At 67.6% G+C, this 56,042-nt stretch carries 51 protein-coding genes and 1 tRNA gene (2 of these 52 running past the window's edge); 29 read left to right on the forward strand and 23 right to left on the reverse strand.

From position 1 onward, the window contains the following. The 5 genes from ACW11F_RS06770 to ACW11F_RS06790 all read left to right on the forward strand — a co-directional run. On the forward strand, positions 1 to 612 hold the 3' portion of the coding sequence (locus ACW11F_RS06770; RefSeq protein ID WP_456996154.1) for a hypothetical protein. Its footprint begins 24 nt before the window's first position; only the last 612 of its 636 coding nucleotides appear in the window; its start codon lies beyond the left edge, outside the window; the stop codon is at positions 610 to 612. A gap of 109 nt (positions 613 to 721) precedes the next feature. Next, positions 722 to 1,519, forward strand: a complete 798-nt coding sequence (locus ACW11F_RS06775; RefSeq protein WP_456996155.1) for a TSCPD domain-containing protein — start codon at positions 722 to 724, stop codon at positions 1,517 to 1,519. Positions 1,520 to 1,795: 276 nt separating this feature from the next. Beyond that, entirely contained in the window at positions 1,796 to 2,164 is a 369-nt protein-coding gene (locus ACW11F_RS06780) for an EF-hand domain-containing protein (RefSeq protein WP_456996156.1), read from the forward strand. A 165-nt stretch (positions 2,165 to 2,329) separates the two neighbouring features. Continuing rightward, a complete protein-coding gene (locus tag ACW11F_RS06785) occupies positions 2,330 to 3,241 on the forward strand; it encodes an arginine deiminase-related protein (RefSeq protein ID WP_456996157.1) in 912 nt (303 codons plus the stop codon). Continuing rightward, the gene (locus ACW11F_RS06790; RefSeq protein ID WP_456996158.1) at positions 3,241 to 4,446 is read left to right on the forward strand and encodes a cation:proton antiporter; all 1,206 of its coding nucleotides are present in this window, start codon (positions 3,241 to 3,243) and stop codon (positions 4,444 to 4,446) included. The genes ACW11F_RS06785 and ACW11F_RS06790 overlap by 1 nt, the downstream gene beginning before the upstream one ends. Before the next feature lie 114 nt (positions 4,447 to 4,560). Here ACW11F_RS06790 and ACW11F_RS06795 read toward each other — a convergent pair whose 3' ends face one another. Then, on the reverse strand, positions 4,561 to 5,724 hold the full coding sequence (locus ACW11F_RS06795; protein ID WP_456996159.1) for a PQQ-dependent sugar dehydrogenase: 1,164 nt from the start codon (positions 5,722 to 5,724) through the stop codon (positions 4,561 to 4,563). Positions 5,725 to 5,797: 73 nt separating this feature from the next. On the opposite strand from ACW11F_RS06795, the gene ACW11F_RS06800 reads away from it, so the two are divergent. The 7 genes from ACW11F_RS06800 (at position 5,798) to ACW11F_RS06830 (ending at position 11,504) form a co-directional block, all read left to right on the forward strand. Beyond that, positions 5,798 to 6,541: an HAD family hydrolase gene (locus tag ACW11F_RS06800; RefSeq protein ID WP_456996160.1), complete on the forward strand. Its 744-nt coding sequence runs from the start codon at positions 5,798 to 5,800 to the stop codon at positions 6,539 to 6,541. A 154-nt stretch (positions 6,542 to 6,695) separates the two neighbouring features. Beyond that, positions 6,696 to 7,103 (forward strand): hypothetical protein, encoded by a 408-nt coding sequence (locus ACW11F_RS06805; RefSeq protein ID WP_456996161.1) that lies wholly within the window; start codon positions 6,696 to 6,698, stop codon positions 7,101 to 7,103. 142 nt (positions 7,104 to 7,245) lie between these two features. Further along, a complete protein-coding gene (locus ACW11F_RS06810) occupies positions 7,246 to 7,716 on the forward strand; it encodes a hypothetical protein (RefSeq protein ID WP_456996162.1) in 471 nt (156 codons plus the stop codon). A 102-nt stretch (positions 7,717 to 7,818) separates the two neighbouring features. After that, on the forward strand, positions 7,819 to 8,820 hold the full coding sequence (gene dusA, locus ACW11F_RS06815; protein ID WP_456996163.1) for a tRNA dihydrouridine(20/20a) synthase DusA: 1,002 nt from the start codon (positions 7,819 to 7,821) through the stop codon (positions 8,818 to 8,820). A 128-nt stretch (positions 8,821 to 8,948) separates the two neighbouring features. Further along, on the forward strand, positions 8,949 to 9,320 hold the full coding sequence (locus tag ACW11F_RS06820; protein WP_456996164.1) for a hypothetical protein: 372 nt from the start codon (positions 8,949 to 8,951) through the stop codon (positions 9,318 to 9,320). A gap of 44 nt (positions 9,321 to 9,364) precedes the next feature. Further along, the gene (locus ACW11F_RS06825) at positions 9,365 to 10,051 is read left to right on the forward strand and encodes a response regulator transcription factor (RefSeq protein ID WP_456996165.1); all 687 of its coding nucleotides are present in this window, start codon (positions 9,365 to 9,367) and stop codon (positions 10,049 to 10,051) included. 115 nt (positions 10,052 to 10,166) lie between these two features. Continuing rightward, positions 10,167 to 11,504: an ATP-binding protein gene (locus ACW11F_RS06830; protein WP_456996566.1), complete on the forward strand. Its 1,338-nt coding sequence runs from the start codon at positions 10,167 to 10,169 to the stop codon at positions 11,502 to 11,504. A 1-nt stretch (position 11,505) separates the two neighbouring features. On the opposite strand, the gene ACW11F_RS06835 is transcribed toward ACW11F_RS06830, so the two are convergent. Next, entirely contained in the window at positions 11,506 to 11,748 is a 243-nt protein-coding gene (locus ACW11F_RS06835; RefSeq protein ID WP_456996166.1) for a hypothetical protein, read from the reverse strand. Positions 11,749 to 11,875: 127 nt separating this feature from the next. On the opposite strand from ACW11F_RS06835, the gene ACW11F_RS06840 reads away from it, so the two are divergent. From ACW11F_RS06840 to ACW11F_RS06865, 6 genes are all read left to right on the forward strand, one after another. Further along, a complete protein-coding gene (locus ACW11F_RS06840) occupies positions 11,876 to 12,871 on the forward strand; it encodes a biotin--[acetyl-CoA-carboxylase] ligase (protein ID WP_456996167.1) in 996 nt (331 codons plus the stop codon). Beyond that, on the forward strand, positions 12,868 to 13,596 hold the full coding sequence (locus ACW11F_RS06845) for a type III pantothenate kinase (protein WP_456996168.1): 729 nt from the start codon (positions 12,868 to 12,870) through the stop codon (positions 13,594 to 13,596). Before ACW11F_RS06840 ends, ACW11F_RS06845 begins: the two co-directional genes overlap by 4 nt. Before the next feature lie 82 nt (positions 13,597 to 13,678). Next, positions 13,679 to 14,431 carry an SPOR domain-containing protein gene (locus tag ACW11F_RS06850; protein WP_456996169.1) on the forward strand — a complete coding sequence of 251 codons (753 nt, stop codon included), beginning with the start codon at positions 13,679 to 13,681 and terminating at the stop codon, positions 14,429 to 14,431. 35 nt (positions 14,432 to 14,466) lie between these two features. Then, positions 14,467 to 14,542 (forward strand) — tRNA-Thr (locus ACW11F_RS06855). A gap of 19 nt (positions 14,543 to 14,561) precedes the next feature. Then, positions 14,562 to 15,485, forward strand: a complete 924-nt coding sequence (rocF, locus tag ACW11F_RS06860) for an arginase (protein WP_456996171.1) — start codon at positions 14,562 to 14,564, stop codon at positions 15,483 to 15,485. 124 nt (positions 15,486 to 15,609) lie between these two features. Then, positions 15,610 to 15,759, forward strand: coding sequence for an entericidin A/B family lipoprotein (locus ACW11F_RS06865; RefSeq protein ID WP_456996172.1), 150 nt, complete (start codon positions 15,610 to 15,612; stop codon positions 15,757 to 15,759). Positions 15,760 to 15,934: 175 nt separating this feature from the next. On the opposite strand, the gene ACW11F_RS06870 is transcribed toward ACW11F_RS06865, so the two are convergent. Continuing rightward, positions 15,935 to 16,141 carry a CsbD family protein gene (locus tag ACW11F_RS06870; protein ID WP_456996173.1) on the reverse strand — a complete coding sequence of 69 codons (207 nt, stop codon included), beginning with the start codon at positions 16,139 to 16,141 and terminating at the stop codon, positions 15,935 to 15,937. 163 nt (positions 16,142 to 16,304) lie between these two features. Beyond that, positions 16,305 to 17,066 carry a hypothetical protein gene (locus tag ACW11F_RS06875; protein WP_456996174.1) on the reverse strand — a complete coding sequence of 254 codons (762 nt, stop codon included), beginning with the start codon at positions 17,064 to 17,066 and terminating at the stop codon, positions 16,305 to 16,307. 109 nt (positions 17,067 to 17,175) lie between these two features. On the opposite strand from ACW11F_RS06875, the gene ACW11F_RS06880 reads away from it, so the two are divergent. Continuing rightward, positions 17,176 to 18,495 carry a tryptophan--tRNA ligase gene (locus tag ACW11F_RS06880; RefSeq protein ID WP_456996175.1) on the forward strand — a complete coding sequence of 440 codons (1,320 nt, stop codon included), beginning with the start codon at positions 17,176 to 17,178 and terminating at the stop codon, positions 18,493 to 18,495. A gap of 107 nt (positions 18,496 to 18,602) precedes the next feature. Here the strand turns inward: ACW11F_RS06880 and ACW11F_RS06885 are convergent, their stop codons facing one another. From ACW11F_RS06885 to pdhA, 4 genes are all read right to left on the reverse strand, one after another. Beyond that, positions 18,603 to 19,685 (reverse strand): DUF11 domain-containing protein, encoded by a 1,083-nt coding sequence (locus ACW11F_RS06885; protein ID WP_456996176.1) that lies wholly within the window; start codon positions 19,683 to 19,685, stop codon positions 18,603 to 18,605. Between the two features lie 187 nt (positions 19,686 to 19,872). Beyond that, on the reverse strand, positions 19,873 to 21,291 hold the full coding sequence (locus tag ACW11F_RS06890) for a dihydrolipoamide acetyltransferase family protein (protein ID WP_456996177.1): 1,419 nt from the start codon (positions 21,289 to 21,291) through the stop codon (positions 19,873 to 19,875). Positions 21,292 to 21,300: 9 nt separating this feature from the next. After that, complete coding sequence (locus ACW11F_RS06895; protein WP_456996178.1) at positions 21,301 to 22,287, reverse strand: alpha-ketoacid dehydrogenase subunit beta; 987 nt, start codon at positions 22,285 to 22,287, stop codon at positions 21,301 to 21,303. Next, on the reverse strand, positions 22,284 to 23,357 hold the full coding sequence (gene pdhA, locus ACW11F_RS06900; protein ID WP_456996179.1) for a pyruvate dehydrogenase (acetyl-transferring) E1 component subunit alpha: 1,074 nt from the start codon (positions 23,355 to 23,357) through the stop codon (positions 22,284 to 22,286). Before pdhA ends, ACW11F_RS06895 begins: the two co-directional genes overlap by 4 nt. 146 nt (positions 23,358 to 23,503) lie before the next feature. On the opposite strand from pdhA, the gene ACW11F_RS06905 reads away from it, so the two are divergent. The 4 genes from ACW11F_RS06905 (at position 23,504) to ACW11F_RS06920 (ending at position 28,337) form a co-directional block, all read left to right on the forward strand. Next, entirely contained in the window at positions 23,504 to 24,391 is an 888-nt protein-coding gene (locus ACW11F_RS06905) for a tryptophan 2,3-dioxygenase (RefSeq protein ID WP_456996180.1), read from the forward strand. Continuing rightward, on the forward strand, positions 24,388 to 25,032 hold the full coding sequence (locus ACW11F_RS06910; protein WP_456996181.1) for an energy-coupling factor ABC transporter permease: 645 nt from the start codon (positions 24,388 to 24,390) through the stop codon (positions 25,030 to 25,032). Before ACW11F_RS06905 ends, ACW11F_RS06910 begins: the two co-directional genes overlap by 4 nt. A gap of 59 nt (positions 25,033 to 25,091) precedes the next feature. Beyond that, entirely contained in the window at positions 25,092 to 26,672 is a 1,581-nt protein-coding gene (locus ACW11F_RS06915) for an AbgT family transporter (RefSeq protein ID WP_456996182.1), read from the forward strand. 111 nt (positions 26,673 to 26,783) lie between these two features. Then, positions 26,784 to 28,337: a peptide MFS transporter gene (locus ACW11F_RS06920; RefSeq protein WP_456996183.1), complete on the forward strand. Its 1,554-nt coding sequence runs from the start codon at positions 26,784 to 26,786 to the stop codon at positions 28,335 to 28,337. A gap of 106 nt (positions 28,338 to 28,443) precedes the next feature. Here the strand turns inward: ACW11F_RS06920 and ACW11F_RS06925 are convergent, their stop codons facing one another. Next, positions 28,444 to 28,917 carry a MarR family winged helix-turn-helix transcriptional regulator gene (locus ACW11F_RS06925; protein WP_456996184.1) on the reverse strand — a complete coding sequence of 158 codons (474 nt, stop codon included), beginning with the start codon at positions 28,915 to 28,917 and terminating at the stop codon, positions 28,444 to 28,446. A gap of 137 nt (positions 28,918 to 29,054) precedes the next feature. Here ACW11F_RS06925 and hppD point away from each other — a divergent pair, with 137 nt between their 5' ends. The 3 genes from hppD to hmgA all read left to right on the forward strand — a co-directional run bounded on the left by hppD (position 29,055) and on the right by hmgA (position 32,306). Then, the gene (gene hppD / locus ACW11F_RS06930) at positions 29,055 to 30,155 is read left to right on the forward strand and encodes a 4-hydroxyphenylpyruvate dioxygenase (RefSeq protein WP_456996185.1); all 1,101 of its coding nucleotides are present in this window, start codon (positions 29,055 to 29,057) and stop codon (positions 30,153 to 30,155) included. A 14-nt stretch (positions 30,156 to 30,169) separates the two neighbouring features. After that, a complete protein-coding gene (locus tag ACW11F_RS06935; RefSeq protein ID WP_456996186.1) occupies positions 30,170 to 30,922 on the forward strand; it encodes a hypothetical protein in 753 nt (250 codons plus the stop codon). Positions 30,923 to 31,010: 88 nt separating this feature from the next. After that, a complete protein-coding gene (gene hmgA / locus ACW11F_RS06940) occupies positions 31,011 to 32,306 on the forward strand; it encodes a homogentisate 1,2-dioxygenase (RefSeq protein ID WP_456996567.1) in 1,296 nt (431 codons plus the stop codon). Between the two features lie 127 nt (positions 32,307 to 32,433). Here hmgA and ACW11F_RS06945 read toward each other — a convergent pair whose 3' ends face one another. The 8 genes from ACW11F_RS06945 to ACW11F_RS06980 form a co-directional block, all read right to left on the reverse strand. After that, positions 32,434 to 35,517 (reverse strand): hypothetical protein, encoded by a 3,084-nt coding sequence (locus tag ACW11F_RS06945; protein ID WP_456996187.1) that lies wholly within the window; start codon positions 35,515 to 35,517, stop codon positions 32,434 to 32,436. A gap of 112 nt (positions 35,518 to 35,629) precedes the next feature. Further along, the gene (locus ACW11F_RS06950; RefSeq protein ID WP_456996188.1) at positions 35,630 to 35,983 is read right to left on the reverse strand and encodes a hypothetical protein; all 354 of its coding nucleotides are present in this window, start codon (positions 35,981 to 35,983) and stop codon (positions 35,630 to 35,632) included. Between the two features lie 32 nt (positions 35,984 to 36,015). Beyond that, complete coding sequence (locus ACW11F_RS06955; protein ID WP_456996189.1) at positions 36,016 to 36,813, reverse strand: carboxypeptidase-like regulatory domain-containing protein; 798 nt, start codon at positions 36,811 to 36,813, stop codon at positions 36,016 to 36,018. A gap of 87 nt (positions 36,814 to 36,900) precedes the next feature. Further along, the gene (locus ACW11F_RS06960) at positions 36,901 to 38,040 is read right to left on the reverse strand and encodes a hypothetical protein (protein WP_456996190.1); all 1,140 of its coding nucleotides are present in this window, start codon (positions 38,038 to 38,040) and stop codon (positions 36,901 to 36,903) included. Between the two features lie 272 nt (positions 38,041 to 38,312). After that, complete coding sequence (locus tag ACW11F_RS06965; RefSeq protein WP_456996191.1) at positions 38,313 to 40,955, reverse strand: protein kinase domain-containing protein; 2,643 nt, start codon at positions 40,953 to 40,955, stop codon at positions 38,313 to 38,315. Continuing rightward, positions 40,921 to 41,496: an ECF-type sigma factor gene (locus ACW11F_RS06970; RefSeq protein ID WP_456996568.1), complete on the reverse strand. Its 576-nt coding sequence runs from the start codon at positions 41,494 to 41,496 to the stop codon at positions 40,921 to 40,923. The genes ACW11F_RS06965 and ACW11F_RS06970 overlap by 35 nt, the downstream gene beginning before the upstream one ends. A gap of 230 nt (positions 41,497 to 41,726) precedes the next feature. Continuing rightward, positions 41,727 to 43,244, reverse strand: coding sequence for an acetyl-CoA hydrolase/transferase family protein (locus ACW11F_RS06975; RefSeq protein WP_456996192.1), 1,518 nt, complete (start codon positions 43,242 to 43,244; stop codon positions 41,727 to 41,729). A gap of 179 nt (positions 43,245 to 43,423) precedes the next feature. Further along, entirely contained in the window at positions 43,424 to 43,885 is a 462-nt protein-coding gene (locus ACW11F_RS06980) for a glycine zipper domain-containing protein (RefSeq protein WP_456996193.1), read from the reverse strand. Positions 43,886 to 44,214: 329 nt separating this feature from the next. Here ACW11F_RS06980 and ACW11F_RS06985 point away from each other — a divergent pair, with 329 nt between their 5' ends. The 3 genes from ACW11F_RS06985 (at position 44,215) to ACW11F_RS06995 (ending at position 49,710) form a co-directional block, all read left to right on the forward strand. Beyond that, positions 44,215 to 45,180 (forward strand): DUF4349 domain-containing protein, encoded by a 966-nt coding sequence (locus tag ACW11F_RS06985; protein ID WP_456996194.1) that lies wholly within the window; start codon positions 44,215 to 44,217, stop codon positions 45,178 to 45,180. A 279-nt stretch (positions 45,181 to 45,459) separates the two neighbouring features. After that, positions 45,460 to 48,234, forward strand: a complete 2,775-nt coding sequence (gene glnE / locus ACW11F_RS06990; RefSeq protein ID WP_456996195.1) for a bifunctional [glutamate--ammonia ligase]-adenylyl-L-tyrosine phosphorylase/[glutamate--ammonia-ligase] adenylyltransferase — start codon at positions 45,460 to 45,462, stop codon at positions 48,232 to 48,234. 51 nt (positions 48,235 to 48,285) lie between these two features. Then, positions 48,286 to 49,710: an NTP/NDP exchange transporter gene (locus ACW11F_RS06995; protein WP_456996196.1), complete on the forward strand. Its 1,425-nt coding sequence runs from the start codon at positions 48,286 to 48,288 to the stop codon at positions 49,708 to 49,710. A gap of 6 nt (positions 49,711 to 49,716) precedes the next feature. Here the strand turns inward: ACW11F_RS06995 and coaE are convergent, their stop codons facing one another. The 6 genes from coaE to ACW11F_RS07025 form a co-directional block, all read right to left on the reverse strand. Further along, a complete protein-coding gene (gene coaE, locus ACW11F_RS07000; RefSeq protein ID WP_456996197.1) occupies positions 49,717 to 50,334 on the reverse strand; it encodes a dephospho-CoA kinase in 618 nt (205 codons plus the stop codon). Positions 50,335 to 50,356: 22 nt separating this feature from the next. After that, positions 50,357 to 51,220 carry a prepilin peptidase gene (locus ACW11F_RS07005; RefSeq protein WP_456996198.1) on the reverse strand — a complete coding sequence of 288 codons (864 nt, stop codon included), beginning with the start codon at positions 51,218 to 51,220 and terminating at the stop codon, positions 50,357 to 50,359. 3 nt (positions 51,221 to 51,223) lie between these two features. After that, entirely contained in the window at positions 51,224 to 52,381 is a 1,158-nt protein-coding gene (locus tag ACW11F_RS07010; RefSeq protein WP_456996569.1) for a type II secretion system F family protein, read from the reverse strand. 140 nt (positions 52,382 to 52,521) lie between these two features. Further along, positions 52,522 to 54,252 (reverse strand): type IV-A pilus assembly ATPase PilB, encoded by a 1,731-nt coding sequence (pilB, locus tag ACW11F_RS07015; protein ID WP_456996199.1) that lies wholly within the window; start codon positions 54,250 to 54,252, stop codon positions 52,522 to 52,524. A gap of 137 nt (positions 54,253 to 54,389) precedes the next feature. Further along, positions 54,390 to 54,800 carry a pilin gene (locus tag ACW11F_RS07020; protein ID WP_456996200.1) on the reverse strand — a complete coding sequence of 137 codons (411 nt, stop codon included), beginning with the start codon at positions 54,798 to 54,800 and terminating at the stop codon, positions 54,390 to 54,392. Positions 54,801 to 55,117: 317 nt separating this feature from the next. Further along, a protein-coding gene (locus tag ACW11F_RS07025; RefSeq protein ID WP_456996201.1) for a mitochondrial fission ELM1 family protein crosses the window boundary here: on the reverse strand, positions 55,118 to 56,042 show its 3' portion. Its footprint extends 32 nt past the window's final position; 925 of the gene's 957 nt are visible here — the last part of the coding sequence; its start codon lies beyond the right edge, outside the window; it ends in the stop codon at positions 55,118 to 55,120.

The following is a 56,042-nucleotide window of genomic DNA, read 5'->3' on the forward strand; positions in this document are numbered from 1 at the left end:
GTGGCGGCAGCCCTCGGCACCGCTGCGGAAAACGTCAAGGACACCGCTGCCAATGTCGGCAGCACCATCGCGTCCACCGCCAGCGGTGCGGTGGCCACCGTCAAACGCGTCGCCAGCAAGGCTGGCAAGGCCGTGGGCAAGACCGCCGGCAAGGCAACCAAGGCGGTGGCGAAGAAGGAAGGCGAGCTGAAGAAGTCGCTGTCCAAAAGCGCAGCCAAGGCGCGCGCCGAAGCGGCGGCACTGAAGAAGAAGGGTGTCGGCAAGGCGGCCAGCAGCAAGAAGACGGCAAAGAAGGCGACGAAGAAGGTGGCCAGGAAAGCCGCAGTGAAGAAGGCGGTGGCAAAGAAGGCGAGTGCGAAGAAGGCCGCGGTGAAGAAGACCGTGGCAAAGAAGGCCGCCGCGGTCCGCAGTGCCGGCAAGAAGGTGACCAGGAAGGTGGCCAAGAAGGCGGCCACGACCCGGGCCACGGCCAAGCGCACGGCGAACAAGGCGGCCAGCAAGGTGGTCAAGGCCACCGCGAGCGCCAAGCGCAAGAGCGCGGCGACTGCGAAGAAGGCCGCACGCAGCGCCGGGGCGAAGAAGGCCGCCGCGACCCGCGCCGCGAAGAAGTAACCGGGCCTGGCATCCGGGGTACCCGTCGGGTACCGAAAGCCCAGCGCCCGCCGCCTGATGGCGGCGGGCATTCCACCGCAACAGACACAGACAAGCAGGCAAGGATCACATGGCCGTCAAGATCGACAAGAAAATCAAGGGTTATGCCGTCATCACCCCCGAGGACAAGGCGCGTGAAGCGCAACCGGCAAGCCAGGGGAGCAGCGTGGCCCGCGAGACGGTCGAGGCCGAGAGTGCCGAGGACAACGTGATCCAGATGCACGAGAAGATCGAGCGCCCCGAGGTGCTGATCGGCTCGACCTACAAGATCAAGTCGCCGCTGGTCGAGCATGCGATGTACGTCACCATCAACGACATCGTGCTCAATGCCGGCACCGACCATGAGCAGCGTCGCCCGTTCGAGATCTTCATCAATTCCAAGTCGATGGAGCATTTCCAGTGGATCGTCGCGCTGACCCGGATCATGTCCGCGGTGTTCCGCAAGGGCGGCGACGTGACCTTCCTGGTCGAGGAAATGAAAGCGGTGTTCGACCCCAAGGGCGGCTATTTCAAGGCCGGTGGCGTGTACATGCCCTCGCTGGTGGCCGAGCTGGGCTGCATCGTCGAAGAGCATCTCAAGACCATCGGCCTGCTGCGCGATCCGGAGATGAGCGAGCACCAGCGCGCCCTGATCGCGGAAAAGCGCAAGGCGTGGGAAGAGCAGCACAACGGCTCAAAAAAAAACCCTGAAGCCGGGGAGGTGAGCGCCGCCACGGCCACCGCGCGCAGCGAGGACATCGCCGTCACCGGCGAAGGCGTGAGCTTCCCGCCCAGCGCCACCATGTGCCACAAATGCCATGCCAAGTCGGTGGTGATCATGGATGGCTGCGCCACCTGCCTCAACTGTGGCTACAGCAAATGCGGTTGAGTGCACGCCGCAATGGATGAAGTCGGACAGGCCCTGCGGGGCCTGTCTTGCCGTTGGCGACCCGCAAAAACCGTACGCGCGCGCCCTGCCATGATTTTTCGCAGCGCAGGTTAAATCCTCGTTTGCCCGCAAACCGGGCAGGGGTGGAAGTTCAGGTGGGCTCGTTCAAGGTCGGGGCACGGTCGCTCTTTCCCCCGAACCCTGCAGGCGACCGTGCGTGCCCCGGGATTTCCTGCGGCACGGTTTCAATCCCCCAAGAACGACGAGGTACCACCCATGAAACAACGCAAGACTCTTGCCCCCCTGCTGATTGCCTCCGCCTTTGCCCTGGCCGCCGCGCCGCTGGCGTTTGCACAGGACGCGCAGGAAAAGCAGCAGGAAGAACAGACGCAGCAGCAGGAGCCGCCGGCGGCCGAAGCTGCCCCGCAACAGGCCCAGGGTGCTTCCACCAGCTGGAACGACCTGGATGTCGATGGCAATGGCAGCCTGAGCAAGGAAGAGGCTTCCAAGGTGCCGAGCCTGGCCGAAATCTTCGATCAGGCCGATGCCGACAAGGATGGCCAATTGACCGCCGACGAATACAAGGCCTTCGTTGCGGAGAATTACCCGCAGCAGCAGCCGACCAGCGAACAGGGCGGGCAGTAAGCGGCCTTTCGCGTTGCCGGTCCGGCGACCTGGCCGGGACGCAAGCGGACAACAACAAGAACAAGGTTGTGGCCAACCGGGCGGCGTGAGTCGCCCGGTTGTTTTTTGGCTGGCGGCCGTGCCCGGAAGCTCGCCAAGCCGGCCGCGATCGTCGACAATTCGCGCATGCTGACCCGTGATCCCGAACAGTTCTTTGCGCATGCGCGAAGCCTGAGCCCCGACTTCGGTCCGGTCACCGCGCGTGCGGCCTTCCTGGTGGCGCCGGACGGCTTCGCCCAAGCCGCGCAGTCGGCGCAGGACAATGCCTACATGGCAGCGGCCGATGCCTTCGATGCCGGACGTGCGTCCGCGCAACACCGCGACTTGCAGCGTGCGCTGAGCGCGGTGCTGCCGACACTGTGCTTCGCCGGCGACCCGGCCACGCCGGACGCGGTATTCCCCAACAACGTGTTCGGCACCGCGCCGGGGCGCGTGGTGATCGGGCGCATGCGTCATCCGGTGCGCCAGCGCGAGGCGGAACGTGGCGATATCCGCGACTTCTTCCGCGCGGTGCTGGGGCGCGAGGAAATCGACCTCTCGACCCAGCCGCATGCCTGCGAGTTGACCGGCGCGCTGGTCATCGACCGCGCGCATGGTCTGGGCTACATCGGCCTGTCCGAGCGTTGCGACGAGGAGGGTGCACGCCTGATGCACGAGGCGTTCGGCCTGCGCGCCTCGCTGCTGTTCGATCTTGCCCCCGGCGAGTACCACACCAACGTGGTGCTGGCGGTGCTCGCCGGACGTGCCGCGGTGATTTGCCCGAAGGGCTTTGCCGATGCCGCCGTCGTCGAGGCCATCGCCGCGCATTACGCGCCGCATGCATTGGTGTGCGACGAGGCCGAACATGCCGCCTTCGTCGGCAACTGCATCGCGTTGTCGCAGGACACGGTGTGGATGAGCGCGCGCGCCGCCGACGCGCTGCGCGCGGACAGCCGCCGCCTGCTGGATGCAGCAGGCTTCAAGGTGGCCGCGGTGGAACTGGACGCGATCGAGGCCGGTGGCGGCTCGCTGCGCTGCTGCGTTGGCGAAATCTTCTGATGCACCTGAGCACCACCACGGAGGTGTTCCTGCTGGCGATGCTGATCATCATGGCTGCGCCGTACCTGGTGTGGCGCCTGGCGCGCACCGATTACTGGGCGCCGCTGGTGGTGGTGCAGATCATGGCCGGCATCGTGCTCGGCCCCGGCGTGCTGGGCAAATGGTTCCCCGACTATTACGCCTTCGTGTTCAATGCCGAAGTGGTGCAGGCGCTGAACGGCATCGCTTGGTGGGCGGTGATGCTGTTCGTGTGCCTGGCCGGGGTGGAACTGGACCTCAAGCATGCCTGGCGTGACCGCCGCCAGTCCGGCCTGACCGCCACGCTGGCGCTGGGCGTGCCGTTGCTGCTGGGTGCACTGGCCGCGCTGCTGCTGCTGCGCTTTCCCGGCTGGATCGGCGAGCGCGGGCAGTCCTGGCAATTCGTGCTCGGGGTCGGCATGGCCTGCGCGGTGACCGCGTTGCCGATCCTGGTGCTGCTGATGGAGAAGCTCGACATCCTGCGCCAGCCGCTGGGCCAGCGCATCCTGCGCTATGCCAGTCTCGATGACATCGCGATCTGGGGTGTGCTGGCACTGGTGTTGATGGACTGGGTGCGGCTGGGCCGGCAGGCGCTGTTCCTGGTGCTGTTCAGCGCCGCCTGCTGGGGCTTCCGCCGGCTGATGCGCGCCATCCCCGAGCGTGACCGCTGGTACTTGGCGCCGATATGGCTGGCGCTGGTGGCCTTGGCCGCGGACTGGGCCGGGCTGCACTTCATGGTCGGTGCTTTCCTCGCCGGCGCGGTGATGGACAGCGAATGGTTCGAGCAGCATGCGATGGATCTGCTGCGCCAGCATGTGCTGTTGGTGATGATGCCGGTGTTCTTCCTTTCCACCGGCCTGAAGACCGCGTGGAGCGTGGGCGGGGCCAGCGTGTTCGCCGCCGCCGGTCTGCTGCTGGTGGCGGCAGTGGTCGGCAAGCTGGCCGGTGTGGGCCTGGCCGGGCGCCTGCTCGGCTGGCGCCGTGGCGAGGCCTGGGTGGTCGGCTGGCTGCTGCAGACCAAGGCGCTGATCATGATCATCTTCGCCAACATCCTGCTCGATGCCGCGGTGATCAGCAGCGAAACCTTCACCGCGCTGCTGCTGATGGCGGTGGTCAGCACCATGCTGAGCGTGCCGATGGTGGCGCCGCGCCTGCGCGGCGGGCGCGAAGCGGCGCTGTCCGGCTGAAGGCATCGTTCAGCGCGTGAAGGCGCAACGCGACCATGACCCGGCTGCTCGCCATCACCGCAAACCGGAACTGCCACTCGCGCCGCGCACGGGCCGTGCGCAGAGCGCGCCGGGTCAGCCCTCCGGCGTGAGCTTCAGCAGCCGTGCGTTTTCGCCATCCTCCAGCACCCACAGCGCGCCGTCGGCGTCCTCGGCCAGCGCGCGGATGCGCTCGCCCATGTCGAAGCGCTCGACCTCGCGTGCCGATTGCGCATCGAACGCCACCACCACCAGCGACTTCGACGACAGCCCGCCGATCAGCGCACGTCCGTGCCAGGCGGGGAAGCGCTCGCCGCGATAGATCACCAGGCTGGAGGGTGAAATCACCGGCGTCCAGCTGACCAGCGGCGCACGGTATTGCGGCGCGGTGGCATGGTCGGGGATCGGCGTGCCGTTGTAATGCCTGCCATCGCTGACCAGCGGCCAGCCGTAGTTTTCGCCGCGCACGATGAGGTTGAACTCGTCGCCATCGCGCGGTCCCATCTCATGCGCCCACAACCGGCCCGCGTCATCGAAGGCGATGCCGAGCACATTGCGATGCCCGAGCGTCCACACCTGCGCGGCGATGCCGCCGCGTGCCGCGAACGGATTGTCCGCCGGCAGGCTGCCGTCATCGTTGAGGCGGATCATCTTGCCGAGGTTGCCGCCCATGTCCTGCGCCGGGTCGAGCTTCTGCCGGTCGCCGGAACTGATGAACAGATGGCCATCGGGGGCGAAGGCGATGCGATGGCTGTAATGGCCGCGTCCGTTGACCTTGGGCTCCTGCCGCCAGATCACCTCGGGCGCGGACAGGCGCCCGCCGTCGCCCTGCAGCTCGAGCCGCGCGCGCGCCACCACCGCGCCGCGGGTATCGCCCGGGCCGGCTTCGGCATAGCTGAAATAGAGCCAGTGGTTGTCGGCAAAGCCCGGGTGCAGCACCACGTCGCCCAGACCACCCTGGCCGCCTTCATCCACCTGCGGCACGCCGCGGATCTCGCCGCTGCGCCGAGTGGCGGGGTCGAACACCTTGAGCCTGCCGGCCTTCTCGCTGACCAGCAGGCGTCCATCCGGCAGCCGCGCCATCGCCCAGGGCGCGTCGAAACGGGCGAATTCCTCGCGCGCAAAGCGCGTGCTCTGGTCGTTGGCGGCGGTGCTGGCGGCAGTGCCGCTGCTGGATGCCGGTGCGGCGGCATTGGCCGGGCCGCCGTTCTGGCAGGCGGCAAGGAGCAGGGTGGCGGCAAGCGGTGCGATCAGGCGCATGGCGAACTCCGGGTGGGCCTCGCCCCAGCATGCCTGATCCGCGGTCAAGGCGCAGTCGCCGTACCATGGCGCGATGACGCCACGCATCCGCATGGTCGGCTTCGACGCCGACGACACGCTCTGGAAGAGTGAAGACTATTACCGCCAGGCCGAAGCCGAATTCGTCGGCATCGTCGCCGAAGTGGTCGATCTCGACGATCTCGGTGCGCGCCTGTATGCGGTGGAAAAGCGCAACCTCGAGCTGTACGGCTACGGCGTCAAGGGCATGACCCTGTCGATGCTGGAAGCGGCCATCGAGATCACCGCGGGCCGCATCGACGCCCCGCGCCTGCAGCGCATCCTCGCGCTGGCGCGGCGCCTGCTGCGGCATCCGGTGGAGTTGCTGCCCGGAGTGACCAGCGCCGTCGCCGCGGTGGCCGCGCGCCATGACATCGTGCTGATCACCAAGGGTGACCTGTTCCATCAGGAGGCCAAGGTGCGCGAATCCGGGCTTGCGCGCTGGTTCCGCCGCATCGAGATCGTCAGCGAGAAGGACGTGCCGACCTATGCGCGCCTGCTGGAGGAGTTCGATGTCGCCGCCGACGAGTTCGTGATGGTGGGCAATTCGCTGCGCTCGGACATCGCCCCGTTGCTGGAGATGGGCGCCTGGGGCGTGCACGTGCCGTACCACGTGACCTGGGCGCACGAGGCCGAGGCCGACGTCGACCCGCGTCATCCGCGCTTGCGCGTGGTATCCGATGCCGGCGGCATCGACGCGGCCTTGCGGGACATCGAACACGCCGCCCGCGAGTCATGGCCGCGGACGCAGGGCGCATGAGACGCCGTGCGGCGCGTCCGTGCGGGTCTTGTTCATGATTCTTAACGGGCCGCCATCGCCGCTGCCGGATTCCGTGCGCGTTCACCCGCAAGGCGCGATGGTGGATGCCAAGCCGCAATGCGGTGATTGTTCGCACTCGACAAGGAGCAACGCCATGAAGACACTTACCCGCTGGTTGGCCCCCACCGTACTGGCCGCAGGCTTCGGCCTGGGTGCCCTGGTCGCGCCGCAGCCGGCGCAGGCCCAGGATGAGTTGACCCGCGTGCTGGTGGACGTTGCCGATGTGATCCTGCGTGGCGGGCAACCCTATTACCGCTACGGCAATTACGGGCCGAACGATCGTCTGATCGTGCAGCGTGATCGCTACGGCCGTCCGGTGTATTACCGCACCGTGTACCGCTCCGGCCCGCCCTACGGCAATGCCTACGGCTATTACCGCAATGGTCCGGGTGCGTACGGCAAGGGCAAGACCAAGTGCGACAAGCGCGGCAAGTGCGTGACCACGTATTACGACCCGCGCCGTGACCGCCGTGCCAATGATCGCTACTGGCGTGGTCGTTGATCGCGCCCGGCCGACGCTGCACTGACCTTCATCCGCGCCACGGCACCCTCCAGTGCCGTGGCGCTTGTCGTTGCTCCTTTCGTCCCGGCGCCGCGTATCATTCGCGCCGCCGATCTGCCCTGTCCGTTTCGTTCCAACTCCGATGCCCGACCGTTTGCCACCCCTGATTGCGCTGATCGCCGCGGCGTGCGTCGCGTTGCTGGCGCTGGCGCCGATGCCGGCGCGGGCGCAGGAGCGACCCGGCGAGGGGCCGCTGGATTGCCGGCTGACGTTCTGGATGGAGGGCTGGTCGGCGTTCTACAAGACCGGCCGTGGCGAGGGCATGGTGATCTGCAACCATGGCCAGCGCCTGCCGGTGACGATCACCTCGCGCGGCGGCGGCATCACGTTCGGCAAGTCGCGGATCGACAACGGGCGCGGCGAATTCTCCGGCATCCATGACATCCGCGACGTGCTCGGCCGCTATGCCGCCGCCGAGGCGCATGTCGCGGCGGGCCGCGCGCGCAAGGCGCAGGTGGTGACCAAGGGCGCGGTCTCGCTGGCGCTGACCGGCACCGGCTCGGGCTGGGACATCGGCGTGTCGATCGGCAGCTTCGTGATCAGCGAGCCCTGAGCGCCGCCACGCGCGCGCTCGCCTACAATCGCCTGCCCGCACTGCCGGCGCGTCCGTCCGGGCGGCACATGGCCCATCCCGCGCAACCAGCGTGACGTATCGATGCATGACGACTTCGCCCTTTCCGTGGCGCCGATGATGGATTGGACCGACACCCACTGTCGGGTGTTCCACCGTCTGCTGGCGCCCTCGGCGCGGCTGTATACCGAGATGGTGCACGCCAACGCGGTGCTGCATGGCGATCGCGATCTGTTGCTGGCGATGGATGCCAGCGAGCATCCATTGGCGCTGCAATTGGGTGGCAGCGAGCCGGCGCTGCTGGCGGCGGCGACGCGGATTGCGGTCGAACGCGGATTCGACGAAATCAATCTCAACTGCGGTTGTCCTTCCGATCGTGTGCAGGCCGGACGCTTCGGCGCCTGCCTGATGCGCGAGCCGGCACTGGTCGCCGAATGCGTGGCGGCGATGCGCGAGGCCGCCGGCACGGTGCCGGTCACGGTGAAATGCCGCCTCGGGGTCGACGATGACCATGAGTACGCGCGTTTCCTCGCCTTCATCGACACGGTGGCCGCGGCCGGCTGCACGCATTTCATCGTGCATGCGCGCAACGCCTGGTTGCAGGGGCTTTCGCCGAAGGAAAATCGTGAAGTGCCGCCGCTGCGGCATGACTGGGCGCATCGTCTCAAGCGCGAGCGTGCCGGGTTGCGCATCGAACTCAATGGCGGCATCGCCGACGTCGCCGCTGCCGAGGCCCACCGTGGCCTTGTCGACGGGGTGATGCTCGGTCGCGCCGCCTATCACGATCCCTACCTGCTGCATCGGCTGGACGCACGCTGGCATGGGCGCGTGCTGCAGCCGCGCGCCGAGCTGCTGCGCCGCTTGCAGCCCTACGTGGAGGCACAACTGGCGCGTGGCGTCGCGCTCAAGCACATCAGCCGACACCTGCTTGGCCTGTTCCATGGCGAGCCGGGCGGACGCGCATTCCGTCAGGTATTGAGCGAGGGCGGGCATCGCGACGGGGCCGACTGGCGGCTGGTCGAGCAGGCGCTCGCGGTGCAGGCCGGGGTGGCGGCGTCGCGGCCGGCGCGGGTGCAATCGGCGTGAGGCCGGGCCGGCGAGCTCACGCGGCCTTGACGGTTAAGGGCGAGTTCAATGGTCATCGCCGACACTGCTCGGCGAATTGGGCATCGCCCGGCATCTGCCGCGGTGCCATGTCGCCTTCGGAGTCTGTCGTGTCCCGCCGCCATCTGCTGGTCCTGCTGCCGCTGCTGTTGTTGCCGTCGCTGGCGCTCGCCCAGCGCGCCGACGACGGGCGTGGGCGGCCGGATGATCGCCGTGCGCAGGTGCACGGCGGTGACCGTGGCATGTCGGCCGCCGTGCGTCGGGTGCAGCGCGAGACCGGCGGCCAGGTGCTGAACGTGGAAAGCATGCGCTTCCAGGGTCGCGACATCCACCGGGTCAAGGTGCTCGGCCAGGATGGCCGCGTGCGCATCGTGGTGGATGACCCGGTGAACCGGCGCGGTGGCGGCGATTCCCGCGGTGGTGATCGCGGCGAGCGCGGGCGCCCTACACGCCGCGATGACGGCCGGCGGCCCAATCTGTAACCCCTTGGCCGCGCCTTGGCCATCGTGATTGATTCGGAGCTGACATGCGGATTCTGTTGGTCGAAGACGAAGCGCCACTGCGCGAAACCCTGGCCGCGCGCCTGAAGCGCGAAGGCTTTGCCGTGGATGCGGCGCAGGATGGCGAGGAAGGCCTGTACATGGGCCGCGAGGTGCCGTTCGACATCGGCATCATCGACCTCGGCCTGCCGAAGATGAGCGGCATGGAGCTGATCCGCGCGTTGCGCGATGAAGGCAAGCAGTTCCCGATCCTGATCCTGACCGCGCGCTCGAGCTGGCAGGACAAGGTCGACGGGCTCAAGGAGGGCGCCGACGATTATCTGGTCAAGCCGTTCCATGTCGAGGAACTGCTGGCGCGCATCAATGCGCTGGTGCGCCGTGCCGCCGGCTGGAGCAAGCCCTCGCTCGAATGCGGGCCGATGGTGCTCGACCTTGCCGCGCAGACGGTCACCGTGCACGGGCAGAACGTCGACCTCACCAGCTACGAGTACAAGGTGCTGGAATACCTGATGATGCATGCCGGCGAGCTGGTCTCCAAGGCCGACCTCACCGAGCACATCTATCAGCAGGACTTCGACCGCGACTCCAACGTGCTGGAAGTGTTCATCGGTCGCCTGCGGCGCAAGCTCGACCCCGACGGCACCCTGAAGCCGATCGAAACCGTGCGCGGCCGCGGCTACCGTTTCGCCATCCCGCGCAGCCACGAGGCCTGAGCAGGCCCTCGCGGTGGCGACCCCACCCGAGCCCGCGGCACCACGCAGCGCCGATCCGCCGATCTGGCGCCCCCGTTCCATCGCCGCGCGCCAGTTGCTGGCGGCTGGCCTGGGCATGCTGGCGTTCCTGGTGCTGATCGGCATCGCGCTGGACCGGGTGTTCATCGATACCGCCGAGAACCAGATGCGCTGGCGGCTGGAAGGTCATGCCCGCGCCTACGCCGCCAACGTGGAGTTCGACGTGGCCGGCTATCTGGTGCCGCCTTACCGCGATCCCGATCCGCGCCTGGGTCAGCCCGGCAGCGGCCTGTATGCGCAGATCGTGCTCGAGAACGGACACTGGGAATCGCTCTCCTCCAAGGGCCCGGAGCTGCCCGACGGGCACATGCTGGCGTCCGGCGAGCGTGTCTTCGACGGGCCCTTGCCGATCATCGACAGCGACGGCAGTGCGCGCGAGGTGTATCGCTTCGGCTACGGGCTCTCGGTGGACGGCGCCGGTGCCACCATTCCCTACACGGTCTACATCATGGAGGACACGCGTCCGCTGGCGGCACAGATCACCGTGTTCCGCCGGGCGTTGTGGGGCTATGTCGGCAGTGCCGCGGTGATCCTGCTGCTGCTGCAGCTGCTCGCCCTGCGCTGGAGTCTGACGCCGCTGCGTCAGGTGATCGCGGAGCTGGATCGGGTCAAGCTGGGCCAGGCCTCGCGCATGAGCGGCTTCCACCCGCGCGAACTGGAACCGCTGACCGACAGCATCAACGCCTTCATCGAGAGCGAGCGCACCCATCTGGAACGCCAGCGCAACACGCTGGCCGATCTCGCGCACAGCCTGAAGACGCCGCTGGCGGTGCTGCGCAGCCAGCTTGACAACCAGGCCCCGGACGCCGAGTTGCGCGAGGAACTGGGTATCCAGTTGCAGCGCATGAACAACCTGGTGTCCTATCAGCTCTCGCGCGCGGCCTCGGGCGGCCACAAGCTGTTTTCCGTGCCGGTGCCGATCCTGCCGCAGGCCGAGCAGATCGTGGTCGGGCTGGAGAAAATCTATGCTGCCAAGGGCGTGTTGTGCGAATTCGAGGTGGACGAAAGCGCACGTTTCCATGGCGAGGTCGGCGATCTGCAGGAGTTGCTTGGCAATCTGCTGGAAAACGCGTTCAAGTGGGCGCGTTCGCGGGTGCTGCTGACGGTGGCGCAGTTGCCGCCGGCGGGCAAGGGGCAGCGCAGTCGCGGGCATTTGCTGCTGGCGGTGGACGATGACGGCCCGGGCATCGCCGAGGAGAAGGTTGACGTGGTGCTGCAGCGCGGCGTGCGCGGCGACGAGCGGGTGCACGGCCACGGCATCGGCCTGTCGATCGTGCAGGACGTGATCCGCGCCTATGGCGGGCAATTGCAGGTGACCCGTTCCAGCGGACTGGGCGGGGCGCGCTTCGAGGTGGAGTTGCCGCTCTCGCGCTGAGTCAGCGGAACATGCCGGGCAGGAAGCTGTGCCAACGCGGCACGCTGTTGCGGTTCTGCTCGGCGGCGCGCGGTGCGTTGCCGCGGCGTTCGTTGCCCGCGGGTGCCGGCTGGGAGGCCTTGTTCGGTGCCGGCGTGCTGTCTGCCTCGCTGCTGGCCGTGGCCTCGACCGGCACCTCGGTCCGCGCCAGCGCGGGGGCGCTGCAGGCGAGGATCAGCACGGCGAGCGGCAGGCGCAGTTTCATGGAGGCATCCGGACGCAGGGACCCCCGAATATACCGCGCCCGTCCAGGCGCTGGATGAATGCGCCGACGGGGCGGCCGACGGCATGCGCCGACTGGGCGCATGGCCGGGTGCCGGGGATAATGGGTCATGCCTTCTGCGTCCCCCCCGTCGAGCCCGCACCCCGAGCGCATCCTGCTGCAGCGCCTGGCGGCTGGCCCGGTGTCCGGGGATGCATTGGCACACGAATTCGGCCTCACCCGAGCCGCGGTGTGGAAGCGCATCGAGGCGTTGCGCCAGGCCGGCATCGCCATCCAAGCGCGCCGCGGACAGGGCTATGCCCTGACGCAAGCGCTGGACCTGCTGGATGCCGCCGCGATCCGCGCCGCGTTGCCCGACGCCCTGCACGAGGCACTGGAACTGGACGTGGCCTGGCAGGTGGATTCGACCAACAGCGTGCTGCTGGCCCGGCCAGCCCCCGTGCATGGCGTGCGGGTGCTGCTCGCCGAACGGCAGAGCCGGGGCCGCGGGCGTCTTGGGCGCGACTGGCACTCGCCGCTCGCCGCCAATGTGTACCTGTCGCTGGATCGACGCTATGGCGCCGGCCTGGCGCGCCTGCCCGGGCTCAGCCTGGTGGCCGGCATCGCCAGCGCGGAAGCCCTGCGCGTCTTGACCGGGCTCGACATCGGCCTGAAATGGCCCAACGACTTGTGGCTGGACGGGCGCAAGTTGGGGGGGCTGCTGGTCGAGGGCAGTGGCGAACATGGCGGCAGCGCGCGTGCGGTGATCGGGCTCGGGCTCAACCTGCGCATGCCGGCGTCGCAGACGGCACGGATCGCCCAGCCATGGACCGATCTTGCGGCACACCTGCCCGCGCCGCCTGCGCGCAACCAGGTGGTCGCCGCCTTGCTGGCGGCCTGGTTGCCGGCGCTGGAGGCGTTCGATCGCGACGGCCTGGCCGGCTTCCTGCCACGCTGGCAGGCGCTGGACGTGCTTGCCGGGCAGCCAGTGGACATCATCGAGGGTGGGACGCGCGTGCCGGCGCTCGCGCTGGGCGTGGCCGCCGATGGCGGCCTGCGCATCCGCGATGCGCGTGGCGAGCGCATCCTGCACTCGGGCGAAGTCAGCGTGAGAATGGCCGCATGAGCCGACCGCACTGGTTGTTCGATCTCGGCAACAGCCGGCTGAAGTTCGCACCGCGCAGCGAGCCGCACGCGATGCGCACGCTCGCCCACGCCGACGAGGCGGCCTTCAACGGCTTGCCGCCGGATGTGCAGGGCGATGTCGCCTGGCTGGCCGCGGTGACTCCGCCGCAGCGATGGATGCCTTTGCTGCACGTGTTGCGCACGCGTTTCGCACGCATCAGCTTCGCCCGCAGTCAGGCCCGTTGCGGACGCCTGCAGCTGGCCTATGCCGAGCCGGCGCGGCTGGGCGTCGACCGGTTCCTGGCGTTGTTGCAGGCAGCGCAGGCGCGCGAGACCGCGCTGATCGTCGGCGTCGGCACGGCGCTGACCATCGACCTGATCGATGCCGGAGGGCGCCATCTTGGCGGGCGCATCGCACCCTCGCCGACCTTGATGCGCGAAAGCCTGCACCAGCGCGCCGGGCATCTGCCGGCCCGTGGCGGCGATTGGGTCGAGTTTGCCGACGATACCGATGATGCGCTGGCCTCGGGCTGCCTGGGCGCGGCGCTGGCGCTGATCGAACACAGCCATGCCGCCGCCGGCGCGCGCCTCGGCCGGTATCCGGCACTGTGGCTGCATGGCGGGGGTGCCGAGGCGTTGTTGTCGCGCTTGCCACAGGCACAGATGCGCCCGCATCTGGTGCTGCAGGGATTGGGTGCCTATGCCGATCTGGCGGCGCAGGATTGAGCCACGTGCGCGGATGGCTGCCGATCGCGCCTGTTGCCCGCGTGCATGCGCGAATGCAGCGGGCTGGCTTTAGAATCGCCGCATGATCGGACGCATGTTGTTGGTCGCGTTGCTGGTGCTGAATCTGGGCGTGGCGGCCTGGTGGTGGCTGCATCGCCCGGTGCCGCCACCCGCAGGACCGGCGCTGGACCCGGGCATCCCGACGCTTGAGCTGGTCGAGGACGCAATCGAGGAGGCGGAACCGGCATCGCGGCCCGGCGCGGCTGTCGATGACGAGGAAGCAGCCATGGAAGCGCCGCCCGAATCCGAGGTGGCACCTGTTGCGGCAGCACCGAACCCGGCAGCCGAAGCCGTACCGGTGTGCGCCGCCTTCGGTCCGTATGCCGACCGTGCTGCCGCCGAAGCCGCACGCTCGCGCCTGTCGGCTGCCGATGCCCGCGGCAGCCTGCGTGAAGTCGCCACGGCACCGGCCGCGGGCACGACGCGCGGCTACAACGTCTACCTGCCGCCACTGGCCGACCGCGAGGCCGCCAGCGCCATGGCCGAGCGTCTGCGCGCGGCCGGCTTCAACGACCTGATGCTGATCAACCAGGGCGAGCGTGCCAATGGCATCGCGCTGGGCCGCTTCGGCAATGAAGCCAACGCACGACGCCACCAGGCAACCTTGCGCGCACGTGGTTTTGCCGCGGAAGTCGCACCCATCGTGACCGAGGGCGAAGCACCGAGCACGCAATTCTGGCTCGACGTGCGCGCCGCGGCGGGGTTCGACCCGGTGGCGCAGCGCACCCGCCTCGGCGCGGCCCAGGTGCAGCGCAGGCGCTGCCCCGACGCCTGAAACGGCGGGCGGCTCGGCTAGAATGACGCCCCATCGCCGGCTTAGCTCAGTTGGTAGAGCAACCGCCTTGTAAGCGGTAGGTCGTCAGTTCAAGTCTGACAGCCGGCACCAATCTGCCCCTGGAGTGGTGATGCCGGAGCGTTTCCCTGCTGTTTCCCTGTTTGGCGTGCCGACCGACATCGGCGCCGCGCACCGTGGTGCGTCGATGGGTCCGGAGGCGCTGCGCGTCGCGCGCCTGGTCGAGGCGGTCGCCCGGCGCGGAGTGGAGGTGGTCGATGAGGGCGATCTCAGCGGGCCACGCAATCCGCAAGCCGCGCCGGAGGCCGGCTATCGCCATCTGCACGAGGTGGTGGTGTGGAATCAGGCGGTGTACCAGCGCAGCCACGCGATCCTGCAGGCCGGGCGCCTGCCGATCATGCTCGGTGGCGACCATTGCCTGGCCATCGGCTCCATCGCCGCGGTGGCCGCGCATTGCCGCGAGCACGGGCGCAAGCTGCGCATTCTGTGGCTGGATGCGCATGCCGATTTCAATACCTCCGAAATCACCCCCTCGGGCAACATCCACGGCATGCCGGTGGCTTGCCTGTGCGGCATCGGCCCGCAGGCACTGGTTGATCTTGGCGCCCCGGGACCGGCGATCACCCCGGCCGAAGTACGCCAGATCGGCATCCGCTCCGTCGACCAGGGCGAGAAGCGGCTGGTCAAGGAATACGGGCTCGACATCTACGACATGCGCTACATCGACGAGATCGGCATGCGTCGGGTGATGGAGCAGGCGCTGGACGGGGTCGACGAAGACACCCACCTGCACGTCAGCTTCGATGTCGACATGCTCGATCCGGTGATCGCGCCGGGTACCGGCACCCGCGTGCCCGGTGGGGTGAACTATCGCGAGGCGCAGCTGATGATGGAGATGATCGCCGACACCGGGCGCATGCGCTCGCTGGATCTGGTCGAGGTCAACCCGGCACTGGACAAGCGCAATGCCACCGCGCGGCTGGCGGTGGAGCTGGTGGAAAGCCTGTTCGGCAAGTCCACCCTGATGCGCGACTGAACGCCAGCCGACGCACGGATGCGAAACCGGACCGGGTCGACGGCGGCTTCACACCCGCACGGGTTCCATGGCCGTGTACGGGATGCAGTGCATTCCGTCCGTACCCCCACCAGGAGAACTGCCCATGAAGCGTTTGATTACCGTGGCGATGCTGGCGATGTTTTCGCTCGGCCTGACCGCCTGCAACACCATGGCCGGTGCCGGCAAGGACGTGCAGAAGGCCGGCGAGAAGCTCGAGGACAAGGCGGAAGACTGCAAGGACGGCCGTTGCTGACAGCGGTTTGAACTGCAGCAATACGTGAAAAGGCCGGGGCTTGTCCCGGCCTTTTCCTTTGCCGGCTTGCCTGGCGATTGCGGACAAACACCGGCGCATAGCGTGTCATGGCATGCACAACGAAGGACGGCCGCCCTCGGGCGACCGTCCTGTCAAAGCACGGCTGTAAAGGCGATCAATCGTTTTCGATCATCTTCTCGAACGCGTTGACTTCGTCCTCGGCGCGCTCGCGGTTCCAGCCATACTTTTCCTGCAGCTTGCCGGCGAGGTATTCGCGATTGCCTTCGGCCACGTCGAAGACGTCGTCGGTCAGATCGCCCCACTTGCTCTGGGCCTTGCCCTTCAGCTGCTTCCACTTGCCGGCGATGATGTCCTTGTTCATGCGGTGACTCCTTGATGCGATTGGGGGAGGGTGCGCTTGGATCAAACGCAAACGGCGATTCGTTTGCCGTCGCCTGCAAGCATGCGCGCCATGGCGTAAATGCAGCGTCGCCACTTCGTTCATGGCAGATGAAATCCCGACCCCGCGGTTCAGCTGCATGAACTCAGCGCGCGGGTGGATCCGGCACGAAACCACCCGGAAACGCGCGCGGCGCCGGGGGCCGCAGTGGGGTGCGTGGCAGGATGCCGCGGGCGCGCAGCCGGGCATGGCTGTCGTAACGCAGCTCGACCACCTGCAGTGGCGTGTGGCTGGCGCGCACGAAACGGGTGCCGGTGACCGGTGAGTACTCGCGCTCACCGTGGCCGGTACCGATGCCCTGGGCCGGTGCCGCGGCTTCGGCGCGCGCGCTGGCATCGGCGGCGCTGCGCGACGACAGCGCACGCGGGATGCGCGGCGCTCGCACCTGGCGCTCGTTGAACACCGCGATGCCGATCACGCCGACATTGTCCGGCCGCCCGGTGCGTGCGGCATAGCTGTCGGCGACACGGGTGAACACGAACTGCGCGACATCGTCCATCGACTTGCGCCAGCCGGTGATTTCGGCACTCTGCCAGGGCGCCAGCACGTAGCCGCTTTGCCCGGGTGCGGCGGTTTCGCCGCTGAGCGCATTGACCCCGTCGACCGATACCACCACCAGTACCCGCTGCGCGCTGCGGTTGCTCAGGCGCAGCGCATAGCGGTGGCCGGGCTGGCCGGCGATCCACTGTTCGCCGCGATGCGGATGCACCGCCAGCGGGCCGTCGCCGTCGCGATCGATGACGTCAAGACGCACCGGATAAGTGTCCGGGCGTATCACGGGTGAAGCGGCGGCGGGCAGTGCCAGCAGCAGGGTCAGCAGGGCGGGGATGGCAGGGAACCGGATCATGGGCACACTCCAGGCTGGGTGATGATGACAACGGCCCACCACGGCAAACGGGGTCAAGCTGCGTGCTCGGCGTAAAATCGGAGGTTTGATTGGCGCTTCGAGCATCGCAATGTCCGCACCCCGCACCCGCATCCTCACCGGCATCACCACCTCGGGCACCCCGCACCTGGGCAACTACGTGGGCGCGATCCGCCCGGCGCTGGCCGCCGCGCGCGCCGATGATGCGGAAAACTTCTATTTCCTCGCCGACTACCACGCCCTGATCAAGGTGCAGGAGCCGGCGCGGGTGCAGCGCTCCACGCTGGAAATCGCCGCCACCTGGCTGGCCTGCGGGCTGGATCCGGCGCGGGTCTGGTTCTACCGGCAGAGCGACATTCCGGAAATCCCCGAACTGACCTGGCTGCTGACCTGCGTCGCCGGCAAGGGCCTGCTCAACCGCGCGCACGCCTACAAGGCGGCGGTGGACCGCAATCGCGAGGACGGTCTGGACGAGGATGCGGGCATCAGTGCCGGCCTGTTCATGTATCCGGTGCTGATGGCCGCCGACATCCTGATCTTCAATGCCGAGCGGGTGCCGGTGGGGCGCGACCAGATCCAGCACATCGAAATGGCGCGCGACTTCGCGCAGCGCTTCAACCACCTGTACGGCGAGGATCATTTCGTGCTGCCGGAGGCGGCGGTGGAGGAGCACGTGGCGACCTTGCCCGGGCTCGACGGACGCAAGATGTCGAAGAGCTACGACAACACCATCCCGCTGTTCGTCCCCGCCGACGAGCTGCGCAAGCGCATCCTCTCGATCGTCACCGACTCGCGCGCGCCGGGCGAGGCCAAGGACACCGAAGGCTCGGCCCTGTTCCAGCTGTACCAGGCCTTCGCCAGTGCGGAGGAAACCGCAGCCATGCGCCAGGCCTTCGCCGAAGGCATCGCCTGGGGCGAGGCCAAGCAGCGCCTGTTCGAGCGCATCGACGCCGAGATCGCGCCGTTGCGTGAGCAGTACGAGGCACTCATCGCGCGCCCGGACGAGATCGAGGCGATCCTGCGCGATGGCGCCGCGCGTCTGCGCGAGCGCTATGCGCGGCCGATGCTCGCGCGCCTGCGTGAAGCGGTCGGCCTGCGCGACCTCTCGCGCGTCGCATTCGGCGACACGCCGGCCGGCACGGTGGACACCGCCGATGCCCCGCTGCCGCAGTTCAAGCAGTACCGCGAAGCCGATGGCCTGTTCTACTTCAAGCTCAGCCAGGGCGAGCAGGTGCTGCTGCAGAGCACCGGCTTCACCGAACCGCGTGAGGCCGGCATGCGCATCGCCGCGCTCAAGCGCGACGGTTTCGCCGGTGCCGATGCACAGCTCGCGCCTGGCGCAGGCGTCAGCGACGAGGACGTGCGCGCGGCACTGGCCCGCCTTGTCGCCGCGGATGCGGCCAAGGGCTGAGCGCCGCCTGTGGAAGCACGCCCATGGCGTGCGCACATTCGTGCCCCGGCTGCATATGCAAGAACAGCATGTCGCTTCGCGTTCGTGCCGGGCTTGCCTGCGTCGGCCTATGGTGTGACTTGGCAGGTGGCGGTGAACGTGACGGAGTTTCCGGGTGCACTGCTCGTGAGCGGACCCAAGGTGATGCCAGTGGTCAGCTCGGCCATGGTCAATGGCCCGGACGGGCATGCGTCGCCACTGCAATCCACAGCACTTCCCGCAAGGCAAACCAGGCCGCCCCCCGGCGTGTCGCGCACGACTGCGCCGGTGACCGGGTCCGGACCTTGGTTGCTGGCGATGATCGTGTACGTCACGTTTTCACCAGGCAGCAGCAGAGCGGGATCGGTGGTCTTGTTGATGGCCAGGTCCGCCGCATTGGGTGCGCAGAAGCCGAGCAGACGCATGCGGATCTGTTGCACGGGCGGGTTGCCGCTGGCCGCCGGATGGTTGTCGTGGATCAGGGTGAATTCCTTGACCGGGCTGGGAAAAAGGAAGTCGATGCGGCATGCCGCCCATTCCTGGCTGGCCTCGTTGCATTGGAACGGCTGGTTGGTTCGTGCCCACGCGACGTTTCCTGCAGCCGTGACGTGGCTCCCCCGGTTGGCCGTGACCGGGAGCAGTGTGCTGCCATCGGCAGCCTTGCCGGTGACCGTCACCCGATCGAAGTACGCTCCCAGTGTCGTGGCGTGATGGTCGAGGTCGCTGACCCGCAACGCCAAGTTGCTCACCGGACGCTCGAAGGTGAAAGTGACCGAAGCGTTGCGGGTGACGCCGGCATCGGGAAAACGCTCGCTCAACACCAGCATCGTGGCACCTGCGGCATCCGTGGCCGTGCGCGGTGCAGTGGCCGTGAAGTGCGCAGACTGGGCAGTGGCCGTGACCTGGAAACCCGGATGCGGAGTGGCGGAATAGCTTGAGCTTCCAGGCGGCCAAGGATGCACCGCGAAATCGATGTTGCCGTGCGTGTGGTTGACGCTGCAGTCGGATGTGTCCTGGGCCTGCGCCATGAGCGGGAGTCCGACCAGCAGGAAACCGACGGCGACGCGGACGATGCCGCGGCGAAGGATGCGACCCGAAAGCATGTGCATGTCCCCCTGACCCCAGTTTCGCGATGGCGTGGCGCTGCCAAATGCAAACTGTTTCACAAACATGATGTGATTTTAACACGACGACTGCGTGACGCATCTCTCATGTGGTGTCTTCGAATGATCAAGGCCGGAGTGCACGCATCGCAGCGGGGGATGTGACGAGGGAAATGGCGAAAGAAAAAAGAATGCCGCCGGCATGGTGGCCGGCGGCATCGGCGGGATGTTGCAGCGTTCGCGAACGCGGCAGAACTCAGTTCGGCAGCGCCAGGTCGTCCAGCAGGGCCTTGAGGAAGCGCGCGGCTTCGCCGCCGGTGCAGGCGCGGTGGTCGAAGGTCAGCGAGATCGGCATGCGCCGGTGCACTTCGATGCCGCCCATCACCGCGACCACGTCATGGCACAGCTTGCCGGCGCCGACGATGGCCACGCACGGCGGCACCACCACCGGGGTGGCGTAGCGGCCGGCGAACATGCCGAAGTTGGACAGCGAAATGGTGTAGCCGCTCAGTTCCGAGGACGGGATCGAGCGGTCCTCGACCTGTGCGCGCAGGCGCTGGATCGCGGTGCGGATGTTGGCACCGTCGAGCATGTCGGCATTGCGCAGCGCCGGCACGAACAGGCCGTCGTCGGTGTCCACCGCGATGCCGATGTCCACATGCGGGTGCAGGGTGCGGGTCAGCGCCTTGCCGTCGAACCAGGCGTTGAGCGCGGGCACCGCCTTGCACGCGGCGACGATCGCGCGGATCAGGCGCGCGGTGATGTCCTGCTTTCCGGCCCAGGCGTGCAGGTCGGCATCGTCCACCAGCGTGGTCGGCACCACCTGCGCATGCGCATCGGCCATCACCCGCGCCATGTTGCGACGCACGCCCTTGAGCTGCTCCGGCTGGCCGCTGGCGCTCACGCCCGGCGGCTGGGTGCGCATCGGCTTGCCGGCCTGCGACAGGGTGCTGCGTTGTGCGGGGGCGGCACGGCTGGGCGCAGCCGTTGCGGCCGTTGCGGCCGGTGCGCCTGCTGCGGGCGCGGGTGCGGCCGCCAGCAATGACGGATCCGCGGCCGCGGCCTTGACGTCGGCCATCGACACCGTGCCATCCGGGCCGCTGCCGCGCACGCGGCTGATGTCCACCTTCAGCTTGCGTGCCATCGCGCGCACCGCGGGCACCGCCTTGACTCCGCCGACACTCATCGCCGCTTCGCTGCGCACCGCGTCGCCGACCTGCATCGCGCCGACCACGGTGCCGGCATCGGCTTCGGCCTTGGCCGCGGCATTGGCATTGGCGTCCTCGGGTTGCTGTTCGCCGGTGGCGGCAATCGCGCCGCCTTCGCTGGAAGCGACCACCTTGTCGTCCGGGGCCGGATCCTGCGAGCCGACGCCGTGGCCACCGCCGTGGTGATGCCCGGTGTCCTGGCCTTCGGCGCGCTGCGGCATCGACATGTCCATCTCGAACTCGGCCAGCATGTGCCCGGTAACCACGATGTCACCCGGGCCGCCGGCCAGCTTCAGCACCTTGCCGCTGACCGGCGAGGGCACGTCGACCACCGCCTTCGCGGTTTCCATCGAGACGAGGTTGTCGTCGAGCTTGATGGTGTCGCCTTCCTTGACGTACCACTCGACGATGGTCGCGTCCGGCAGGCCTTCGCCGAGGTCGGGCAGGTTGAAGGTTTTCTTGCTCATCTCGTTTCCTTACTGGTACGCGACCGCGCGCTTGGCCGCGGCGACGATCTTGTCCACGCTGGGCAGGTACTTCATTTCCAGGCGGAACAGCGGGATGTGGGTGTCGTAGCCGGTGACGCGCTCGACCGGGGCAAGCAGGTCGAACAGGCATTCCTCGGCCACGCGCGCGGCGATTTCGGCACCGAAGCCGGCGGTCTTGGCCGCTTCATGCACGATCACGCAGCGCCCGGTCTTGGCCACCGATTCGGCGATGGTGGGGAAGTCGAGCGGGGTCAGGGTGGCGACGTCGATGACTTCGGCACTGATGCCGTCCTTGGCCAGCGCATCGGCCGCTTCCAGGGTTTCCTTGACCTGCGCGCCCCAGGTGACCAGGGTCACGTCGCTGCCATCGCGCAGCACGTAGCACACGTCCAGCGGCAGCGCTTCGCCGTCATCGGGCACCAGCTCCTTGTACTGGCGGTAGATGCGCTTGGGCTCCATGTACACCACCGGGTCCGGATCGCGGATCGCCGCCAGCAGCAGGCCGTAGGCGCGCTGCGGGCTGGAGGGCATGACCACGCGGATGCCGGGCACGTTGGTGAAGATGGCTTCGTTGGCTTCGCTGTGGTGCTCCGGCGCACGGATGCCGCCGCCCCAGGGCACGCGCAGCACCATCGGGCAAGTCAGCCGGCCGCGGGTGCGGTAGCGCATGCGTGCGGCATGGCAGACCAGGAAATCGACCATCGGGTACATGAAGCCGTCGAACTGGGCCTCGGCCACCGGCTTCATGCCCTGCGAGGCCATGCCCACGGTCAGCCCGGCGATGGTGGTTTCGTCCAGCGGCGTGTCCAGCACGCGCATCTCGCCGAACTGCTGCTGCAGGCCGGCGGTGGCGCGGAACACGCCGCCGTTGACGCCGACGTCCTCGCCCAGCACCAGCACCGAGTCGTCATGCTTCATTTCCCAGGCCAGCGCCTGGGTGATGGCTTCAATCAGGGTGATCGGTTGTGCGCTCATGCCCGCTGCTCCTGCGCAATCGCGGCTTCGCGCTGTGCCTGCAGATCCTCGGGGAGCTCGGCGTAGAGGTAATCGAACATCGCTTCCACCGGTTGCACCGGGGTCTCCAGGTAGGCGTTGATTTCGGCATCGATCATCGCCGCGCATTCCTCCAGCCAGGCCTTCTCCTGCGCCTCGTCCCACAGCTTGAGCCCGGTCAGGTATTTGCGCAGGCGGATGAACGGCTCGCGCGTCCACGCGTCCTTGACCTCGTCCTCGCCGCGATAGCGGCGTGCATCGTCGGCGGTGGTGTGGTCGTGCAGGCGATAGGTCATGAACTCGATCACGCTGCCGCCTTCGCCATTGCGCGCGCGCTCGGTGGCGCGCCGCATCGCCTCCAGCACCGCGATCAGGTCGTTGCCGTCCACCTGCAGGCAGTGCAGGCCGCCGGCCAGGCCCTTCTGTGCCAGTGTCCTGGCACCGGTCTGTGCCTCGCGCGGCACCGAGATCGCCCAGCCGTTGTTGATCACGCACAGCACCAGCGGCAACTGGAAGGCGCCGCCGGAATTGACCGCGGCGTAGAAATCGGTCTTCGAGCTGCCGCCATCGCCGCAGCAGGCCACCGCGATGCGCGGCTGCCCGCGCAGCTTGAACGACAGCGCCGCGCCGGCGGCCATCAGCATCTGGGTGGAGATCGGCACGCACCACGGGTAGTCGTGGCGCGGGCCGGCGAAATCGTTGCCGCGTTCGTCGCCACCCCAGTACATCAGCACGTCGCGCGGCTTGACCCCGCGCATGAACTGCGCGCCGTACTCGCGGTAGCTCGGTGCGAACACGTCCTCCTCGCGCATCGATGCACCGATGCCGATGTGGGTGGCTTCGTGGCCGAGGCTGGCGGCATAGGTGCCCAGCTTGCCGGTGCGTTGCAGGCGGATCGCCTTGTCGTCGAAGGTGCGCACCATCAGCATCTGCTTGAACAGCGGAACCAGCTTGGCCGGGTCATCCACCGCCGGCGGCAGCGGCCCGGCGAGGGTGCCATCGGGCTTCAGGCATTGCAGGTACTCGATCTTGAATTCGGCAGCTGTCGACATGCAGCGCTCCGTCGCTGGGGAAACCCACATGATAGCGAGCAGCGGGCTGCAGACCGTTGCGCAATGCGGCAAACGCGGGCATTGACAAGCCGCCCGCAGCACCAGCTCGGCAGGCACGATGGCGCGCGCAGCCCTAGAATTGGCGGATGGCAGACGAACGCAACGAACGGCCCCTGGAAGAAGGCATCCACACCGACTTCAGCGGGCGCATGAGCTATGGCGGTTACCTGCACCTGGAGCGTCTGCTCTCGGCGCAGCATCCGCTGTCCGATCCGCCGCACCATGACGAGATGCTGTTCATCATCCAGCACCAGACCTCGGAGCTGTGGCTGAAGCTGTTGATCCACGAACTGTCGGCCGCGCGCGAGCACCTGCGGCATGACCGCGTGTGGCAGTTCGGCAAGGTCGCCGCGCGCTGCAAGCGGGTGCTGGACCAGCTCACCGCGCAATGGTCGGTGCTGGAAACGCTGACCCCGTCCGAATACATGCAGTTCCGCGAAGTGCTCGGGCCGTCCTCGGGGTTCCAGTCGCTGCAGTACCGCACCGTCGAGTTCCTGCTCGGCAACAAGAACGCGGCGATGCTCAACGTGTTCGCGCACGATGCCGCGGCGCATGCCGGCCTGCGCGCGGAGCTGGAAGCACCGAGCCTGTATGACGAGTTCCTGCGTTACCTGGCGCGCTGGGGCCATGCCGTGCCGGCGGCGCACCTCGAGCGCGACTGGTCGCGGCCGCATGTGCTCGACCGCGTATTGCTGCCGGTGTTCGAGCGCATCTATGCCGATACCGACCGCCACTGGCGCGAGTATGCGCTGTGCGAGGACCTGGTCGATCTGGAAACCCAGTTCCAGCTGTGGCGCTTCCGCCACATGCGCACGGTGATGCGCATCATCGGCTTCAAGCGCGGCACCGGCGGCTCTTCGGGCGTGGATTTCCTCAAGCGCGCGCTCGACCTGACGTTCTTCCCGGAGCTGTTCGAGGTGCGCACCACCGTCGGACCCGAGCGCGGCTACGGCGAGGACAGCCCGGCACCGTGACCCCGCAGCTGCCGCCGGAATGGCACTGGACCGGCGCGGCGATGGCGGCGGGCATCCTGTACTGGGCGTTCCTGCGCCTGCCGTGGCACAAGGTGCGCGGCGACGCCGAGGCGCAGCGCATCTTCGCCATCGTCATCGCCATCCTGATCGGCCTGCGCGGCTTCAGCACCCAGGCGGTGATGGACGTGAACCTGCATTTTCTCGGCGCCGCGATCGCCACGCTGATGTTCGGTGCACGCTTCGCCCTGCTTGCACTGGCGGTGGTCAGCGCCGCGTGGGCGCTGATGGGGCGGGTGTGGCTCGGCTGGGGCTGGGATTTTCTCGCCAACGACGCGCTGCCGGTCGCGGTCACCGCCGGCATCGGTGCCTTGGTCAACCATCGCCTGCCGTCGCATGTCTTCGTCTACATCTTCGGCAATGCATTTTTCGCCGCCGCCTTGTCGATGGCGGCCTCGGTGCTGACCAAGGCCACGATCAGCGCCTGGCTGGGCGGCGATGCGGCGCCGTACCTGATCGCCGCGATCCCGATCTCCTTCGGCGAGGCGTTTTTCACCGGCGGCACCATGGCGCTGATCGTCACCTACCGCCCGCAGTGGTGTGCCAGTTTCGACGACGCACGTTATCTCGGGCGCGGCAAGTAGGGCATGGGGCGGCAGGCTGTTAGGATTCGGCAAACCGAAACGCCAAGGGGACCTGCCCGATGAATGATCCACAGCCGGCCGCGCTGCCATCGCGCAGTCTCGTCACCCGCATGCTCGACGCCGTCGAGCGTGTCGGCAACAAGCTGCCCGACCCGGCGGTGCTGTTCCTGCTGCTGATGCTGCTGGTGTGGGCCTGCTCGGCCTGGTTCTCGACCATGACCTTCAGCGAGGTGGATCCGCGCAGCGGCGAAGCGATCCGGGTCAACAACCTGCTCGCCGGCACCAGCCTGACCGCGTTCATGGCGCAGATGGTCAATACCTTCGTCACCTTCCACCCGCTGGGCGTGGTGCTGGTGGCGATGCTTGGCCTGGGCGTCGCCGAGCACACCGGCTTCATCAATGCCGGCCTGCGCGCGATGCTGCAGGTGACGCCGAAGATGCTGCTGACCCCGGCGCTGATCGGCGTGGGCATCCTCAGCCACGTCGCCGTGGATGCCGGCTACGTGCTGGTGATTCCGCTCGGCGCAGTGATCTTCCATGCCGCCGGCCGTCACCCGCTGGCCGGCATCGCGGCGGCGTTCGCCGGTGTCTCCGGCGGCTTCTCGGCGACCATGTTCGTGCCGTCCAGTCTCGATCCGCTGCTGGCCGGCCTGACCCAGGTGTCGGCGCAGCTGATCGACCCGGAGGTGGTGGTCAACCCGCTCAACAACTTCTACTTCACCAGCGCCTCGACGGTGCTGATCATCCTGGTCGGCTGGTTCCTGACCGACCGCGTGATCGAGCCGCGGCTGAAGGGCACGCAGGTCGATGGCGATGCCAGCGAGATGCCGACCATGGAGGCGCTGGCCCCGCGCGAACGCAAGGGCCTGTGGCTGGCGCTTGCCTCGATGCTGGCCGCGGTGCTGCTGCTGGTGCTGACCGCGCTGCCGGCGGGCTCGCCGTGGCGGGTGCCGGCCGATGCCGCGGCCGGCGCGGGTGAGCTGCTGGTGTCGGCGGCGCCGCTGATGCAGTCGATCGTGGCGCTGATCTTCATCTTCTTCCTGATCCCGGGCGTGGTCTACGGCTACGTCGCCGGCACCGTCAACAGCCACCGCAACATCATCGAGGGCATGAGCAAGGCGATGAGCGGAATGGGCTATTACATCGTGATGGCGTTCTTCGCCGCGCAGTTCATCTATGCCTTCGGGCAGAGCAACATGGGGGCGCTGCTGGCGATCAAGGGCGCCAACTGGTTGCAGGCCAGCGGCATGCCGATGGGCATGACCATCGTCGGCATCGTGCTGCTGTCGGGCTTCGTCAACCTGCTGGTCGGCTCGGCTTCGGCCAAGTGGGCGCTGATCGGCGCGATCATGGTGCCGATGATGATGCAGCTGGGCGTGTCGCCGGACCTGACCCAGGCTGCCTATCGCGTCGGTGATTCCAGCACCAACATCATCACCCCGCTGCTGCCGTACTTCCCGCTGATCGTGGTGTTCTGCCAGCGCTACGTGAAGTCGGCCGGCATCGGCACGCTGTTGTCGCTGATGCTGCCATTCGCGATCACCCTGCTGGTGGTGTGGACCGGCTTCCTGCTCGCGTTCTGGGCGCTGGACGTGCCGCTGGGCCTGGGTGCGAGCTTCGTTTATCCGGCCGCGGGCTGAGCCCGCAGCCGTGCGCATTCATGTTCTCCGCGCCGGCGCCGGCATTGACGAAGCGCGCGCGCCCGGTAATCTTCGTGCGTCGCCCGCAGTACCCATAGCCAGGGAGCCAACGTGAACCAACCCCTTCCGACCACCGACGAAGGCAAGACCTTCCTCGGCCATCCGCGCGGCCTGTTCATGCTGTTCTTCGCCGAGATGTGGGAGCGCTTCTCCTACTACGGCATGCGCGCGCTGCTGATCTTCTATCTGGTGCAGCACTGGATGTTCTCCGACGACCAGGCGTCGGTGATCTATGGCGCCTATACCGCGCTGGTGTACATCGCGCCGGTGGTTGGCGGCTATCTGGCCGACAAATATCTGGGCCAGCGCAAGGCGGTGTTGTTCGGCGCGGTGCTGCTGACATTCGGTCACTTCCTGATGGCCTTCGAAGGCGATGGCGGCACCGACAGCAGCTTCCTCAAGATCTTCTGGCTGGCACTGTCCTTCATCATCGTCGGCTCGGGCTTCCTCAAGGCCAACATCTCGGTGATGGTCGGCCAGTTGTATCCGCGCACCGATATCCGGCGCGACCCGGCTTACACGATCTTTTACATGGGCATCAACCTCGGCGCGATGCTCGGCTCGTTGATCGCCGGCTACCTTGGCCAGACCTATGGCTGGAAGTACGGCTTCGGTGTCGCCGGCATCGGCATGCTGCTTGGCCTCGTCGTGTTCGTGTTCGGCAAGCCCCTGCTGATGGGACGTGGCGAGCCGCATGACCCGGCGCGTTTGGCCGCGCCGGTGATGGGCATCCGCTTCGAATGGCTGCTGTACGCGCTCGGGTTCGCCGCGGTCGGCCTGGTGTGGTTCCTGATCCAGTACCAGAAGCTGGTCGGCTGGCTGCTCGGCGGTGCCGGTTTGATCCTGGTGATCTACGTGCTGGCAATCGCCGTGACCAAGCTTGAACGCGAACAGCGCCACCGCATCTTCGCGGCGCTGTACCTGATCATCGGTTCGATCCTGTTCTGGGCGTTGTTCGAACAGGCCGGTGCATCGCTGAACCTGTTCACCGACCGCTCGGTGGATCGCCACCTGTTCGGCTGGGAGGTACCGGCCTCGATGTTCCAGTCGCTGAACTCGATCTACATCATCATCCTCGCGCCGCTGTTCGCGATGCTGTGGCTGGCGCTGGCCAAGCGTGGCCTCGAGCCATCCACGCCGGCCAAGTTCGCGCTGGGCGTGGTGCTGGTCGGTGCGGGCTTCCTGGTGCTGGTGGCCGGTGCCAAGGCGTCCGGGCCGCTGACTCCGGTGCTGTACATCTTCCTGATCTACCTGATCCACACCATGGGCGAGCTGTGCCTCTCGCCGGTCGGCCTGTCCGCCATGAACCGCCTGACCCCGGCACACATGGCCAGCCTGATCATGGGCACCTGGTTCTTCGCCTCGGCCGCCGGCAACTTCACCGCCGGCCTGATCTCGGCCGCCACCGGTGGCGAGGGCGCCGGCCCGGATCGCGTGCTGGAGGTGTATTCCAACGTCGGCTGGCTGGCGGTGGGCGTGGGTGTGGTGATGCTGCTGATCGCGCCACTGATCCGCCGCCTGATGCATCTGGACACGTTGCGCGATGACGAAGCGTTGGTCGATTCGCCGGCTGAAGGCATGCGCACGGAAGGGAAAACCTTCTGATCACGCTCGCGGATCGGCATGGAAAACGGCAGCTTGAAGCTGCCGTTTTCTTTTGTGTTTGCGACGGTGGCGAACTGCGATGCTGCCGGCGGATTGGCGCGATGCTTCAGCCGTGCCCGACCATCGGCAGCGCCTGTTCCAGTTTGTGCAGCAGCCGCTGCAACTGGCGCTGTTCGCCGGCATCCAGCGCGGCCAGCAAACGCGCTTCGAAGGCCAACGCCAGTGGCGCCACCTGCGCGTGCACCTCGGCGCCCTTGTCGCTCAGGGTCAGCAGCCAGCGGCGTCGATCCTCACGATCGACCGCACGCAGCAGCAGGCCGCGATCCAGCAGGGCGGCAACGGCGCGGCTGATCGCCACTTTGTCCATCGCGGTGCGTTCAACCACTTCGCTGGCGGAGAGGTTCGGCGTACGGCCGAGCACTGCGATCACCCGCCATTCGGTCACCGACAGCGCAAAGCGGTCGCGGTAACTGGCCGCGATGGTCTGGCTGACGCGGTTCGACAGCACGCTCAGGCGATAGGGCAGGAACTGCTCCAAGGCCAATTCGCCGCTCATCTCGCTGTCGTTCTGTGGCGGCATCGTGCGCAATGCCGATGCCGTGCCCGCCTTCGTGCGCATACTGCACCGCAGCTTGAAAATGGTTTCATTTGAAACTATAACGTTCGCAGCCGGCGCGCAAGCGCCATCGACCCTACACATGTTTTTCAGGAGCAGTCATGTCCGTGCAACGCGCCGTGATCGATCAGGACATCGGGATGGTCCCGACCACCTTCGACAACCCGATGGGCATCAACGGGTTCGAGTTCGTCGAATTCGCCGCGCCCAAGGGCGAAGGCGCGCGCATGCGCGAGTACCTCGAGGGCATGGGCTTCACCGCCATTGCCAAACACAAGGACCGCGACATCACCCTGTTCCGCCAGGGCGGGATCAACTTCCTGCTCAATGAAACCGAGGATTCCTTCGCCTCGGATTTCGCCGAAAAGCACGGCCCGTCGGCCTGCGGTTTCGCGATCAACTTCGACCAGCCTTCGGCCAAGGTGCTGGAGCACGTGCTGGCCAACGGCGGTGAGGCGATCGACTTCAAGGCCGACAGCAAGGCGGTGGACGCGCCGGTGATCAAGGGCATCGGCGACTGCATGCTGTACCTGATCGACAGCGGCAACGCCGATCTGTACGCCGACTTCGTGCCGCTGGAGGGTGTCGACCAGCAACCCAAGGGCTTTGGCCTGACCTTCATCGACCATCTGACCCACAACCTGTTCCTGGGCAACATGCAGAAGTGGTCGGACTACTACGAGAAGCTGTTCAACTTCCGCGAGATCCGCTACTTCGACATCAAGGGTGCAAAGACCGGGCTGCTGTCCAAGGCGATGACCGCGCCGGACGGCATCGTGCGCATCCCGCTGAACGAGTCCAGCGACGAGAAGAGCCAGATCAACGAATACCTGCGTGACTACAAGGGTGAGGGCATCCAGCACATCGCGCTGTTCACCAACGACATCTACGAATCGGTCGAGGCGATGCACGCCAAAGGCGTGAAGTTCCTGGATACCCCGGATACCTATTTCGACGTGATCGACCAGCGCGTGCCGGGCCACGGCGAAGACGTGCCGCGGCTGCGCAAGAACTCGATCCTGATCGACGCCGACCCGGAAACCAAGCAGCGCAAGCTGCTGCAGATCTTCACCCAGAACGCGTTCGGCCCGATCTTCTTCGAGATCATCCAGCGCAAGGGCAACGAGGGCTTTGGCGAAGGCAATTTCCAGGCGCTGTTCGAGTCGATCGAGCGCGACCAGATGAAGCGCGGCGTGCTGTGAGGAGCGGGCTGCTGGTGGTTGCCGGTCTGGCGCTCTGTGCCTGTGGCGGGCCGGTCGACGCGACCGCGCCAGCGACACCGGTGCCGGCATCAACGCCAGCCGCCATGCCGCCGACACAATGGTCGGTACCTGGCGTCCTGGTCCCGCAGGCCGAAGCCATCACGCGCTTTGATCTCAAGTCGCGCCTGCAGACCTACCGGAGTCCGTACTTTCGTCCGGATGAGAGAGTGAAAATCCGTCATGTGGCGGGCGATCTGCACCTCGATGGCCCGTTGTTGCTGGATTGGGACGGCAACCTGGATGCCCATGGCCTGGTGGTCGATGGCGACCTGATCGTGGATGGGCCGATCGTCAATGCCAACATGGACGGGGGGCCGTTCCTGCTGGTCGGCGGCACAACCCGCGCCAGCGCCATCGTGGGCGGCGGCGCGGAACTGGCGTTCGAAGGGGATGCGGATGTCGACGAGATCGTGATCGGCCACTACAACGGCGGCATTCTGGTGTTCGGCAAGGCGCTCACCACGCCGGCGGTGGTCAACATGGATCATCACCTCGACGTCCGAGGCCCGTTGCACGGGCGCTGGTTCGATGTGTTCAGTGGGGACGATGAGTGGTCGACCTTTCTCGACATGACATTGCCGGGCATGGAGAACATGCTGGAGGACGCATGGCAAGGGCTGGATGAGGCGCTGATCCCGCGCTTGTTGCAGCGACAGCGGGTGTTGCGCACGGACCTGCCGCCGATCGCGAACCATCCCAAGCCATGACACGGCGGAGAATTTCCCGCACAACCGGATGATCGACATGAGCAACGAAGGCAATGTCATCCCGATGCCGCACCACGATGGCGCGCGCATCCACCAGGCCGGCTACATGTCCGGCTTCGGCAACGAGTTCGCCACCGAGGCCATTCCCGGCACCCTGCCCGATGGCCGCAACTCGCCGCAGCGGGTCGCGCACGGGCTGTACGCCGAGCAGCTGACCGGCACGGCGTTCACCGCGCCGCGCCACCAGAACCGCCGCAGCTGGCTGTACCGGATCCGCCCGGCGGCGGTGCATGGCCACTTCCAGGCGCTGCACCACAACCATTTCCACAACGACTTCGGCGACGGCCCGGTCACGCCCGAGCAGTTGCGCTGGAGCCCGCTGCCGATCCCGGAAACCCCGGTCGACTTCATCGACGGGCTGTTCACCATGGCCGGCAACGGCGCACCGGCGCTGGGCACCGGCATCGGCGTGCACCTGTACGCCGCCAACCGCTCGATGGAAGGCCGCTTCTTCTACGATGCCGATGGCGAGCTGCTGATCGTGCCGCAGCAGGGCCGGCTGCTGATCGCCACCGAGCTGGGCGTGCTGGAGGTCGAGCCGCAGGAAATCGCGGTGATCCCGCGCGGCGTGCGCTTCCGCGTGGAGCTGCCTGACGGCGCCTCGCGCGGCTACGTGTGCGAGAACTTCGGCGCGTTCATGCGCATCCCGGATCTGGGGCCGATCGGCAGCAATGGCCTGGCCAATCCGCGCGACTTCCTCACCCCGTGCGCCAGCTACGAGGATGTGGAGGGCGAGTTCGAGCTGGTGGCCAAGTTCCAGGGCCATCTGTGGCGCGCCGACATCGGCCATTCGCCGCTGGACGTGGTCGCCTGGCATGGCAACCACGTGCCGTACAAGTACGACCTGCGCAAGTTCAACACCATCGGCTCGATCAGCTTCGACCATCCCGATCCGTCGATCTTCCTGGTGCTGACCTCGCCCAGCGACACGCCCGGCGTGGGCAACCTGGACTTCGTGATCTTCGGCCCGCGCATCCTCGCGATGCAGGACACCTTCCGCCCGCCGTGGTTCCACCGCAACATCGCCAGCGAGTTCATGGGCCTGATCCACGGCGCCTACGACGCCAAGGCCGACGGCTTCGCCCCCGGCGGTGCCTCGCTGCACAACTGCATGACCGGCCACGGCCCGGATGCCGCCACCTTCGACAAGGCCAGCGCCGCCGATACCGGCAAGCCGGACTACATCCGCGACACCATGGCCTTCATGTTCGAAAGCCGCGCGGTGATCCGCCCGACCCGCCAGGCCATCGACGCCGGCCACCGCCAGCGCGACTACATCGACTGCTGGGCCGATCTGCAAAAGCACTTCCGCCGCCCGGACTGAGTGCCGGCACGTTGGTCGTGATGGCCACGCGGATCGCCACATCCGCACGTGCAGCCAAAAGAACGCCCCGCAGCGCGGGGCGTTTCCGTTGCCGTCTGAAAAACCGGGCCCGGCATCGGTACCGCGTTCAGTCAGCCGGCTCGAAATGCCAGGTCACCGACGCGGTGCCGAGATTTCCGGGCCCGAGCACGTCGTAGACGATCGGGTTTATCTCGTAGAACGCGGCAGGCTTGTGGCTGCGATCTTCGAAAACCCGCACCCCCGGGAAGACCGGCAGTGCGCCCGAGCCCTGGATCACGCCCGAAGGGGTGAGCATGCCCTCGAACGAGGCGCCACCGATGCTGTCCGGCCCGGAACCCTCCTTGACCGGTTCGTTGGGCCTCCACAACTTGTATGTGCCGTAGACCTGTCCCTGCACCTCGAAGGAATAGATGCAACGACGCACGTCGATCATGATGCTGATGTAGGACCCGGTTTCGGCCATCTCCGGCGTTTGCCGCAGCATCGCTCCCGATCCCTTGAATGTATATATCTCGCTGACGTCACCTTCCGGGTCGTATTCGACACGTTGCAATGTGTAGGAGCCGGTACGGTCAACCGGGCTGTAGTACCGGACAAGTGTGTCCCTGCCGTGATAGTTCCGCCGGGTGATTTCAGGCATCGTGGCGTCGTAGGTTGCGCTGTACGCGTAATCGACAAGTATCCTGCGCTCGGAATCCCAGACGTTGCTGCGCTTCTGGTTGTAGGACACCGTGCCCCTCCACGCCTTGTGCTTGAGCAGGTCGGCATCGCAGGAGCCTTCCTCGGCCACCGACACCGGAGCAGTCTTGGTGTCCTTCGCATCGCCCTGGATCAGGGTCAGGCTCGGCACGAAGCTGCCGCGCCGGGTATGGCGATGCTCGGTTTTTCGGATCGCACGGCAATCCTCGAACCGTCGCCGTTTCGAACCATCTCCCGGATCGAATTCGCAAGCGGGTGCCTGCTTGTTCTCCGGCCACGGGATGGACCATGAAAAGCGGGCATCCAGGGGGGCCTGTCCGGACGGTGTGCTGGTGCTGAAGGTCCACTCGGTAAACACCTCGGTGCTGGCCTTGATCGGGGTGCCATCCACGCGCAGCGTGGCGAGGAAGGCACCGCCGGTGTCCTCCTTCAGGCGCGAGGTGTAGGCATAGGTATGGCGCAGGCGGGTGGTGTCGGTGCAATCGGCGATGCGCCGCGCCGGCGTGCCATCGCCGAAGTCCAGCGTGCAGGGCACCGCCGAGCCGTCCTCGCGCGGCCTGAGCTTCCACGACAGGGTCACATCCAGCGGCGCCTTGCCAAGCGGCGGGTCGGCCGTGAGCTCGATCTCCACCGCCACCGGCTTGGAACTGTGCGGCATCTCGGTGCCGAACGCGCCGCCGCTCCACACGCAGCCCCAGCACAGGGTGTGGTCCTCCAGCACCTTGCTACGCTCGCCCGGCCCGCGCGGCATCGCGCGCAACGTGGTCTGGCCGCGCCCCTGCGCCAGCCACTGCATGTCCTCGCCCCGGGTGGTGACGATCGGTTCGTCATAGCTGAACAGGCTGATCAGGTCCGGATCCTCGACCTTGATCGGGCCCCAACTCATCGGCGGCATGGTGAACAGCACCGGGTTGACCGTGTCGGAGGTCCCGGGCTTGATCGCATCGTCGAGACGCAAGCCGGCCATGTACACGTCGATGACGTAAAGGAAAACGTCCTTGGCCTTGTTGGTCGTCTCGGGGTCGAGCTTGATCGCCGGGCCAAGCGTGGACTTGATCAGGTCGATGATGTCGTTGAGCCTGACCGGCTTGGGCGTGTTGTGGGCCGCCACCGTCACCCGCGCGGGGATGGTTTCCTGCAGCGAGACCATCGGCTTGATCCCTTCCAGCTCGAACCGGCTCAGCCGGGACGGCAGCAGGGAGGGCGCGATCTTGTCGATCACGAAACTGGTGACGCTGAGCAGTGCAGTGACCAGGATGTTGGCCGGGTTGGCACCGACCGGCGAGCCCGGCACGCCGACGATGGCCATGACGTTGGCGTAGCCGTCGGCGGTGGGCTTGACGTACTCGCGGGCGAAGTCCTCCAGCAGGCCATGCATCTGCATCTTGCAGGCCAGGTCGTAGGCCTCGCCCTTGCCGCGGCAGCGCGGTCCGGTGGGCTGGCCGACGAGGTTGCGCGGCATGCGGATCTGGGCGAAGCCGAGCGCGCTAGCACCGGACAGGGCAGTGCCGACCGGCAGCAGCGCGACCGGCGGCCCGCTGGGCGGGGTGGGCGAGAGTGTCCGGGCGAAGCTCTCCATGCGCTCGACCATGCCGCCGGAGGCGAGCAGGGCGTCGATCAGTTCGGTGTCGGGCGTGGTGCCGTTGAGCAATGGCGAACGGCCATCGAGCAGGGCGGCCAGCGAGCGATCGCCTTCGCTGACCAGTCCGCGCAGCATGCCGATCAGGGCGCGGCGGTGTTGGCGTTCGTTCTCGTCGCGGGCCGGGATCGACTCGAAGATGCCTTCGTAGGCACTGGCGATCCCGTGCAGCGCATGCTGCACGCGGCGGGTGCTGCCCGGCGCGCGCTTGAGCTCGGTGACTTCAAGCCCGTGCTCGCTGCGCGCCACCAGATGACCGAAGCGACGCACTTCCACCGCTTGCGCGCCCTTGGGTGGCTCGGGCCAGGCACTGGCGTGCAGATACAGCGGGACGCGCAGTTGCAGGCGGCCATCGGCCAGGCGCAGTGCGCTGGTGGGTTGTCCGCCGACGGTGACTTCGAGTGGGTCGTTCTCGGCCACCACCAGCCCTTCGGCGATGATGGCGGCGCCGGGCGGTGCCTTGGCCGGGCTCAGGGTCACGATCACCGGCTCGCCCGGATCCACGCCGGCCGCGTCGGTGGCCTGGGTGGCGGTCGCACTGGCAGGCGCGTTTGCCGCCGTGGCCGGGGGCTGGTCTGCGCCGGGGCGCACCAGCAGCAGCGAGACGGCGAGGGCGACGAGCACGCCGGCCGCGGCGAGGAGCTTGCGCCGGTGTGGCAGACGCAGGTAGAGCCGGTGCAGCGCGGGCCAGGCGACGTGGCGCAGCCAGCGGCCGATGGCCGGCAGCGCACGCAGCACGATGAAGCCGCCGATCACCCGCAAGGCCGTCCACAGCGCGCGGCCGAGTGTTTTCAGTCCGCGGCCGAGCAGGGTGGCGATGCGTTGCAGGGGGGTATCGGGATCGGCGTTCATGGACGGGGCGGATGCGGGTCGGCGGAGCAGGGGCACGGCAGCAGGACGCAACCGGTTACCTCATCCACGAGATCGCGCACTGAAAACTGACAGCCCGGCGCGACCCACCGGCTCAGCGGCGGGTCACCTTCATGTTCTCGATCCGCGCGGCGATGCCGGCATCGCAACGATCACGGCCGGCGAAGTCCGCCAGCGGCATGTTGCGCACACCCGCGCTTTCTTCGGCAGCGAGCTGATGGCAGGCCGAGCCCTTCATCTCCTCGCCGTTGCGGCAACTGACGACCATGTCCCAGCAGGCTTCGATGGCCTTGTTGCCGGCGGTGCGCTTGACTTCGCAGTCCATGCCGCGGTCATCGGCACCTTTGCAGTTGACGTCGGCGGAGTCGGGCTTGACCACCTTGCAGGCGGCCAGGGCGAGCATGGCGATGGTGATGAGGGTGGTACGCGAGATGAGCTTGCTGTTCATGGCATCGGGATCCGGGGACATGGGGTGAGGGTTCAATGGCTGATGGCCAGGTGCGCGGAGTTCCTTGCGCCGTCGTCGTCATGCGGCAGGAAGTCCAGTTGCAGTCGGGGCAGGAACTCGCCATCTGCGTGGCGGTCGCGCAGCTTGAGCGGACGCGAATGGCCATCCATGTGCAGGCTGGCGCTGACCAGGTAACGGCCGATCGGGACGTCTTCGATCCGTTCGTGCCGGATCCAGTAGTGATCGCCCGGCTCCAGCTTCAGTGTTCGGCCCGGAGAGCCATCGATCAGCGGGCCGGATGGCGTCAGCGTCAGTTGTACGTAATCGATCTCGTCCTCGGCCAGGTTTTCCGCATCGACGGTGATCAGGCCGCCGTAGTGGGCATCGGGGTCATGGCTTGGCCGCCCTTCCAGCTTCCACGCGAAATTGCGTATTGCGCCGCGCTCGTTCACGTTGCCGGCGTTGTCGGGCTCCAGGTCGAGGGTGTAGATGCGGCCGTTGTATTGCCTGTCGAACGTGGCATGCACGTCCCAGGGGCCGGGCTTCACCGCAATGCGATAGCTGCCGTCCGCCTCGCTGGTGCCGCGGATGTAGGCGGCGTAGAACAGGCTGTGGTCGAGCAGGATGTTCGCGCCTTCGATGGCCTGGCCCCGGGTGTCGACGACCCTGCCGCGGACATGGCCCTTTTCGAGGGTGATGGGTTCGACAGCCACCGCGGGCGGCGTGCTGGCTGCCTGCACGGCGGCAGGATCGCTGGCATCGGCACGCGCGCAGGCGGTCAGCGTGGCCGTCCCCGTCAACAGGGCAGCCAGCAACAGGCCGGCCGGCAATGCGCTCGAGTGGGGTGTCGTGTTCATGGCATTCCTCACGTTGCAGTGACCTTGGCGTGGCGGGCGGCAGGCGCCGCCCGCGTCACTTCAACGGCCGATAAGCCCGCGCAGCAGTCCGCGTGCGCCGGACTTGCCGCCTTCCTGCGCGGCGTCCTGGGTACCCATTCCCGGCATCAACATGGCGGTGGACTTGCTGCGCACGCGCACGCGCAGGCCCGACTGGGTGAGGCTGCGGTCATTGCCATAGGCGATCATTTGCACCATCGGCGTGCCGCCTGCGGCGAACACTTCCTTCGGGATGCGGCATTCCTGCGTTCCCGGGCGCAGCAGGGTGCGCTTCTGCACCCATTGCCCCACCAGGGATTCGGGCAGGTAGGTGAGCAACTCGGGACCGGCATAGCCATCTTCGGAGCTGCTCCACATCACCATGCTGTCGCCGTTGGTGACCACGGCGTGGATGAAGTAGCCGCGTGCGCCCTCGGCACCGCTCCAGCGCAGGGTCATGCCCTGGTTGCCACCGCCGCTGCCGGAGAGTTTGAGCTCGGGCAGGAAGTCGTGTTCCGCGCCCAGGGTGAATGCGGTCTGCGACAGGCCGTCACCGCTGATCTGGTGCGCACCGACCAGCGAGGAGCGGCCCGATACCGAGCGCCGATTGGAGGGGTTCGGCCACAGCACATGCTGACTGGTCACGCTTCCCGATCCGGGCACCTTGCGTGGCGCCATCACGCGACCGGTGTGCACCGGCTTGCCGTTGCGAACGGTCATGGTGAAGTTGGCGGGTTGGCCCGAGCGCGCCTGTTCGCCACAGCCCCAGTAGTAGCGGACCTTGAAGCTGCCGTCGCCGCCATCGCCGCCGCTGTAGGACGCGGAGCCATCGCGCGGGTCTTGCTGTGTCCGCGGCAACAGGTCGATGCTCTTGCCCAGCTGCAAGCCCTTGGGGACCGCCTGTTGCGCGGCGCGACCGGGTGCCGCGCGGTTGAGCAGGGACACGTCCATGTAGCGGCCTGGCATGGCCGGTTGCGCGGCCATGCCGAACTCCGGTCCCGCGCCACCCATGGTGCCGGACAGGCGGCTCAGCGCGCCAAGTCCCGGCATGCCGGGCATACTGTGCGAGGCAAGGTCGATATGCAGTTCGGCCTGCTTCGATTGTGCGTTGGCCGAGGTGGCTGCAGCGCCCGCCAGGGCGAGCGCCAGCGCAGCGGAAATCGTGGAAAGTCGATGAGTCATGAATTGGCACCCGTGATGCGATGGGTCGAAACGGCGACCCGCCCGCGCCGGTGTATCCGGTCATCACCATCAACGAGATTGGCCCGCGAAAACTGACAGCTGTCGGGAAAGTGATGCTTGCCAGGCGAGTGGCACGCTGCCGTCGAGGGCAGCGCCCGGGTTGCCTGCGCGAATGCGGGACATGCGCAAAAACTGCATCACGGCAGGCGATGCGGGCTGTCTTGCGGCGGTGGTCCAGCTGCGGTGAGGATCGTCCTTGCCGCGGGATCGAATCAGGGAAAGCCCAGGCAGCTGGCCGCGTCGGGGGTGCCGAGGCAGGCGGATACCGGTGCGAGGGTGGCGTGTTCGCCGAGCTCCGCCGCCAGTCGCTGGCCGGCTTCGTGGTCGCCGGATTCATGCGCCAGCAGGGCGGATAGCATCCACGGCCTGATCCACTGCCGCACCACCGGACTGCGCGGCAATTCCTCACGCAGCTTGTTGCTGATCGCCGCGGCGTCCTGATGGCGGCCATGAGCGTGCAGCCATTCGGCACGCGCCATGTGCCAGTGCCGCGCCACCGGTTCGCTGCCGTTGGCGCATTCGACCAGCACCGCGTCGGCTTCGTCGGCACGCCCCATGCGCAGCAGGATCGAGGCCTGCAGGCCGCAGTCGTCGTGGTCGGACTCGCTGCCGACATCGCCGATGGCCTGCATCAGTAGGCGCGCCTGGGTGATGTCTTCCAGCGCCTGTACGTACTGGCCGAGCGCGGCGTGCACATAGCCACGGTCGCGCAGGCAATGCCATGGGCCGTAATCCTGCTGGCCGATCGCCCTGGCATTGGCGATTCCGGCCTCGAAATGTGGCAAGGCTTTTTGCCATTGCCCGGAAATCGCAAGGTGGTTGCCCAGATTGCACGGTGGAAAGGTCTTGTTGTAATGCGCCTTGGCATACACCCGGTTGGCGGCATCCGCAGCGGCGTGCGCCAGCTCCAGCGCACGCGCGCTCTGCCGCGGTATCCGTATCAGGTCGCGCGACACTTGTGCGAGCGTATGCGCGATCGCGCCCTCGTTTTCGGCATGCACCTCGCGGGCCAGTTGCAGGCGCTGCTCGGACAAGTCCAGCAGTTCCGCGCCCTCGATGTCATTGCGTTTGCGCGTGATCGCCAGCATGTTCAGCAGGTCGAGTCGGATCAGGTCGCTCACGCCTTCGGCCTCCCTGGCCTCCTCCAGTGCGATGCGAACCTGCCGGTCGGCACCCTCGAAGTCCTGATTCGTGTATAGCGCCATGGCAAGGCCATGCAGACTGTACAGCCGTTCGCTCAGCTCCAGCTTGGGGCTGGTGCGGGTCAGCGCCTCCGCGGCGCGAGCGTGTTCCAGTGACAGCTTCGGCTGCGAGCGGACCCGCGCAATCTGCGACAGATGGTCATGGGCGCGCCAGAGTTCGTAATGCGCATCCGGACGATGCACCGGGAACAGCGCGGCCGCCTGTTCGAGGTCGGCCGCGGCGGCATCGTACTGGCTCAGGTGCATGCGCGCATAACCGGTCAACAGCAGAATGTCGGCGGCCGCGCCGGGGTCGGTTGGCAGGATTTCCTCGCGCGCGCGGCGTGCGCCTTCTTCCAGCAGATCCAGCGCATCGGGCACGCCCTTGTCGTTCCTGGGCTCGGTGGACGAGAACACATGCGCAAGGAAGTCGCGCACCTGTTCGGCGCGGTGCGCTTCGATTCTTGCGCGTTCCGCTTCGCGCCGCGCCTCACCCGCCTGCCACAACGTGGCACCGATGCCACCAGCCAGACTGACCAGCACCAGCGCGGCAGCGGCGACGCCGGTCTTGTGGCGGCCGGCGAACTTGCGCAGGCGGTAGCCGAGCCTGGGCTTCTGCGCATGCACCGGCATGCCGGCCAGCCAGCGACGCAGGTCCTCGGCCATGGCATCGACGCTGGCATAGCGCTGCGCCGGATCTTCGGCCAGCGCCTTCAGCAGCACCCGATCCAGGTCGTTCTTCAGTGGCGCATAGTTGCGGTGGTAGGCATGCGCGGCCTGGCGCACCAGCAGCGAGGGGCGCGTGCCGGCGCTCGGTTCGGTGGCAGAGCAGGGCACCTGCCCGGTCAGCAGCCGGTGCAGCAAGGCGCCGAGGCCATAGATGTCGATCGCGGTGCTCGGCGGCGCGCCCTGCAATTGCTCCGGTGCGGCGTAGCCGGGCGTCAGTGCGCGCCACAGGGTGCGCGTGGGTTCGTCCTCGCTGTCGGTGAACTGGCCGATGCCGAAGTCGAGCAGGCGCACGTGGCCGCCTTCCTCGACCAGCACGTTCGACGGCTTCAGGTCGCGATGCACCACCAGGTTGCGGTGCGCGCAGGCCACCGCGTCGCAGACCTGCAGGCCGAGCTTGACTATGGCGCGTGCATCCAGCTTTTGCTGGTCGCAGTACTGGTCGATGCGTTCGCCTTCGACCAGTGGCATCGCCATCCAGAAGCTGCCGTCGGCGCTGCTGCCGCAGTCGATCAGCGGGGTGATGTTGGGATGGTTGAGGCGTGCGAGGATTTCCGCTTCGCGCTTGAAACGCTCGCGGCCGTCGGCGCCGAGCGCAGCGAGGGTGAGGATTTTCACCGCCGCCTGCTGTCGCGCCGGCCCATGCTCGCGATGCCCCAGCCACACCACCGCCATGCCGCCGCGGCCCAGCTCGCGTTCCAGCACCCAGCTGCCGAAGCGGCGGCCGGCCAGGTCGCCCTGCAGCGGATCGAGTTTGAGGCTGGGTTTGAGGTAGGCCTCGATCATGCGCTGCAGGCGGCTCATCACCGCAGGCTCGAAGTCCTGCGTCGCCAGCCATTCCTCGCGCACGGCCTCGTCGAGGCCGAGCCAGGTATCGAACGCGGCATCGGCAGCCTGCCAATGCTTCAGCTGCTCATGCCCCATCGGCATCCGCGTCTCCTTCTTCATCCAGCATCGCCTGCAGGAACGTGCGCGCGCGCTGCCATTCGCGGTGCACGGTGCGCTCGGACACGTCCAGCACCGCCGCGATTTCGGCGAACTCCAGTCCCGCGAAATAACGCAATTCGACCACCTGCCGACGCTGCGCGCTGATCGATTCCAGTGCCTCCAGACACTGCTCCAGCACCAGCACGTTGGTCGCCTGCGAGGGCAGGTCGGGTATCTCCTCGTGCAACTGCACCATCACCTGGCCGCCGCCGTCCTTCTCGCTGCCGCGCTTGCGCGCATGGTCGACCAGGATCCAGCGCATGGTGCGCGCCGCGGCGGCGAAGAAATGGTTGCGATCGACCAACGTCATCGGCGAGCCCTGGCTGATGCGCAGGAACAGCTCGTGTACCAGCACGGTCGGCGTGATGGTGGCCTCGCGGCCGTGCATGCGCGAGTTCGCCAGCCGGCACAACTCCGGGTACAGCGCCTCGAACACTGCCCCCAGGCGTGCCGAATCGCCATTGCGTGCATCCACCAGCAGGCGGGTGATGTCGGCATCCATCGTGTTCACGTCATGTCCTCTGCAATGGTCGGAGAACCCCGATCCCCGATTGCGCTTCCCTGCTTCTCGCCGTGGCGGCCCTCTCCCCGGGTATTCCCCTGGTCCGCCGGGTCCGGTCTTGCAAATATGCCCGTTTCCGGCCGAAAACGCATGAATGCGTATGCCCGGGCCAGCGTGTGCGCCCACGGCAGGCCGTCGCCGTGATTTGCATCACGGTCTGGCCGCATCCCTCACTGCGGGCGCATGTCGCCGCTGTCGATGAAGCGCTGGTGCCAGGACAGCGCGTCGGGCAGCAGGTGCGGGGTGTGCTTGCCGAAGCTGTCGCGGCTGGCGCGTTCGAAGTAATCGCGCAGCAAGTCGCGGTAATCCGGGTGCGCGCAGCGCTCGATCACCAGCGCCGCACGCTGCCGGGGCGCCAGCCCGCGCAGGTCGGCCAGGCCCTGTTCGGTGACCAGGATCGAGACGTCGTGTTCGGTGTGATCGACGTGGCTGACCATCGGCACGATGCAGGAAATGGCGCCGCCCTTGGCCATGCTCGGGCTCAGGAACACCGAGAGATAGCCATTGCGGGCGAAATCGCCGCTGCCGCCGATGCCGTTCTGGATGCGGCTGCCCATGATGTGGGTGGAATTGATGTTGCCGTAGATGTCGGCTTCGATCATGCCGTTCATGGCGATGCAGCCCAGGCGCCGCACCAGCTCCGGATGGTTCGACATCTCCTGCGGGCGCAGCACCACCCGCTCGCGGTAGAAGTCGATGCGCTCCTTGAAGCGCAGGTTGGCATCGGGTGAAAGCGACAGCGCGGTGGCCGAGGCGCTGCGCATGATGCCGGCATCGATCAGGTCGAGCATGCCGTCCTGGATCACCTCGGTGAAGCCGGCCAGGTCCTCGAAGCCGCTTTCGCCCAGGCCCGCCAGTACCGCGTTGGCAATGTTGCCCACGCCCGACTGCAGTGGCAGCAGGTTGGGTGGCAGCCGTCCGCGCTTGACCTCGTGCTTGAGGAACTCGATCAGGTGCCCGGCGATGCGCTTGCTGTCCTCGTCGATCGGCTTGAACGGGGTGTTGCGGTCCGGGCTGTCGGTTTCCACCACCGCCACGATCTTGTCCGGGTCCACCCGCAGCCACGGGTCGCCGATGCGCTGGTCGGGCCGTGTCAGCGGGATCGGTTGGCGATGCGGCGGCAGGCGGGTGCCGTAATAGATGTCGTGCATGCCATCCAGCCCTTCGGGCTGCCAGCTGTTGACCTCGACGATGACGCGCTCGGCCAGGTCCAGCCAGGTCTTGTTGTTGCCCAGCGAGGTCGAAGGCACCATCGCGCCATCGGCATTGATTGCCGAGACTTCGATCACCGCGACGTCGATGTCACCGAAGAAGCCGAACCAGGCGTGCTGCGCGACATGGCTCAGGTGCATGTCGATGTAGTTCATGCGCCCGTCGTTGATGCGTTTGCGCGCCTCCGGATCGGACTGGTAGGGCAGGCGCAGTTCGACGCCCTCGGCACGTGCCAGCGCGCCATCGAGTTCCGGTGCCGTGGAGGCCCCGGTCAGCACGCGGATGCGAAACGCTTCGCCGGCATCACGCATGGCTTCCATGCGTTCGGCCAGTGCGAAGGGCACCACCTTGGGATAACCCGAGCCGGTGAAACCGCTCATCGCCACGGTATCGCCGGGTCGGATCAGCGCGGCGGCGTCGGCCGCCGACATGCGGCGCTGGAGCAGGCGGGTATCGAGGATGCGCGATTCGGTCATGTTGGCCTCTGCGTGCGTGGGGCCTGCATTATCGGCCAGACGCAACGATGCGGGTCTGACCACGCTCAAGCCCGGGCCATGCAGTGACGCGCCACGGATTCGGGCATGAAAAAGCCGGCCCCGAGGGACCGGCTGTCGATTCCGGCGACGTGCATCGCCGTCGCGTGGTCGCGGCTGTATCAGCGGCCATCACCATCGAAATCGCCCGGCAGGCGGCGTTCGATGTAATGCCAACCGTCGCGCACCGCACCCTTGGCGTCTTCCCACGCCAGGCGCGATTCGGCGCGCGTGTTCTGCCAGTCGCGCTCGAGCTGGCTTTCGACGTCCTCGAAGCGCTGGCCGCGGTACTGACCGTAGGTGTCGTAGCCGTAGCGGTAGGCCGGCTCGTAATCGTTCCAGTTGCGGTCCTTCACGTAGTAGTCGGTGTTTTCATACTTCGACTGGAAATGATCGCGGTACTCGGTCGGGTTGACCGCCTCGGCGATCGCACCGCCGGCCTTGGCACCGGCGACCGCGCCGACCACCGCACCCACCGCGGTGCCCACCGGACCCGCTGCCGAACCGATTGCCGCACCGGCAATCGCGCCTGCGCCTGCGCCGGTGCCTTCGCCGATGCTGTGATCCTTCTTGATATCGCTCATGTGTGTTGCTCCTTCGTTGGGGAGGTTCGTGGGGAAGCGACTTGCGCCGCACGATCAGGGTTGCGCGCAGGCCGTGGCATGCAAGTGAAAAACACGCTTTGAAGCTGAAGTAGCTGAACCTCGGCGTTTCGCGTTTGGCGCAGGCTCAGTTTCGTGGCGACGATGTGTGCCCGGGGTCGGCTTTCGCGTCGCGTGCCGGTCGCGCATTGCGACATGGCGCGCGGCGATGCGCGGCCACGGCCACGACGCGGGCAGGTCGTGGCGACGCGCAATCGCCCCCGATGCCGCCTGCTGCGGTATCTTCGGCCGGACCATTGGGGAGAAAAGCCATGCACATGCGGTTCGCGTTGCCCCTGTTGTCCGCTCTGCTGCTCGTTGCCTGCGGGCGGGAGTCCGCCCCCGAATCCGTGACCCGGGACCGTGCCGCCGCGATCGAGGAACTGCCCGCGGCAGGCGCGGTGCCGGCGGTGTCTGCCGATCGCGAGCTGGTTTCCGCGGTGGGCGAGGGCGCTGGCGAGGAACGCCGCTTCGTGCACACCGCCAGCGCACGCTTCGAGGTCGATGACGTGTATGCCGCGGCGATGAAGATCGAGGATGCGGCGGCCGCGCATGGCGGCTTCGTCGCGCGCAACCGCATCAGCAATCCGTCCATCGGCAATTGGCAGCGCAACCTGGGTGATGGCCGCCGCCTCACCCTGCAACAGTACCGTCGCCAGGCCGAGTTGCAGGTGCGCATCCCGGCCGCGCGCAGTCAGGAGTTCCTGCGCGCGATCGCCAACGACATGCGCTTCCTGGAAAGCCGCGAATTCAGTGCGCATGACGTGCAGTTCGATCTGTTGCGCGCACAGCTCGCGGCCCGGCGCGGGCAGGATGCGGCCAGCGGCATCGACGCCACCGACGCACAACCGGGCAAGGTCGGCGAACGCGTGGATGCCGCACGCGCCCGTGCCGATGCACTGGCCGGGCGCGATGAAGCGCGGGTGGCGCAGGCGGAGCTTGAGGATCGCATTGCCTTCGCCACCCTCAACCTGTCGCTGTACCAGGCACCGCAGCTGCGCGAAGTGATCGAGGACAGCCCGCGCGCCGCGCTGCGCGCCGCAGGACCCGGCTTCGCCACGCGCATGACCTGGGCACTGAAACAGGGATGGCTGGGCCTGGGCGAGGGCGTGCTGCTGTTGATCACCCTGTGGCCGCTGTGGCTGGCGCTGGTGCTGGTGTTCGCCATCGTGCGCGCGCTGCGCCGCCGCCGCGCACCGCGCGTTCCGCCGCCGCCACCGGTTCCGCCATCCGCATGAATCGCACGCGGCGCTTCTGGCTGGGCGTGGTGCTCGCCCTGCTCGCCGCGCTGCTGCTGGTGCTGGCCCTGGGCATGGCCGGCGCCTGGGGCGGGCTTGGTCTGCCTCAGTGAACTGAAGGGTTCAGTTTTGCACTGCAGCGTGCACTTTCCATAACGAAATATTTACACTGAATCCGCTTCTTCGTGGGGAGGGAGCACCACCCGCCAGCGCGGTCCTGCACGCTGGCGGGTTTTTCATGCCCGCGCCACGGCGGCGGCGCATGCCATCATCGGCGTCATGCCCGACGCCCTTGCCGATCTCACCGCCCGCGCGCTGGCGCGCTTGGAGCTGCCCGCCGGGCTGGATACCGCGGTGCGCACGGCGCTGCAGCGGGTGGCGCTGGTCAGCGATTTCGCCATCGACACCTTGGTGCGCCAGCCTGATCTGCTGCAGCGTCTGTTGGCCGATGCCGATGCCCCGGCGCTGCCGCCACCGCGGCCCGGCGAGGCCGGGCGCGAGGCGTGGGAAGCGGCGCTGCGGCAGTGGCGTGCGGCCGAGTCCACGCGGCTGATCTGGCGCGACGTGCTCGGGCTGGACGACGTGGACGCCACCCTGCGTGGCAGCACCCGGCTGGCGGAGCAGGCATTGCAGCTTGCGCTTGAAGTATTGGAGGACGAATTCGCCGCGCGCCATGGCCGCGTGCGCGACGCCGACGGGCAGCCGGTGGGGCTGGTGGTGTTTGCGCTCGGCAAGCTCGGCGGCGGCGAGTTGAACTTCAGTTCCGACATCGACCTGGTGTACGCCTATGCGGCCGAGGGCGAGAGCGACGGCCCGCGCCCGCTGGCGGCGGAAGCCTGGTTCACCCGTCTCGGCCAGCAACTGGCGCGGCTGCTGGATGAGGTCACCGCCGCCGGCTTCTGCCATCGCGTCGATCTGCGCCTGAGGCCTTATGGTGCCGCGGGTCGGGTGGCGTGGTCGTTTGCCGCGCTGGAGCAGTATTTCCAGCGCGAGGGCCGCGACTGGGAGCGCTATGCCTGGCAGAAGGCGCGCCCGGTGGCCGGCGACACCGACGCCGGCCGCGCCTTCCTCGCCAGCCTGCGCCCGTTCGTGTATCGCCGTTATCTGGATTTCGGCGCGCTGCAGGGCTTGCGCGAAATGAAGGCGCTGATCAGCGCCGAGGTCGCGCGCAAGGAGCTGGCCGATGACATCAAGCGCGGGCCCGGCGGTATCCGCGAGATCGAGTTCCTGGTGCAGGCCTTGCAGTTGATCCGCGCCGGGCGCGAGCCGGCATTGCAGACCCGCGGCCTGCTCGAATCGCTGCAGGCGCTGGTCGTGGCGGGGCAGGTCGATGCGGCCACCGGCGAGGAACTGGCCGCGGCTTATCGCTTCCTGCGGCATCTGGAAAACCGCCTGCAGATGCGTGCCGATGCGCAGGAGCACCAGTTGCCGGTGGATGCCGAAAGCCGCGAACGGCTGGCGCGCGGCATGGGCTTTGCGGACTGGCCGGGGCTGCGGCAGCGGTTGGACGCGGTGCGCGGGCGGGTATCGGAGGAATTCGCCGCCTTGCTCGCCGAGCGGCAGAAGCAGCATCGCCCCGATGCGCTGAAGAGCTACTGGCAGGCGCTGCCCGAGGCCGGTGATGCCGCGGTGCTGGCCGAGGCCGGCTTCGAGGACGTCACCGCGCTCGATGCCGCGCTGCGCGATTTCCTGCGCGGCGCGCGTGCGCGGCAAACCTCGGAGATCGGCCGCGGCCGGCTGGACCGGGTGATGCCGGCGCTGATCGCCGCCTGTGCCGCGGCGCCGCAGGCCGATGCCGCGCTGCGCCGGGTGCTGGTGTTGGTCGGCAACATCCTGCGTCGCAGCAGTTATCTCGCGCTGCTGGACGAACAGCCGCAGGCGCTGAAACGGCTGGTGGACGTGCTCGCGCGCAGCGCGCTGCTCGGTGAACGGCTGGCGGCCTATCCGCTGCTGCTGGACGAGTTGCTCGATGCCCAGGCCGGCGAGGCGGTGCCCGATGCCACCGGTTTGCGCGCCGGTGCCGAGCGTGCGGTGGCGCAGGCCGGCGACGACATCGACGGCGCGCTGCGCCTGCTCAACGAATACCGCCAGGCGACCAGCTTCCGCATTGGCCTGGCCGCGCTCGACGGGCGCGGCAGCGCCAGCCTGCATGCACGGCAACTGGCGGAGCTGGCCGATGCCGTGCTCGCCGCCTTGCTGCCGCTGGCGCGTGCGGAGCTGGCGGCGACGCATGGTGAGGTGCCCGGCGCGGCGTTCGCCATGCTCGGCTACGGCAGTCTGGGCGGATTGGAACTGGGCTTCGGATCCGACCTCGACCTGGTGTTCCTGTACGACGCCGAGCCCGAGGTGCTGTCCGCTGGCCGCCGCCCGCTGGAAGCGCAGCGCTGGTTCGCGCGGCTGGCGCAGAAGATCGTCGGCTGGCTGCAGACGCCGACTTCATCCGGGCGCCTGTTCGACATCGATGTGCGCCTGCGCCCGGATGGCAGCAAGGCGATGCTGGTATCGACCCTGTCGAGCTTTGCCGAGTATCAGCGCGAACGGGCGTGGACCTGGGAGCACCAGGCACTGGTACGCGCACGCTGCGTGGCCGGCGATGCCGCGCTTGCCGACGGCTTCGAGCAGGTGCGCGCCGCGGTGCTGGCACAGCCGCGCAATGCCGAAGAACTGCGCGCCGAAGTGGCGATGATGCGTCGGCGCATGCGCGAGGAACTGGATCGCAGCAACGCCGCGCAGCTCGATCTCAAGCAGGGCGAAGGCGGTCTGGTGGATGTGGAATTCCTCGTGCAATACCTGGTGTTGGCGCATGCGCGAGAACACCCCGCGCTCGGCGTGCCACGCGCCACCGACGGCCTGCTCGCCGCGCTGGCCGGGACCGGCGTGCTCGCCACCGATGCGGCCAAGGCGCTGGACCAGGCGCATGAAACCCTGCTCGGCGCCGGCCTTGCCTGCACCCTCGACCGCCGCCGGCGCATGGCCGCGCGCGATGACGAACCGGTCATCGCCGCCGCCGCCATGATCGCCGACGTGCTGCGCACGCATGGCCTTGACGGATAAATCCGGCACGCCGCGCATGACAGCGCGCCCGCGGTCGGCTACTTTGCGCGGATGAACGCCGACCTTTCGCGCAGTCCGTCCTTCGCCCGCATCCATGCCGGGGAGTGGCCGGCGTTGCTGGTGTCCTTCCTGTATTTCTTCTTCGTGCTGTCGGCGTATTACGTGATCCGCCCGGTGCGCGAGCAGTTGGCGGCGGCGGTCGGCTCCACCCAGTTGCCGTGGTTCTTCGCCGCCACCTTCATCGCCACGCTGGCGCTGACGCCGGTGTTCGCGTGGCTGGTGTCGCGCTGGCCGCGGCGCGTGGTGGTGCCGGTGGTGTATCTGTTCTTCATCGCCTGCCTGCTCGCGTTCATGCCGTTCTTCGCCAGCGAAGGGCTGCTCAGCCCGCGCGTGCTCGGCATCGTGTTCTTCGTCTGGGTCAGCGTGTTCAACCTGTTCGTGGTGTCGGTGTTCTGGAGCTTCATGACTGATATCTGGAGCAACGAACAGGCGCGCCGGCTGTTCCCGCTGATTGCGCTCGGCGGCACGCTCGGCGCCATCAGCGGCCCGGTGCTGACGCGGCAACTGGTCGGCGTGCTCGGCGTCGCGCCCTTGCTGCTGGTGTCCTCGCTGCTGCTCGGCCTCGCGCTCGGCTGCGTGTTGCTGCTCGGTCGCCGTGCGCACCGCTTCAGCCGCGCCTCGACGCAGGAGCGCGAAGGGCGCGCCATCGGCGGCGGCATGTGGGATGGATTGAAGCAGGTATTCGCCGATCCGTTCGTGCGCGCGATGTCGATCCTGATGCTGCTTGGCGATGCCATCGGCACGCTGGCCTACGTGATGATCACCGATTACTCGCACGTCACCTTCGCCGATGCGGTGGAGCGCACGCGCTTTGCCGCGAATGTGGACCTTGCCACCAACCTGCTGCAGATCGGTGCGCAACTGACGCTGACCCGCTGGCTGCTGGTGCGCCACGGTGCCGGCCCGGCCATCGCCGGCTGGGCGCTGGTCGGGGTGCTGGCTTGCCTCGGCTGCATGCTGGCGGCCGATCCGCATGCGGCAGTGTTCGCCACCACCCAGGCGCAGGCACAGGGCTGGATCGAGGCATTGCCGCGCATCCCCTTGCTGCATCCGCTGCTGGCCGGGCTGGTCGAATTGCTGCCCAACCTGTCGTGGGTGGTGCTGATGCTGGTGCTGACCCGCGGCCTGATGTACGGCATGGTCGGCCCTGCGCGCGAGAGCCTGTATACGCGGGTGCCGCGCGAGTTGCGCTACAAGGGCAAGAACGCGGTGGATACCGCGGTGTGGCGCGCCGGCGACGTGGCCTCGGCGTCGATGATCAATGGCCTCAAGGCGCTCGGCGCCGGCATCCCGGTATTCGCCGCGCTCGGCGGGCTGGCACTGGCCGCTTCGGGCGTGATCGGCTGGCGTCTGGCACGGCGGGTGGAAGCGCCCGATGCGGGCGAAGCCCCGACGGCGCCACCGGCGCACGCCTGAGTCGGGTCAGCCGCGGCTGGCGGCCAGTCCGGCGTAGAAGCGCGCCAATTCGCCGACGCGCCGCTGCAGGTCCTGCAGGCTGTCCTCGTTGCCGAGGATGTCGTCGGCGATGGCCAGGCGCGCTTCGCGGCTCGCCTGCGCGGCGATCATGCGCTGCGCCAAGGTCGCGTCGATGCCGTCGCGCGCCATCAGCCGCGCCTGCTGCGTGGCCGGGCTGACATCGATCACCAGGATGCGATCCAGCCACGGATAGGCGCTGCGGCCACCGCCCTCGGCCAGCAGCGGCACCGAGGCGATGACGAGCGTGGTTTCGGCGGCTTCGCAGCGTGCGCGCAGTTCGGCACGGATGCGCGGATGCAGGATCGCTTCCAGCGCCGCCTTGGCCTGCGCATCGGCGAAGATCAGCCGGCGCAGGCGGGCACGGTCCAGTTCGCCACGCGCATCCAGGATCTCCGCGCCGAAATGCGCGGCGATCTCGGCCAACGCCGGCTGCCCCGGCTGCACCAGTTCGCGCGCGATGGCATCGGCATCCACCACCGTGGCACCGTGTGCGATGAAGGCGGCTTCGGCCGCGCTCTTGCCCGAGGCGACCCCGCCGGTCAGGCCGATGTACAGGCGTGCCATGCCCGGCTGTCCGTGCCCGCGCTCAGCGCATGCCGGCGAAGCGCAGATAACCATCGATCAGCGCGTCGCCCCACATGAACATGATCCAGCCGGCGGCGGCCAGATAGGGGCCGAACGGCAGCGGCGTGGCGCGGTCGCGGCCCTTGGCATACAGCCACAGCGAGCCGACCACCGCGCCCACCAGCGAGGAAATCAGCACCGTCGGCAGCAGCGCCTGCCAGCCGCACCAGGCACCGATGGCCGCGAGCAGCTTGAAATCGCCATGGCCCATGCCCTCCTTGCCGGTCATCTGCTTGAACAGCCACCACACCAGCCACAGGCTGACATAACCGAGCACCGCGCCGGCGATGGCCGGCTTGGGCGCGATGAACAGGCCTTCGTGCGCGGCGATCAGGCCTAGCCACAGCAGCGGCAGGGTGAGCGCATCCGGCAGCAGGCGCGTGCGCAGGTCGATGCCGGCCGCGGCCAGCAGCATCCAGCTGAACACCAGTGCGCCAAAGCCCTGCCAGCCGAAGCCGAAGCGCCACACGCAGGCCAGCGTCAGCAGCATGCAGGCCAGCTCCACCAGCGGGTACTGCGCGGAAATCGCCATGCCGCAGTGGCGGCAGCGGCCGCGTTGCAGCAGCCAGCTGAGCAGCGGAATGTTCTCGTACCAGCGCAGGCGGGTCTTGCAGCCGGGGCAGTGCGAAGGTTCCACCGCGATTCCCGGCGGGGGCGGGTCGTACAGCTCGGGTAGCTCGAGTGCTTCGCGCGCATCGCGCTTCCAGCGCCATTCCATGCGCGCGGGCAGGCGCAGGATCACCACGTTGAGGAAACTGCCGACGGCAAGGCCCAGTGCGGCCGCCGCCGGATAGCCCAGCGCCGGATTCTGGTCGAGGAAGGCCATGCCTCAGCCGACCACCGAGGCCAGCTTGAAGATCGGCAGGTACATGCCGATCACCATGCCGCCGACCAGCACGCCGATGACCACCATCACGAACGGCTCGATCAGGCTGGACAGCGCGTCCACCGCGTTGTTGACCTCTTCCTCGAAGAACTCGGCCACCTTCAGCAGCATTGCATCCAGCGCACCGGCTTCCTCGCCGATGGCGGTCATCTGCACCACCATGTGCGGAAACAGGTTGACCTGCTTCATCGCCATGTTGACCTGGTAGCCCACTGCCACGTCATCGCGCATGCGCATGACCGCCTTCTCGTACACACTGTTGCCGGTGGCGCCGGCCACCGTGCCCAGCGCATCGACCAGCGGCACGCCGGCGGCGAAGGTCACGCCCAGAGTACGCGAGAAGCGCGCGATGGCCGAGTTGTGCATGATCTGGCCGATCACCGGCAGGCGCAGCACCACGCGGTCGAGGAAATGCTGGAACCTCAGCGAGCGCTTGTAGAAGAAAAGGAAGGCGCCGATTGCCGCCACCGTGATCAGCAGCATCAGCCACCACCAGCTGACCATGAAGCGGCTGGCAGCGACGATCATCTGGGTGAACGCCGGCAGATCCGCGCCGAAGCTCTTGAACACCTCCTCGAACTGCGGCACCACGAATACCAGCAGGATCGCACTGACCACCAGCGCCACCGCGATCACCATCGCCGGATAGAACAGTGCCTTCTTGATCTTGCCCTTGAGGGTTTCGATGTTCTCCTTGTAGCTGGCGATGGTCTCCAGCACCGTTTCCAGCACGCCGGCGCTCTCGCCCGCCTGCACCAGATTGCGGTACAGCTCGTCGAACTGCACCGGGTACTTGGACAGCGCCTCGTAAATCGACGAGCCGCCGGCGATGTCCGCGCGCAGATCGTTGACCATGTTGCCCATGCGCGGGTTCTTCTGCCCGCTGCCGATGATCTCCAGCGCCTGCACGATCGGCACGCCGGATTTCATCATCGTCGCCAGCTGGCGGCTGAATACCGCGATTTCCTTGGCGCTGATCTTCTTGCCGGCGGCGCCGAACAGCGGCTTGCCCTTGGGCCGCACGCTGGTCGGGGTGATGCCCTGGCGGCGCAGCTCGGCGCGCAGCAGGGCATCGCTCTTCGCGGCCTGCTCGCCCTTCATCACCACGCCGCGCTTGTCGGTGCCCTTCCAGGTGAAGACCGGCAACGCCTCTTCGCGCACGCCGCGACGAGCGGCTGGGGCAGAGGCGGGGCGGGCAGGGGTGACGATGGGGCGGGTGGCCGACATGGGCGGGTTCCTGTTCAGTCCTTGGTGACGCGGTTGATCTCGGCCAGGCTGGTGATGCCTTCGGCCACCTTCAGCAGGGCGGACTGGCGCAGATCACGCACGCCGGAGCGTTGCGCCGCCTGCGCGATGTCCAATGCAGTGCCCCCATCCAGCACGATCGCCTGGATCTCCTCGGTCATCGGCATGACCTCGTAGATCCCGGTGCGCCCTTTATACCCTTCCGTGCATTCGCTGCAACCCACCGCTTCCCAAAGCGTGAGCCCGGCGGCGATCTGCTCGGCGGTGAAGCCCTCGGCCAGCAGGGCGTGCTCGGGCAGGGTCTGCTCGCGCCTGCACTGCTTGCACAGCCGTCGCGCCAGGCGCTGCGCGATCACCAGGCTGATCGAGCTGGTCAGGTTGTACGGCGCGATGCCCATGTTCATCAGCCGCGCGATGGTCTGCGAGGCGTCGTTGGTATGCAGGGTGGACAGCACCATGTGCCCGGTCTGCGCCGCCTTGATGGCGATTTCCGCGGTTTCCAGGTCGCGGATTTCGCCGACCATGATCACGTCCGGGTCCTGGCGCAGGAAGCTGCGCAGCGCGGCGGCGAAGGTCATCCCGGTCCTGGTGTTCTGCTGCACCTGGTTGACGCCTGGCAGGCGGATTTCCACCGGGTCCTCCACCGTGGAGATGTTGCGGCTGTCGTCGTTGAGGATGCCCAGCGCGGTGTACAGCGAGACGGTCTTGCCCGAGCCGGTCGGGCCGGTCACCAGCACCATGCCGTAGGGCTTGTGGATCGCCTCCAGGTACAGTGCCTGCTGGTCCGGCTCGTAGCCGAGTTTTTCGATGCCCATCTGCGCGGCGCTGCCATCGAGGATGCGCAGCACCACCTTTTCGCCGAACAGGGTGGGCAGGGTGCTGACGCGGAAGTCGATCTGCCGGGTCTTGCTCAGGTTGAGCTTGATGCGGCCATCCTGCGGGATGCGCTTCTCGGCGATGTCCAGCTGCGCCATCACCTTCAGCCGCGCGGCGATGCGCGCCTGCATGCGCGGGCTGGCACGGCTGATGCTGCGCAGCACGCCATCGATGCGCACGCGGATGCGGTAGCTGTCCTCGTAGGGCTCGAAGTGGATGTCCGAGGCGCCACGGCGGATCGCATCCACCAGCACCTTGTTGACGAAGCGCACGATCGGCGTGTCGTCCTCGCCCTTGGCATCCACGCCCTTTTCGCCGCCCTGTTCCTCGCCATCGGCCAGGCTCAGTTGATCCAGGCCCTCGTCATCATCCAGCAGGCCGTCCAGCGCGCTGCCGCCGGCCTGCTGCCAGGCCTCCAGCGTGCGCTGCAGGGTATCGGCGGCGACCAGCACCGGCTCCACCGCCAGGTTGGCCTGGAACTTGACCTCGTCCAGCGCCTGCAGATTGGCCGGGTCGCTGGTGGCGACGAACAGCCGCCCGCCGCGGCGATACAGCGGCAGCACGCGATGCTTGTGCAGCAGCTCCTCGCTGACCAGGCCAAGCGTCTCGGTCTGCGGCAGCAGCGCGGCCGGGTCCAGCAGCGGCACGCCGAATTCGATGGAATTGGCCGCCGCCAGTTGCACCGCGCTGGCCAGCTTGTGTTCGACGAGGTACTGCGCGATCGGCTGGCGCGCGTTGGCCGCGGCGTCCTGCGCCGCGCGCGCGGCCTCGGGGGTGAGCACGCCATCCTGCACCAGGCGGCGGGTGATGCCGGTGATGCCGACGAGATTTTGCTGGAGCTGGGCGTTCATCTGCGCGAGTTCAACCTGGCGTGCAACCGCGCCACTTTAACGGAAGAAAGCCGTCTTGGTTTGAGCCAAGGGGAGTGTGAGAATCCAAAAAGAAGCCCCGGCATGCCGGGGCTTCGATGAAAAACCAGCGAAACAAATCAGGTGCACTTGCCGGGCTTGTACTTCGCGTCCAGGTCACTGGTGCACGACCACATGCCATCAGCATTGCGAGTGAGGGTGATCTTCTTGCCATTGAACTTGGTTGCGTTGCCACCCTTGGTGGTGCACTCAATAACCGTGGTGCCGGTCAACGCCAAGTCACAGTAGCTGCCGCCGTTCGCGGTTTGGCCAACATAGCCTGCATCGGCCGCCACCAGCGACGGAGTTTTACCTTCATTGACCATCACTTCGAACTGGGTCTTGAGCGGGGTGACTTCCGCCAAGGCCGAAGAAGCCTGCGAGCGCACCACGTAGTCCTGGTAGGCCGGCAGCGCGATGGCGGCGAGGATGGCGATGATCGCGACGACGATCATCAGTTCGATCAGGGTGAAGCCTTGTTGCTTGTTCATTGGGTATCCCCTAGATGGAGTTGGGTTGGTTCCACGTGCCCCGTGGCCGGTGGCCGGATCGTGGGCAGCCGTGCGACAGGCACGTGCGCCATGGATCATGCACGAGGCGTGCCAACCGGGGAAGCCCACCGCTTCACGCTTTGCGCAGCCGCCGCCTGCGGGTGGCGCGACAGAATGTGACGCACAAGGTCAGAAACGGTCGAAACTCTCTTGCCTGCTGCGTATGGTGGCGCGGCGCAACGGCGATGCTGGCGTGAGGCAGAAGATGACCCCGTTTGCCGCTGGCGCGCGGGCGCGAGGCGGGCAGGGCAGCGCTGTCAGGGCAGGGGGGTGCCAAGGCGCTGGCGCAGTTCGGCGGCGATGCGCGCGGTTTCGCGCAGCGGCTCGACCGGCCACGTCTGCAGACTGCCGGCGAACTCGCGCACCCGGCCCGCCTCCTGCAACTGCCGCAGCAGCTCACGCGGGCGGCCCACCAACACCTCGCCGCCGATCACCCATAGCGGCGCGGCGGTGGCGGCGGCTTCGCACAGCATGTTGACCGAATCCGCGCTGCAGACGACGGCATCGGCCCAGCCGAGCAGGCCGGGATAGGGATTGTCGCCATCGCGCGCATCGCGCCACAGCAGCGCCGGCTGCAATGCGGCGAGGCGCTCGCGCCACGCCTGCGGGGTGCGCCGCGAGGCACTGGCCAGCAGGCTGCCGCCGGCCGCGGCGACGCTGCGCGCGAGCCGTTCCAGCTGCGCGGCCAGTGCGTCGTCCGCCATCGGCCAATGCCGGCTCGGTCCGCCGAGCAGCAGCGCCACGCGCGGGCCGGGCAGCGCGCCCGGTGCGGGAAAATCGCGCCGCGCCGCGGCCAGCCACAGATCATCCACCGGATGCAGGCTGCCCCGCATGTGCAGCACGTTCCCGCCATGCAGCGCATCGTGCGCCGGCACCACCAGCAGATTCCAATGACGCGGGTCGATGCGCGGGTCGAGGATCTGCACCACGCGGCTGCCGGCACGGCGCAGCAGGCGCGTGGCCAGCGCCGCCTGGCGGCCGCAGCCGATGGCGAGCGCGGGCGGTGCCGCCAGCACGCGGCTGAATTCTTCGCCCAGCGCATGGCCGGCGCCGGGGAAACGCCGCGGCGCCAGCAGCCGCGCCATGCGCCCGGGTGCCAGGATGATGTGCGGTGCGGTGGCATGGCCCAGTGCCTGCGCCAGCGCCTCCGCCTGGCGCCGGTTGCCGGCGTGGCCATCGCTC

Source organism: Luteimonas sp. e5 (assembly GCF_054031035.1).

Excerpts from the sequence above, each read along its gene's own strand:
- coaE (WP_456996197.1), bottom strand. The coding sequence starts at position 50,334 with ATGGCACGCCTGTACATCGGCCTGACCGGCGGGGTCGCCTCGGGCAAG.
- ACW11F_RS06885 (WP_456996176.1), bottom strand. The coding sequence starts at position 19,685 with ATGTTTGTGAAACAGTTTGCATTTGGCAGCGCCACGCCATCGCGAAAC.
- ACW11F_RS06830 (WP_456996566.1), top strand. The coding sequence starts at position 10,167 with ATGCTGGCGTTCCTGGTGCTGATCGGCATCGCGCTGGACCGGGTGTTC.
- ACW11F_RS06825 (WP_456996165.1), top strand. The coding sequence starts at position 9,365 with ATGCGGATTCTGTTGGTCGAAGACGAAGCGCCACTGCGCGAAACCCTG.
- ACW11F_RS06890 (WP_456996177.1), bottom strand. The coding sequence starts at position 21,291 with ATGAGCAAGAAAACCTTCAACCTGCCCGACCTCGGCGAAGGCCTGCCG.
- ACW11F_RS06865 (WP_456996172.1), top strand. The coding sequence starts at position 15,610 with ATGAAGCGTTTGATTACCGTGGCGATGCTGGCGATGTTTTCGCTCGGC.
- ACW11F_RS07005 (WP_456996198.1), bottom strand. The coding sequence starts at position 51,220 with ATGGCCTTCCTCGACCAGAATCCGGCGCTGGGCTATCCGGCGGCGGCC.
- ACW11F_RS06870 (WP_456996173.1), bottom strand. The coding sequence starts at position 16,141 with ATGAACAAGGACATCATCGCCGGCAAGTGGAAGCAGCTGAAGGGCAAG.
- ACW11F_RS06880 (WP_456996175.1), top strand. The coding sequence starts at position 17,176 with ATGTCCGCACCCCGCACCCGCATCCTCACCGGCATCACCACCTCGGGC.
- ACW11F_RS06945 (WP_456996187.1), bottom strand. The coding sequence starts at position 35,517 with ATGAACGCCGATCCCGATACCCCCCTGCAACGCATCGCCACCCTGCTC.
- ACW11F_RS06785 (WP_456996157.1), top strand. The coding sequence starts at position 2,330 with ATGCTGACCCGTGATCCCGAACAGTTCTTTGCGCATGCGCGAAGCCTG.
- ACW11F_RS06835 (WP_456996166.1), bottom strand. The coding sequence starts at position 11,748 with ATGAAACTGCGCCTGCCGCTCGCCGTGCTGATCCTCGCCTGCAGCGCC.
- ACW11F_RS06875 (WP_456996174.1), bottom strand. The coding sequence starts at position 17,066 with ATGATCCGGTTCCCTGCCATCCCCGCCCTGCTGACCCTGCTGCTGGCA.
- pilB (WP_456996199.1), bottom strand. The coding sequence starts at position 54,252 with ATGAACGCCCAGCTCCAGCAAAATCTCGTCGGCATCACCGGCATCACC.
- ACW11F_RS06845 (WP_456996168.1), top strand. The coding sequence starts at position 12,868 with ATGAGCCGACCGCACTGGTTGTTCGATCTCGGCAACAGCCGGCTGAAG.
- ACW11F_RS06790 (WP_456996158.1), top strand. The coding sequence starts at position 3,241 with ATGCACCTGAGCACCACCACGGAGGTGTTCCTGCTGGCGATGCTGATC.
- ACW11F_RS06965 (WP_456996191.1), bottom strand. The coding sequence starts at position 40,955 with ATGAAGAAGGAGACGCGGATGCCGATGGGGCATGAGCAGCTGAAGCAT.
- ACW11F_RS06980 (WP_456996193.1), bottom strand. The coding sequence starts at position 43,885 with ATGAGCGATATCAAGAAGGATCACAGCATCGGCGAAGGCACCGGCGCA.
- ACW11F_RS06950 (WP_456996188.1), bottom strand. The coding sequence starts at position 35,983 with ATGAACAGCAAGCTCATCTCGCGTACCACCCTCATCACCATCGCCATG.
- ACW11F_RS07020 (WP_456996200.1), bottom strand. The coding sequence starts at position 54,800 with ATGAACAAGCAACAAGGCTTCACCCTGATCGAACTGATGATCGTCGTC.
- rocF (WP_456996171.1), top strand. The coding sequence starts at position 14,562 with ATGCCGGAGCGTTTCCCTGCTGTTTCCCTGTTTGGCGTGCCGACCGAC.
- pdhA (WP_456996179.1), bottom strand. The coding sequence starts at position 23,357 with ATGTCGACAGCTGCCGAATTCAAGATCGAGTACCTGCAATGCCTGAAG.
- ACW11F_RS06985 (WP_456996194.1), top strand. The coding sequence starts at position 44,215 with ATGCACATGCGGTTCGCGTTGCCCCTGTTGTCCGCTCTGCTGCTCGTT.
- ACW11F_RS06915 (WP_456996182.1), top strand. The coding sequence starts at position 25,092 with ATGAATGATCCACAGCCGGCCGCGCTGCCATCGCGCAGTCTCGTCACC.
- ACW11F_RS06775 (WP_456996155.1), top strand. The coding sequence starts at position 722 with ATGGCCGTCAAGATCGACAAGAAAATCAAGGGTTATGCCGTCATCACC.
- ACW11F_RS06795 (WP_456996159.1), bottom strand. The coding sequence starts at position 5,724 with ATGCGCCTGATCGCACCGCTTGCCGCCACCCTGCTCCTTGCCGCCTGC.
- ACW11F_RS06800 (WP_456996160.1), top strand. The coding sequence starts at position 5,798 with ATGACGCCACGCATCCGCATGGTCGGCTTCGACGCCGACGACACGCTC.
- ACW11F_RS06960 (WP_456996190.1), bottom strand. The coding sequence starts at position 38,040 with ATGACTCATCGACTTTCCACGATTTCCGCTGCGCTGGCGCTCGCCCTG.
- dusA (WP_456996163.1), top strand. The coding sequence starts at position 7,819 with ATGCATGACGACTTCGCCCTTTCCGTGGCGCCGATGATGGATTGGACC.
- glnE (WP_456996195.1), top strand. The coding sequence starts at position 45,460 with ATGCCCGACGCCCTTGCCGATCTCACCGCCCGCGCGCTGGCGCGCTTG.
- ACW11F_RS06810 (WP_456996162.1), top strand. The coding sequence starts at position 7,246 with ATGCCCGACCGTTTGCCACCCCTGATTGCGCTGATCGCCGCGGCGTGC.
- ACW11F_RS06805 (WP_456996161.1), top strand. The coding sequence starts at position 6,696 with ATGAAGACACTTACCCGCTGGTTGGCCCCCACCGTACTGGCCGCAGGC.
- ACW11F_RS07010 (WP_456996569.1), bottom strand. The coding sequence starts at position 52,381 with ATGAAGGGCGAGCAGGCCGCGAAGAGCGATGCCCTGCTGCGCGCCGAG.
- ACW11F_RS06970 (WP_456996568.1), bottom strand. The coding sequence starts at position 41,496 with ATGGATGCCGACATCACCCGCCTGCTGGTGGATGCACGCAATGGCGAT.
- ACW11F_RS06895 (WP_456996178.1), bottom strand. The coding sequence starts at position 22,287 with ATGAGCGCACAACCGATCACCCTGATTGAAGCCATCACCCAGGCGCTG.
- hppD (WP_456996185.1), top strand. The coding sequence starts at position 29,055 with ATGTCCGTGCAACGCGCCGTGATCGATCAGGACATCGGGATGGTCCCG.
- ACW11F_RS06780 (WP_456996156.1), top strand. The coding sequence starts at position 1,796 with ATGAAACAACGCAAGACTCTTGCCCCCCTGCTGATTGCCTCCGCCTTT.
- ACW11F_RS06850 (WP_456996169.1), top strand. The coding sequence starts at position 13,679 with ATGATCGGACGCATGTTGTTGGTCGCGTTGCTGGTGCTGAATCTGGGC.
- ACW11F_RS06905 (WP_456996180.1), top strand. The coding sequence starts at position 23,504 with ATGGCAGACGAACGCAACGAACGGCCCCTGGAAGAAGGCATCCACACC.
- ACW11F_RS06995 (WP_456996196.1), top strand. The coding sequence starts at position 48,286 with ATGAACGCCGACCTTTCGCGCAGTCCGTCCTTCGCCCGCATCCATGCC.
- ACW11F_RS06840 (WP_456996167.1), top strand. The coding sequence starts at position 11,876 with ATGCCTTCTGCGTCCCCCCCGTCGAGCCCGCACCCCGAGCGCATCCTG.
- ACW11F_RS06925 (WP_456996184.1), bottom strand. The coding sequence starts at position 28,917 with ATGCCGCCACAGAACGACAGCGAGATGAGCGGCGAATTGGCCTTGGAG.
- ACW11F_RS06975 (WP_456996192.1), bottom strand. The coding sequence starts at position 43,244 with ATGACCGAATCGCGCATCCTCGATACCCGCCTGCTCCAGCGCCGCATG.